This window comes from Flavobacterium piscinae (assembly GCF_004122145.1).
GTDB lineage: Bacteria > Bacteroidota > Bacteroidia > Flavobacteriales > Flavobacteriaceae > Flavobacterium > Flavobacterium piscinae.
Genome location: NZ_SBKQ01000003.1, coordinates 1 through 57671, shown reverse-complemented (window position 1 = coordinate 57671; position 57671 = coordinate 1). Strand labels below are relative to the sequence as shown.

Annotated in this window: 46 protein-coding genes and 1 tRNA gene (1 of these 47 running past the window's edge); 38 read left to right on the top strand and 9 right to left on the bottom strand. The window is 34.2% G+C overall.

Features of this window, described 5'->3' with window-relative positions:
• Positions 1-743, bottom strand: partial view of a DUF2723 domain-containing protein gene (locus EQG68_RS03235; RefSeq protein ID WP_129463349.1) — the 5' end (the start) only. It extends 2455 nt beyond the left edge of the window; the window shows 743 of its 3198 coding nt (coding positions 1-743); the start codon lies at positions 741-743; its stop codon lies beyond the left edge, outside the window.
• A gap of 228 nt (positions 744-971) precedes the next feature.
• On the opposite strand from EQG68_RS03235, the gene EQG68_RS03230 reads away from it, so the two are divergent.
• Positions 972-1042: transfer RNA gene (locus tag EQG68_RS03230), tRNA-Gln, on the top strand.
• Positions 1043-1143: 101 nt separating this feature from the next.
• Here EQG68_RS03230 and EQG68_RS03225 read toward each other — a convergent pair.
• Positions 1144-1968, bottom strand: coding sequence for a universal stress protein (locus EQG68_RS03225; protein WP_129463348.1), 825 nt, complete (start codon positions 1966-1968; stop codon positions 1144-1146).
• A 176-nt stretch (positions 1969-2144) separates the two neighbouring features.
• Between EQG68_RS03225 and rimP the strand changes: the two genes are divergently transcribed.
• The 3 genes from rimP to infB are packed head-to-tail and all read left to right on the top strand — an operon-like array spanning position 2145 to position 6709.
• Positions 2145-2609 carry a ribosome assembly cofactor RimP gene (rimP, locus tag EQG68_RS03220; RefSeq protein ID WP_129463559.1) on the top strand — a complete coding sequence of 155 codons (465 nt, stop codon included), beginning with the start codon at positions 2145-2147 and terminating at the stop codon, positions 2607-2609.
• Between the two features lie 21 nt (positions 2610-2630).
• Positions 2631-3875 (top strand): transcription termination factor NusA, encoded by a 1245-nt coding sequence (gene nusA / locus EQG68_RS03215; protein ID WP_129463347.1) that lies wholly within the window; start codon positions 2631-2633, stop codon positions 3873-3875.
• Between the two features lie 35 nt (positions 3876-3910).
• Positions 3911-6709 (top strand): translation initiation factor IF-2, encoded by a 2799-nt coding sequence (gene infB, locus EQG68_RS03210; protein ID WP_129463346.1) that lies wholly within the window; start codon positions 3911-3913, stop codon positions 6707-6709.
• A 53-nt stretch (positions 6710-6762) separates the two neighbouring features.
• On the opposite strand, the gene EQG68_RS03205 is transcribed toward infB, so the two are convergent.
• Complete coding sequence (locus EQG68_RS03205) at positions 6763-7152, bottom strand: SPOR domain-containing protein (protein WP_129463345.1); 390 nt, start codon at positions 7150-7152, stop codon at positions 6763-6765.
• A gap of 218 nt (positions 7153-7370) precedes the next feature.
• On the opposite strand from EQG68_RS03205, the gene EQG68_RS03200 reads away from it, so the two are divergent.
• The 29 genes from EQG68_RS03200 (at position 7371) to EQG68_RS03060 (ending at position 43442) form a co-directional block, all read left to right on the top strand.
• Positions 7371-8702, top strand: coding sequence for a c-type cytochrome (locus tag EQG68_RS03200; protein WP_129463344.1), 1332 nt, complete (start codon positions 7371-7373; stop codon positions 8700-8702).
• A gap of 28 nt (positions 8703-8730) precedes the next feature.
• A complete protein-coding gene (locus EQG68_RS03195; RefSeq protein WP_129463343.1) occupies positions 8731-11796 on the top strand; it encodes a TAT-variant-translocated molybdopterin oxidoreductase in 3066 nt (1021 codons plus the stop codon).
• Positions 11797-11832: 36 nt separating this feature from the next.
• The gene (gene nrfD / locus EQG68_RS03190; protein ID WP_129463342.1) at positions 11833-13236 is read left to right on the top strand and encodes an NrfD/PsrC family molybdoenzyme membrane anchor subunit; all 1404 of its coding nucleotides are present in this window, start codon (positions 11833-11835) and stop codon (positions 13234-13236) included.
• A 21-nt stretch (positions 13237-13257) separates the two neighbouring features.
• On the top strand, positions 13258-13782 hold the full coding sequence (locus EQG68_RS03185) for a DUF3341 domain-containing protein (RefSeq protein WP_129463341.1): 525 nt from the start codon (positions 13258-13260) through the stop codon (positions 13780-13782).
• A 9-nt stretch (positions 13783-13791) separates the two neighbouring features.
• Positions 13792-14355 carry a c-type cytochrome gene (locus tag EQG68_RS03180; RefSeq protein WP_129463340.1) on the top strand — a complete coding sequence of 188 codons (564 nt, stop codon included), beginning with the start codon at positions 13792-13794 and terminating at the stop codon, positions 14353-14355.
• Between the two features lie 25 nt (positions 14356-14380).
• A complete protein-coding gene (locus tag EQG68_RS03175) occupies positions 14381-15721 on the top strand; it encodes a quinol:cytochrome C oxidoreductase (protein WP_129463339.1) in 1341 nt (446 codons plus the stop codon).
• Between the two features lie 19 nt (positions 15722-15740).
• Positions 15741-16904, top strand: coding sequence for a cytochrome c oxidase subunit II (locus EQG68_RS03170; RefSeq protein WP_129463338.1), 1164 nt, complete (start codon positions 15741-15743; stop codon positions 16902-16904).
• Between the two features lie 27 nt (positions 16905-16931).
• On the top strand, positions 16932-18734 hold the full coding sequence (locus EQG68_RS03165; protein WP_129463337.1) for a cytochrome c oxidase subunit I: 1803 nt from the start codon (positions 16932-16934) through the stop codon (positions 18732-18734).
• A gap of 115 nt (positions 18735-18849) precedes the next feature.
• On the top strand, positions 18850-19872 hold the full coding sequence (ruvB, locus tag EQG68_RS03160; RefSeq protein ID WP_129463336.1) for a Holliday junction branch migration DNA helicase RuvB: 1023 nt from the start codon (positions 18850-18852) through the stop codon (positions 19870-19872).
• 78 nt (positions 19873-19950) lie between these two features.
• Positions 19951-20313 (top strand): four helix bundle protein, encoded by a 363-nt coding sequence (locus tag EQG68_RS03155; protein ID WP_129463335.1) that lies wholly within the window; start codon positions 19951-19953, stop codon positions 20311-20313.
• A gap of 36 nt (positions 20314-20349) precedes the next feature.
• Positions 20350-21270 (top strand): tRNA epoxyqueuosine(34) reductase QueG, encoded by a 921-nt coding sequence (queG, locus tag EQG68_RS03150; RefSeq protein ID WP_394343605.1) that lies wholly within the window; start codon positions 20350-20352, stop codon positions 21268-21270.
• Between the two features lie 48 nt (positions 21271-21318).
• Positions 21319-22404, top strand: coding sequence for a hypothetical protein (locus EQG68_RS03145; RefSeq protein ID WP_129463333.1), 1086 nt, complete (start codon positions 21319-21321; stop codon positions 22402-22404).
• Between the two features lie 140 nt (positions 22405-22544).
• Complete coding sequence (locus tag EQG68_RS03140) at positions 22545-24842, top strand: NADP-dependent malic enzyme (protein WP_129463332.1); 2298 nt, start codon at positions 22545-22547, stop codon at positions 24840-24842.
• A gap of 80 nt (positions 24843-24922) precedes the next feature.
• Positions 24923-25504, top strand: coding sequence for a Holliday junction branch migration protein RuvA (ruvA, locus tag EQG68_RS03135; protein ID WP_129463331.1), 582 nt, complete (start codon positions 24923-24925; stop codon positions 25502-25504).
• A 3-nt stretch (positions 25505-25507) separates the two neighbouring features.
• Positions 25508-32737, top strand: coding sequence for a T9SS outer membrane translocon Sov/SprA (gene sov / locus EQG68_RS03130; protein WP_164975378.1), 7230 nt, complete (start codon positions 25508-25510; stop codon positions 32735-32737).
• Positions 32738-32804: 67 nt separating this feature from the next.
• Positions 32805-33185, top strand: coding sequence for a glycine cleavage system protein GcvH (gene gcvH, locus EQG68_RS03125; protein WP_129463330.1), 381 nt, complete (start codon positions 32805-32807; stop codon positions 33183-33185).
• The gene (locus tag EQG68_RS03120) at positions 33178-33552 is read left to right on the top strand and encodes a VanZ family protein (RefSeq protein ID WP_129463329.1); all 375 of its coding nucleotides are present in this window, start codon (positions 33178-33180) and stop codon (positions 33550-33552) included. The genes gcvH and EQG68_RS03120 overlap by 8 nt, the downstream gene beginning before the upstream one ends.
• Positions 33553-33601: 49 nt before the next feature.
• Positions 33602-34324 carry an energy transducer TonB gene (locus EQG68_RS03115; RefSeq protein ID WP_129463328.1) on the top strand — a complete coding sequence of 241 codons (723 nt, stop codon included), beginning with the start codon at positions 33602-33604 and terminating at the stop codon, positions 34322-34324.
• 99 nt (positions 34325-34423) lie between these two features.
• The gene (locus tag EQG68_RS03110) at positions 34424-35200 is read left to right on the top strand and encodes an energy transducer TonB (RefSeq protein WP_129463327.1); all 777 of its coding nucleotides are present in this window, start codon (positions 34424-34426) and stop codon (positions 35198-35200) included.
• 56 nt (positions 35201-35256) lie between these two features.
• Positions 35257-36000 (top strand): deoxyribose-phosphate aldolase, encoded by a 744-nt coding sequence (gene deoC, locus EQG68_RS03105; RefSeq protein ID WP_129463326.1) that lies wholly within the window; start codon positions 35257-35259, stop codon positions 35998-36000.
• A 10-nt stretch (positions 36001-36010) separates the two neighbouring features.
• Positions 36011-38116, top strand: coding sequence for a gliding motility protein RemB (locus EQG68_RS03100; protein ID WP_129463325.1), 2106 nt, complete (start codon positions 36011-36013; stop codon positions 38114-38116).
• A gap of 87 nt (positions 38117-38203) precedes the next feature.
• Positions 38204-39121, top strand: a complete 918-nt coding sequence (gene cyoE / locus EQG68_RS03095) for a heme o synthase (RefSeq protein WP_187347458.1) — start codon at positions 38204-38206, stop codon at positions 39119-39121.
• Positions 39122-39123: 2 nt separating this feature from the next.
• Positions 39124-39702, top strand: a complete 579-nt coding sequence (locus tag EQG68_RS03090; protein ID WP_129463323.1) for a cytochrome c oxidase subunit 3 — start codon at positions 39124-39126, stop codon at positions 39700-39702.
• A 46-nt stretch (positions 39703-39748) separates the two neighbouring features.
• Positions 39749-40762 (top strand): cytochrome c oxidase subunit 3, encoded by a 1014-nt coding sequence (locus EQG68_RS03085; protein ID WP_129463322.1) that lies wholly within the window; start codon positions 39749-39751, stop codon positions 40760-40762.
• A 20-nt stretch (positions 40763-40782) separates the two neighbouring features.
• On the top strand, positions 40783-41223 hold the full coding sequence (locus tag EQG68_RS03080) for a cytochrome C oxidase subunit IV family protein (RefSeq protein ID WP_129463321.1): 441 nt from the start codon (positions 40783-40785) through the stop codon (positions 41221-41223).
• Positions 41224-41297: 74 nt separating this feature from the next.
• Positions 41298-41951 carry a hypothetical protein gene (locus tag EQG68_RS03075; RefSeq protein ID WP_129463320.1) on the top strand — a complete coding sequence of 218 codons (654 nt, stop codon included), beginning with the start codon at positions 41298-41300 and terminating at the stop codon, positions 41949-41951.
• A 4-nt stretch (positions 41952-41955) separates the two neighbouring features.
• Complete coding sequence (locus tag EQG68_RS03070) at positions 41956-42645, top strand: SCO family protein (RefSeq protein ID WP_129463319.1); 690 nt, start codon at positions 41956-41958, stop codon at positions 42643-42645.
• Between the two features lies 1 nt (position 42646).
• Positions 42647-43207 carry a DUF420 domain-containing protein gene (locus EQG68_RS03065; RefSeq protein WP_129463318.1) on the top strand — a complete coding sequence of 187 codons (561 nt, stop codon included), beginning with the start codon at positions 42647-42649 and terminating at the stop codon, positions 43205-43207.
• Positions 43197-43442 (top strand): hypothetical protein, encoded by a 246-nt coding sequence (locus EQG68_RS03060; RefSeq protein WP_129463317.1) that lies wholly within the window; start codon positions 43197-43199, stop codon positions 43440-43442. The genes EQG68_RS03065 and EQG68_RS03060 overlap by 11 nt, the downstream gene beginning before the upstream one ends.
• Here the strand turns inward: EQG68_RS03060 and EQG68_RS03055 are convergent, their stop codons facing one another.
• Positions 43443-44852 carry a DUF4403 family protein gene (locus EQG68_RS03055; RefSeq protein WP_129463316.1) on the bottom strand — a complete coding sequence of 470 codons (1410 nt, stop codon included), beginning with the start codon at positions 44850-44852 and terminating at the stop codon, positions 43443-43445. It abuts the gene before it with no gap.
• Positions 44853-45003: 151 nt separating this feature from the next.
• Between EQG68_RS03055 and EQG68_RS03050 the strand changes: the two genes are divergently transcribed.
• The 3 genes from EQG68_RS03050 (at position 45004) to tsaB (ending at position 48509) form a co-directional block, all read left to right on the top strand.
• A complete protein-coding gene (locus EQG68_RS03050; RefSeq protein WP_129463315.1) occupies positions 45004-46449 on the top strand; it encodes a TolC family protein in 1446 nt (481 codons plus the stop codon).
• A gap of 2 nt (positions 46450-46451) precedes the next feature.
• A complete protein-coding gene (locus tag EQG68_RS03045) occupies positions 46452-47765 on the top strand; it encodes an efflux RND transporter periplasmic adaptor subunit (protein ID WP_129463314.1) in 1314 nt (437 codons plus the stop codon).
• 87 nt (positions 47766-47852) lie between these two features.
• Positions 47853-48509, top strand: coding sequence for a tRNA (adenosine(37)-N6)-threonylcarbamoyltransferase complex dimerization subunit type 1 TsaB (gene tsaB, locus EQG68_RS03040; protein ID WP_129463313.1), 657 nt, complete (start codon positions 47853-47855; stop codon positions 48507-48509).
• On the opposite strand, the gene EQG68_RS03035 is transcribed toward tsaB, so the two are convergent.
• From EQG68_RS03035 to EQG68_RS03020, 4 genes are all read right to left on the bottom strand, one after another.
• On the bottom strand, positions 48496-49347 hold the full coding sequence (locus EQG68_RS03035) for a mechanosensitive ion channel family protein (RefSeq protein ID WP_129463312.1): 852 nt from the start codon (positions 49345-49347) through the stop codon (positions 48496-48498). The genes tsaB and EQG68_RS03035 overlap by 14 nt on opposite strands.
• Before the next feature lie 85 nt (positions 49348-49432).
• The gene (locus EQG68_RS03030) at positions 49433-49885 is read right to left on the bottom strand and encodes a YtxH domain-containing protein (RefSeq protein ID WP_129463311.1); all 453 of its coding nucleotides are present in this window, start codon (positions 49883-49885) and stop codon (positions 49433-49435) included.
• A gap of 58 nt (positions 49886-49943) precedes the next feature.
• Complete coding sequence (locus tag EQG68_RS03025; protein WP_129463310.1) at positions 49944-51956, bottom strand: thioredoxin domain-containing protein; 2013 nt, start codon at positions 51954-51956, stop codon at positions 49944-49946.
• 54 nt (positions 51957-52010) lie between these two features.
• Positions 52011-52211, bottom strand: a complete 201-nt coding sequence (locus tag EQG68_RS03020; RefSeq protein WP_129463309.1) for a dodecin family protein — start codon at positions 52209-52211, stop codon at positions 52011-52013.
• A 136-nt stretch (positions 52212-52347) separates the two neighbouring features.
• On the opposite strand from EQG68_RS03020, the gene EQG68_RS03015 reads away from it, so the two are divergent.
• Complete coding sequence (locus tag EQG68_RS03015) at positions 52348-54600, top strand: inorganic phosphate transporter (RefSeq protein WP_129463308.1); 2253 nt, start codon at positions 52348-52350, stop codon at positions 54598-54600.
• 64 nt (positions 54601-54664) lie between these two features.
• Here the strand turns inward: EQG68_RS03015 and EQG68_RS03010 are convergent, their stop codons facing one another.
• Positions 54665-55564, bottom strand: a complete 900-nt coding sequence (locus tag EQG68_RS03010) for a NifU family protein (RefSeq protein WP_129463307.1) — start codon at positions 55562-55564, stop codon at positions 54665-54667.
• Between the two features lie 133 nt (positions 55565-55697).
• On the opposite strand from EQG68_RS03010, the gene EQG68_RS03005 reads away from it, so the two are divergent.
• Positions 55698-57671 (top strand): choice-of-anchor L domain-containing protein (locus tag EQG68_RS03005; protein ID WP_187347456.1); only part of this gene is annotated, 1974 nt, incomplete at its 3' end.

Here is a 57671-nt window from a genome sequence, read left to right as displayed (position 1 = left end):
GTTTTCCCAAAAAGCGACATGGTTAATGGTAATAGCATTTTGAAAATAAATAATAAAATGGCAACTACAACTATGTTGGCTATGATGAAGTTTTTTACAGTGATGGTTTTATAATTTTTAAAAAAGTACAACAATCCTATCGAAGGAATTGTTAATAAGGCCATAAAGTGAACACCAAAAGAGAGTCCAACAACCAAACAAATTAAAAGTAGCCATTTGTTTCCGCGTGGAGTGTGCATGTCAGTTTCCCATCGCAAACCAAGCCAAAATAATAAAGCAATTAACAACGTTGCCATAGCATACACTTCAGCTTCCACCGCATTATACCAAAAACTATCTGTAAAAGTAAAGGCTAATGCACCTATCAATGAAGCCCCTAAAATAGCTACTTCATCCATTTTTGTTATTTCTTTGAATCCAGCAACAATCTTTCTCAATAAAAGAGTGGATGACCAAAACATAAATAAGATTGTAAAAGCACTGGAGAATACCGACATCATATTCACCATCAACGCCACTTTTGTATCATCCGGGGCAAACATAGCAAAAAACGCTCCCATCATTTGAAATAGCGGTGCTCCGGGTGGGTGACCAACTTGTAATTTGGCTGAGGTGGAGATATATTCGCCACAATCCCAAAAACTTAAGGTGGGTTCTACGGTTAATGAAAATGTAAGTAGGGCAATGGCAAAAGCGAACCAGCCTAAAATGGTATTCCACTTATTAAAGTTGAGTGTAGTCATTAGTGCTATTTATTGTTTATGCTAGAATCTAGCTACAAAGAAACTATTTTTTTGTGTAAAAGGGTATAGGTTAACAAAATTTTCTCACTATTAACTGTTTAATTAGTAAATTAAAATCACTGTTTTTAAACTTGTTAGTATTTTCAGAAAAATATTTCAGATAAAAATCTTTTAATTATTTGCTTTAAATAAAAAATGTTATAAATTTGCACCGCAATCAAGCGATTTTGGTCCATGGTGTAATGGTAACACTACGGTTTTTGGTGCCGTCTTTCTAGGTTCGAGTCCTAGTGGACCAACAGATAAACCCACTTTTACGAGTGGGTTTTTTGTTTTTTGTATAAAAAAATCCCGTTTGAATTTTTTACAAACGGGATTTTTAACTAAAAATAATTATTGATTAAATCTTAAATGTTAAAACCGGTTTTACGGCATGATTTACTAAGTCTTCGCTGATGCTGCCGTTGAAAAAGTGCGAAAGGCCTTTACGTCCGTGTGTACACATTCCGATTAAATCGGCATCAATACTATTAGCAAAATTCAAGATTCCTTTTTCAACATTGGCATCATTAAAGATGTGTGTTGAATACTTATTAACTTGAAATTGTGCAACAAACTTATCCATAATTTCTTGTGCCACTAATGTTGATTTGAAGCTATTAGGTGTATTAATCATAACTAAATTTAATTCTGCATTAAATTTATTTGCGACTTCAACTACTTTTGCAAAAGGTTTTTTTACTTCGTCAGCAAAGTCAGAAGCAAAAACAAATTTATTGATATTGAAATCGGGTATTTCTTTCTTGATGATCAACACCGGAACTTCGGAATGACGAACTACTTTTTCTGCATTAGAACCAATGAACATATCCTTAAATCCGCTGGCACCATGAGATCCCATTACAATTAAATCCACTTCATTTTTTTTGCTTAAACTCATGATTCCATCAAAAGCCAATTCAAACTGAATGATTTCAGAAACTTTTAAACCATCTAAATATGGTGCGTCCATTAAACTTTCCAGTTTGTTTATGGCAGCATTTTTAAAAAACATTAGTTCAGGAATGGCGTGTCCGCTACTAACGGCATCACCCGATTGATGTGGCAATTCTAACATGTGAAGTAAAATAATTTCACCATCATGTTTTTTTGCAATTTGAGCCGCTACTTTAAGGGCATATTCTGCGTGTTGAGAAAAATCGGTTGGAATTAAAATTTTTTTCATAAAAAAGTCGTGTAAAATAGATTGGTTTTTTAGGTTGTTTGAAAAGATAAAGGTACAAATATTTTTATGATTTTACAATGAATTTTCAATTATAAAAAAAATCACTATATTTGCACCGTTATTTGATTAAAAAGTAAATAATGAGGCACGCATTGCGTGCCTCTTTTTATAAAAATATGACATTTAAAGATAAAGTTATTGCCTTATTAAATCAAGGTTTGTCTGAAAAGCCATCGGTTTTTTTGATAGATTTAACCATTACCGAAAGTATGAAAATTATTGTAACTTTGGATGGTGATCAAGGTGTTACGCTTCAAGATTGTATTGATATAAGTAGAGCTATTGAAAATAATTTGGATCGCGAAGAGCAAGATTTTTCACTTGAAGTGGCATCTGCAGGAGTTTCAACTCCTCTCAAATTAGTAAGACAATACAAAAAAAACATTGGAAGAGTACTAAAGGTTAAAACAATAACAGAAACTATTGAAGCCGTTTTATCCGAGGCAAACGAAGAATTTGTAACTTTGACTTGGACAGCAAGAGAACCAAAAAAAATAGGTAAAGGAAAGGAAACGGTAGAAAAAAAATTAACTCTTCCTTATTCAGAAATAAAAGAAGCAATTGTGACCATAACATTTTAAAAAATATTAAGTAGATTTAGCATGGAAAATATAGCGTTAATTGAATCATTTTCAGAGTTTAAAGACGATAAATTAATCGATCGTGTGACCCTCATGGCCATTTTAGAAGATGTTTTTAGAAATGCCTTGAAGAAGAAATATGGTTCAGATGACAATTTCGATATCATTATCAACCCTGATAAAGGAGATATGGAAATTTGGCGAAATCGTGTGGTAGTGGCTGATGGAGAAGTGGAAGACGAAAATTCTGAAATTTCATTATCCGAAGCCAGAAAAATTGAACCTGATTTTGAAGTAGGTGAAGATGTATCCGAAGAAGTGAAATTAATCGATTTAGGAAGAAGAGCTATATTAGCCCTTCGTCAAAACTTGATTTCTAAAATACACGAACATGACAGTACAAATCTTTACAAACAATTTAAAGATTTAATAGGTGAAATTTATACAGCTGAAGTACACCACGTTCGTCCAAGAGTTGTAATTTTGGTGGATGATGACGGAAACGAAATCGTTTTGCCAAAAGAAAAGCAAATTCCATCTGACTTTTTCCGTAAAGGCGATAATGTTCGTGGAATCATTGAAAATGTCGAATTGAAAGGGAATAAACCTCAAATTATTATGTCAAGAACTTCAGAAAAGTTTTTGGAGAAATTATTTGAACAAGAAATCCCTGAAATATTTGACGGATTAATCATGATTAAAAAAGTGGTGCGAATTCCGGGGGAAAAAGCAAAAGTAGCGGTTGATTCTTATGATGACAGAATTGATCCGGTTGGAGCTTGTGTCGGGATGAAAGGTTCCAGAATTCACGGAATCGTTCGTGAATTAGGTAATGAAAATATTGATGTTATCAATTATACAAACAATAATCAATTGTTTATTACAAGAGCATTAAGTCCGGCTAAAGTTTCATCAATAAAAATCGATGAAGATAAAAAAAGAGCTGAAGTGTTTTTGAAATTAGAAGAAGTTTCAAAAGCAATTGGACGTGGCGGTCACAATATCAAATTAGCAGGTTTATTAACCGGTTATGAATTAGATGTTATCCGTGAAGGAAACGTAGCTGAAGAAGAAGATGATGTTGAATTAACAGAATTCTCAGACGAAATCGACGGATGGGTAATCGACGAATTTGCAAAAATTGGTTTAGATACGGCGAGAAGCGTATTGAAACACTCAATAGAAGATTTAGTTAGAAGAACAGATTTAGAAGAAGAAACAGTTCAGGATGTGATGCGAATTTTAAAATCTGAATTTGAAGGTTAAACTTCACAAAAACGAACACACACTAAAAAAAATATATGTCTGAAGAAAAGAACATAAGAATTAATAAAGTTTTAAGGGAATTAAATATTTCTTTGGAGAGAGCTGTCGATTATTTAAAAGACAAAGGAGTTTCTATTGAAGCCAGTCCAAACACAAAAATCTCCGAAAGTGAATATTCAATTCTTTGTAATGAATTTGCCGGCGATAAAGGGAATAAAGAAGCTTCTAAAGAAGTGAGTGAAGAAAAAAGAAAAGAAAAAGAAGCTCTTCGTATAGAAAGAGAAAAAGAATTGGAGTTGCAGAAAAAGCAAGAAGAAGAGCTTTTGAAACAACAACAGGAAGTGATTAAGGCGAAAGCAAATGTTTCCGGACCAAAACAAGTAGGTAAAATTAATTTAGAGCCCAAAAAGCAACCTGTTCAGGAAACTGAAAAAGGAGCAGAAGTTAAGTCTGTACCGACAGAAGGACTTGTAAAATCAGACGAAACTGTTCAGGAAAAACCATTTGAGGAAGATAAACCAAAAGTTGCTTCTGAAAAAAATGAACCAAAACCGGTTGTCCAAAAAGAGGATGAAACCAAGAAACCGGCTATTACTCCAAATCCTGCCGCTCCGGGGGATGAAAAATTTGAAACGCAATATCAAAAGTTATCAGGAGCGACTATCACGGGACAAAAAATCGATTTGTCTCAGTTTGAAAAGCCAAAAAAGAAAAAGGAAGAACCAAAAATTCAACCTCGATCGGCTACACAAGCTGCGGGTTCTAATGATACAAATAAAAATAAAAGAAAAAGAATTCAAACTAAACCCGGAGCACCGGGAGGACAAAATTCCGGCAATATTCAAGGTGGTCCACCTCGTCCCGGTCAAGCAATTCGACCTGGATTCAATAAAGGTGCTCGCCCGGCAATAGTAGCCAAAGTGGAGCCAACAGAAGAAGAAGTTCAAAAGCAAATCCGCGAAACCTTAGAAAAACTTCAAGGAAAAGGAAATAAAAGTAAAGCGGCAAAATACCGAAGAGATAAAAGAGATTCGCACCGTCAACGTTCGGATGAAGAATTAAAAGCAATCGAGGAAGGAAGCAAAACCATCAAAGTAACAGAATTTGTTACCGTTGGTGAAATTGCTACAATGATGGATGTTCCAATTACTAAAGTTATCGGAACTTGTATGTCTTTGGGAATCATGGTAACCATGAATCAACGTTTGGATGCAGAAACCTTATCTATTGTAGCTGATGAATTTGGCTATGAAGTAGAATTCATTACCACTGATATAGAAGATGCTATTGAGGTAGTGGAAGATAAAGAAGAAGATTTGGTGCACAGAGCTCCAATCGTTACTGTAATGGGTCACGTTGACCATGGTAAAACTTCTTTGCTGGATTATATTCGTAAAGCAAATGTAATCGCCGGTGAATCTGGAGGTATTACACAGCATATCGGAGCATATGGTGTAACGTTAGAAAACGGTCAAAAAATAGCCTTCTTAGATACACCGGGTCACGAAGCGTTTACCGCCATGCGTGCTCGTGGTGCTCAGTTAACGGATATTGCAATTATTGTAATTGCCGCTGACGATGATATCATGCCTCAAACCAAAGAAGCTATCAGTCATGCTCAAGCAGCAGGCGTTCCTATGATTTTTGCCATTAATAAGGTAGACAAACCAAATGCTAATCCGGAAAAAATTAAAGAAAAATTAGCCGGAATGAATTTATTGGTGGAAGATTGGGGTGGAAAAATTCAATCGCATGATATTTCTGCTAAAATGGGAATTGGAGTAAAAGAATTACTTGAAAAAGTTTTATTGGAAGCCGAATTATTAGATCTAAAAGCAAATCCAAATAAACCAGCTGTAGGAACAGTAGTGGAAGCTTATTTGGATAAAGGAAAAGGATATATTTCAACGGTTTTGGTGCAAGCCGGAACAGTTAAAATTGGCGATTATGTGTTGGCAGGAAAAAATCATGGTAAAGTGAAAGCAATGCATGATGAACGTGGTAACAGCATTAAAGAAGCAGGTCCATCAACTCCAATTTCTATTTTAGGATTAGATGGTGCTCCAACTGCGGGTGATAAATTCAATGTGTTTGAAGACGAACGTGAGGCAAAACAAATTGCGGCAAAACGTTCACAATTGATGCGTGAGCAATCGGTTCGAACGCAAAAACACATTACCTTGGCAGAAATTGGAAGACGTATTGCTTTAGGCCAGTTTAAAGAGTTGAATATTATTTTGAAAGGTGACGTGGATGGTTCTGTAGAAGCTCTTTCAGATTCCTTCTCAAAATTATCAACAGAAGAAATTCAAATCAAAATTATTCATAAAGGAGTAGGTGCCATCACCGAATCCGATGTATTGTTAGCTTCCGCTTCCGATGCCATCATTATTGGATTTAATGTTCGTCCTGCCGGAAATGCTAAACAATTAGCTGATAAAGAAGAAATTGATATCAAAACCTACTCAATTATCTATGATGCAATTGATGATTTGAAAGATGCGATGGAAGGAATGTTGTCCCCTGAATTGAAAGAAGAAATTTCAGGTACAGCCGAAATCCGTGAAACATTCAAAATATCTAAAGTAGGAACCATTGCCGGTTGTATGGTTATTGATGGAAAAATAATCCGAAGTTCTAAAATTAGATTAATAAGAGAAGGTGTGGTAATTTACACCGGTGAACTTGTTGCTCTTAAACGTTTTAAAGATGATGTGAAAGAGGTTTCCAAAGGATATGATTGTGGTATGCAAATTAAAGGCTACAACGACATTGAGATAGGCGATTTAATCGAATCGTTCAGCCAAGTAGAAGTTAAGAAAAAACTGAAATAGTATGTATAAAAAAATCCCGATTATTCGGGATTTTTTGTTTTATGTATTGACGGTTATTTATTCGGTTTGATCAAAAAAGCATTCGGATATTTAGCTTTCAATTCTTTTAAATTTCTTTCCGCTTCAATTCTAGTTTTATAATTTCCAACCCAAACTTTATATACAGGAGTATGAAAAACGATAGTAGCATCAAAGTCCTTATTTTCTCTTTTAAATGCAATGAGCTCCTTTTTTGAATTTTCATTATTTCCAGTAAAAATTTGAATTTTCCATCGATCATTTACCGTCAACGATGCATTTACCTTCCTTTTTTCATTTAACAATTGTTCGAATTTTGCATCTTGTTCCACAGTCGTAGTTTGTGCGAAAACTTCATAATTTGTAAATAATAAAACAAGCAAAATCAGGGAGTAAAACATTTTTTTTTGTTCTTTTGATAACATAATGAATTGATTTTTATGCAAATGTAATGGATATGAAATAAAACAAAACAATAAATATTATTTAGAATAAATATAAATTACTATTTAAGGCTATTTTAAGGTTTTGAGAATAGTTCATAAGTCGTATTTTTGTCGGAGTTTAAAATAAAATGTACATTTTTATTTAGAACTACAGAAAAAATCATACCAAAATTTAGTCGACAAATTATATTCAATATATGAAAAAGGTGGGTAACCCTAATTCGATTTCAAGAGTTCTACTGTTCAGTTTAGCTTTCGTGCTAACTTTTTCTATTCAAATTTTTGCTCAAGAAGCCGCAGCTCCAGCTGCTGAACCTGCCGCTGCTGCTCCCGTTGCCGCTGCTGCCTCGGGTGATGCTGCCGCCGGAAAAGCATTGTTTAATGCTCAGTGTGCCGCCTGTCACAAGTTAGATGCAAAAATGACCGGTCCAGCTTTGCGTGGGGTAGGTGATAAATATGAAAAAGAATGGTTGTATAAATGGATTCGTAACAGTGCCGATTTAATTAAATCCGGAGACGAAAGAGCTAATAAGATCTTTAATGAATTCAATCAGTCACCTATGACGGCTTTTCCTCAATTGTCTAATGCAGATATTGATAATATCATTGCTTACACGATGGAGCCGATTCCTGCACCGGTAGTTGATGTTGCCGCTGTGCCTGGTGGAAAAGTTGAAGGAGGCGGGATTTCAAATGAGGTAATCCTTGGTGCTCTTGCTTTAGTATTGGCCATGTTAGTGGTTATGCTTTTCTTAGTTAATAATGTGTTATCGAAAATTGCAAAAGCCAATGGAATAGAAGCGATTCAAAAAGAAAAATCATTACCAATTTGGAAAGCCTTTGCTAAAAATCAATTTTTAGTATTAGTAACTGTTATATTCCTTTTACTTTCAAGTGCCTATTTTGCTTACGGATGGTTTATGCAGATTGGTGTAGATCAAAACTATGAGCCGATCCAACCAATACATTATTCCCACAGAATTCATGCCGGTGATAACGGTATTGATTGTAAATATTGTCACTCTTCAGCAAGAGAGAGTAAGCATTCCGGAATTCCTTCTTTAAATGTTTGTATGAACTGTCATAAAAATATTTCAGAGGTTGCTGAATCTACTTTGGCAGAAGGAAAAGAATATGGGGTTGATTACAACATAGAAATTCAAAAATTATATGATGCAGTGGGTTGGGATAAAGCCAATCAAAAATATACCGGGAAAACACAACCTGTAAAATGGGTGCGTATTCACAACTTGCCGGATTTAGTTTATTTTAATCACGCTCAACACGTTACCGTAGGCGGAATTGAATGTCAAACCTGTCATGGTCCGGTTGAAGAGTATGAGTATCAAAAACAATTCGCTCCGTTAACCATGGGATGGTGTATCAACTGTCACAGAGAAACCGATGTGAAATTACAAGATAATGATTACTACAAAAAGATTCACGAAGAACTTTCTAAAAAATATGGTGTAGACAAATTAACAGCTGCACAAATGGGAGGTTTAGAATGTGGAAAATGTCACTATTAATTAATTAAGAAGCTAATATATATACAGTATGTCATCAAACAAAAAATACTGGAAAAGTGTTGAAGAGCTAAACGATAAAAGTTCTATTGTTGAGACGTTAAGAAACAATGAGTTCGTGGAGCCAATTCCAACGGATGAGTTTTTGGGAGATAAAGACAGTTTGTCTAATTCTTCTACTTCAAGACGTGATTTCTTAAAATATGTGGGTTTTAGCACAGCTGCCGCTTCATTGGCCGCTTGTGAAGGACCGGTTATCAAATCAATTCCTTATGTGGTGCAACCGGAGCAAATTATTCCGGGGATTGCGGATTACTATGCCACAACCATGTTTGACGGTTTTGACTTTGCTAATATTTTAGTAAAAACTCGCGAAGGACGTCCGATTAAAATTGAAAACAATACCATTGAAGGGGCTACTTTTAGTGCCAATGCTCGTGTTCATGCTTCGGTTTTGTCGATGTATGACAACATGCGTTTGAAGCAACCTAAAATGAACCAAAAAGATACCTCTTGGTCAGAAGTTGATGCTAAAGTAAAAGCTAGTTTAGCTGATGCAAAAGCAACCGGCAGTCAAGTTGTTCTTTTAACCGGAACTTTAGCAAGTCCTTCTACTGATAAATTAATAGCTGAATTTATAACAAATAATCCATCAGCAAAACATGTGATTTATGATGCTGTTTCTTCTTCAGAAGCCTTAGATGCATTTGAAGCAGTTTATGGGGAAAGAGCCTTAGCAGAATATGATTTTTCAAAAGCATCAACTATAGTTTCCGTTGGAGCAGATTTCTTAGGTGATTGGCAAGGTGGCGGTTATGATAAAGGATATGCTCAAGGAAGAGTGCCAAAACAAGGAAAAATGTCAAAACATATTCAATTAGAAGCGAATATGACATTATCCGGAGCTGCGGCAGACAAAAGAATTCCGATGTCAACGGCAGAACAAAAATTAGCTTTAGTTAAAATTTTCAGTTTAGTTACTGGATCTCCTGTTTCAGTTGGAAAATTGGCAAACGATGCTGAAATCACAAAAATTGCAGAACAATTAAATCAATCGGGTTCCAAAGGAGTTTTAGTTTCCGGTATCGATGATAAAAATGCCCAAATGTTAGTTTTAGCGATTAATGCTAAATTGAACAGTGAAGCATTTAACCCAAATCAAACCCGTCAAATTAGAAAAGGTTCTAATCAAGCTGTAGCACAGTTGGTAGCGGATTTGAATGCCGGTAAAGTACACACACTGATTATGGGTGGTGTTAATCCGGTTTATACATTAGCAGATAGAAAAGCATTTGCAGATGGTTTGAAAAAAGCTAAACTTTCAGTAGCAATTTCTTTAAAAGAAGACGAAACGGCTTCTTTAACAACCATTGCTGCTCCTGCTCCACATTATTTGGAAAGTTGGGGCGATGTTGAAATTATCAAAGGGACTTACGGAGTTACACAACCAACCATTCGTCCGTTGTTTAATTCTCGACAATTACAAGATAATTTATTGGTTTGGAACGGAAGTGACAAGACCTATTATGATTACTTAAAAGAAACATGGTCAACTGGAATTTTATCAGGAAAAACTTGGAATCAAGCTATTCATGATGGAATTTTTGTGTCAGCAACTGCTTCCACAAATGTTGCAGGAAATGCAGATTATTCTTCGGCAGCTTCTGCTTTAGCACAAGCAAAATCAAGTCCATTTGAACTAAATTTATACACCAAAACCGGAATGGGAGACGGGCAGCAAGCCAATAACCCATGGTTACAAGAATTTCCGGACCCAATTACTAGAGTATCTTGGGACAACTATTTAACCATTTCCAAAGCGGATGCTGAGAAAATTGGTGCTCAAAATGAAATAGTAGCCAATGGAGGTCTTAATGGTAGTTATGTTACAGTAACGGTTGGAAATACAAAATTGGAAAAAGTTCCTGTAATCATTCAGCCTGGTCAAGCTAAAGGAACTGTAGGTTTAGCCTTTGGTTATGGTAAAAAAGCGGCCTTAAAAGATGCCATGCAAGTAGGTGTGAATGCCTATGCTTTGTACAAAGGTTTTAATGCAACTCAAACTGTTTCTATCACTTTAGAAGATGGTGAACATGAATTTGCATCAGTTCAATCTCAAAAAACATTAATGGGTCGTGGAGATATTATCAAAGAAACCACGTTAACCATTTTCAATACAGAAAAAGATGCTAAGAAGTGGAATCCACCACCAATGGTTTCTATTGATCACAAACCAATTGAAGCTACAAAAGTAGACTTATGGGATAGTTTTGACAGATCTGTTGGACATCATTTTAACTTATCAATCGATTTGAATTCATGTACAGGATGCGGGGCTTGTGTCATCGCTTGTCATGCTGAAAATAATGTACCGGTAGTCGGAAAATCAGAAGTAAGAAGAAGTAGAGATATGCATTGGTTGCGTATTGATAGATATTATTCTTCAGAAGATACCTTTGCTGAAGATGTTAAGAGAAAAGAAGAGTTCGACGGATTATTTGGAGAAAAAGGATCTTTAGGAGGTTTTGGCGAAATGGAAAGTCCAGCTGAAAATCCACAAGTGGTGTTCCAACCCGTAATGTGTCAACATTGTAACCATGCACCTTGTGAAACAGTTTGTCCGGTTGCTGCAACGTCACATAGTCGTCAAGGGCAAAACCATATGGCTTACAACAGATGTGTCGGAACGCGTTATTGTGCCAACAACTGTCCTTATAAAGTACGTCGTTTCAACTGGTTCTTATATAACAAAAACAATGAGTTCGATTTCCACATGAATGACGATTTAGGTCGCATGGTGTTGAATCCGGATGTCAATGTTCGTTCAAGAGGGGTAATGGAAAAATGCTCGATGTGTATCCAAATGACGCAAGCTACAATCTTAAAAGCGAAGAAAGAAGGTCGTCCGGTAAGCAAAGACGAATTCCAAACCGCTTGTTCAAATGCTTGTTCTACCGGAGCAATGGTGTTTGGCGACGTAAATGATAAAGAAAGTGAAGTGGCCAAATTAGTAGAGGATGATAGAATGTATCATTTATTGGAACATGTTGGAACAAAACCGAATGTATTCTACCACGTAAAAGTTAGAAATACATAATTAAAATTTAATTAATAAGAAATACTATAAAGGATTATGTCGTCTCACTACGAAGCACCCATTAGAAAACCTTTAGTTATAGGTGATAAATCTTATCACGATGTAACAGTAGATGTCGCTGCTCCTGTTGAAGGAAGAGCCAATAAACAATGGTGGATTGTATTTTCAATTGCATTAACTGCTTTTCTATGGGGAGTGGGTTGTATGATTTACACCATTTCTACCGGTATCGGAACATGGGGATTAAATAAAACTGTTGGTTGGGCTTGGGATATTACTAACTTCGTTTGGTGGGTTGGTATCGGTCACGCCGGAACATTGATTTCTGCGGTACTTTTATTATTCCGTCAAAAATGGAGAATGGCTATTAACCGTTCTGCCGAAGCGATGACCATCTTCTCTGTAATGCAAGCAGGGTTGTTCCCAATTATTCACATGGGTCGTCCATGGTTAGGATATTGGGTACTTCCAATTCCAAATCAATTTGGTTCGTTATGGGTGAACTTTAACTCGCCTTTGCTATGGGACGTTTTTGCAATTTCAACGTATCTTTCTGTATCGTTAGTATTCTGGTGGACTGGTTTACTTCCTGATTTTGCCATGTTAAGAGACAGAGCAATAACTCCTTTTACAAAAAGAATCTATTCCGTTTTATCCTTTGGGTGGAGTGGAAGAGCAAAAGATTGGCAACGTTTTGAAGAAGTATCTTTAGTGCTTGCCGGATTAGCAACTCCTCTTGTACTTTCTGTACACACCATTGTATCCTTTGACTTTGCTACATCGGTAATTCCAGGATGGCATACTACCATTTTCCCACCGTATTTCGTTGCAGGAGCAGTATTCTCTGGATTCGCCATGGTAAACACCTTGTTGATTATCATGCGTAAAGTATCCAAATTAGAAGCATATATTACCATTCAACATATCGAATTAATGAATATTGTAATCATGATTACAGGCTCTATTGTGGGTGTGGCCTACATTACTGAGTTGTTTGTAGCTTGGTATTCCGGAGTAGAATATGAACAATATGCTTTCTTGAATAGAGCTACAGGTCCTTATGCATGGGCATATTGGGCGATGATGACTTGTAACGTTTTTTCTCCACAGTTTATGTGGTTTAAAAAATTAAGAACCAGTATCATGTTCTCCTTTGTTATTTCAATTGTTGTAAATATCGGAATGTGGTTTGAACGTTTTGTAATTATTGTAACGTCATTACACAGAGATTATCTTCCATCCTCTTGGACGATGTTCTCTCCAACATTTGTTGATATTGGAATCTTTATTGGAACAATCGGTTTCTTCTTTGTATTGTTCTTATTATATGCACGTTCCTTCCCTGTTATTGCTCAAGCAGAAGTTAAAACTATCTTGAAATCTTCAGGGGATAATTATAAAAGAAAAAGAGAACAAGAAGGAGATCACCACAATCATTAAGATAATTAGTAGTAAGAAATTATGAGTACTAAAGTTATACAAGCACTATATAATGATGATGACATCCTGATGGATGCGGTTAAAGAAACGCGAAAAGCTCATCATCATATTGAAGAGGTTTATACTCCTTTTCCGGTACACGGTTTAGACAAAGCAATGGGACTTGCACCAACCAGAATAGCCATTGCTTCATTCCTTTATGGTTGTGTTGGACTTTCAATTGCAACTTGGATGATGAATTTTATCATGATTCAAGATTGGCCACAAGATATAGGTGGAAAACCAAGTTTTAGTTACATTGAAAATATGCCGGCATTTGTGCCAATCATGTTTGAGTTAACTGTTTTCTTTGCTGCTCACTTAATGGTGATTACTTTTTATATGAGAAGTAAATTATGGCCTTTCAAACAAGCAGAAAACCCTGATGTTAGAACAACGGATGACCACTTTTTAATGGAAGTAGCCGTCCATGATAACGAAGAAGAACTTTCTGATTTTTTAAAGAAAACCGGAGCAGTAGAAATTAAAGTTGTAGAAAAGCATTAAGATAGAAATATGAAAAGCTTAATTAAATTAGCCCTATTCTTTGGATTAACCGTATCGGTTACCTCTTGTTCTGATACCAAAAGTCCAAATTATCAATTTTTCCCGAACATGTATGAGTCTGTTGGTTATGAGACTTATGCTGAATCAGAAGCATTTAATGGTGATAATCAATTAAAAGGGCAAACCGCTCAGGAGCCACCTCAAGGAAGTATCAAAAGAGGCTTTGAAATTTATGAATATGAAAATTCAACAGCAGGATATGAATTAGCTAAAGCAAATTTAGTTTCCCCTATCGACTCAATTACCGAAAAAGAGGCTAAAAAAGGAAAAGAATTGTATGGGATATATTGTGCAATTTGCCATGGTGAACAAGGAAATGGGAAAGGTAAATTAGTAGAAAGAGAAAAATTCCTAGGAGTTCCAAGTTATGCGGATAGAGTAATCACTGAAGGAAGTGTTTATCATGTGATAACATATGGATTAAATTCTATGGGTTCACATGCTAATCAATTATCGCAACACGAACGTTGGTTAGTAACTGATTATGTTCTTCAGTTAAAAAGTAAATTATAATTATTGACAACTAGATTGTATAGATATGTATACCTTTTCAAGTAAATTAAAAGTTTTTTCCTTTGTTCTGATAATCGTCGGATTGTTGGGAATTGGATATAGTTTTATTTCTGCTCCAAAAACCACAGCCGATGTAGAAAAAATTCTTGAAGCTGAAGCTCATGCTCATCATGGTGCTCACGATGCTCATGCTCATGATACGCACGGACACGATACGCACAGTGCGGAAGCACATGCAGAACATGAGGAACATTTAAACCATGTTTTACATCAGTTGCAAAATAAACCTTGGGCAGCATTATACGTTGCAGCCATCTTTTTTATGTTAATTTCACTTGGTGTGTTAGCCTTTTATGCTATACAAAATGTAGCTCAAGCGGGTTGGTCACCGGTGTTGTTTAGAGTAATGCAAGGAATCACCGCTTATTTGCCATGGGGTTCTGCACTATTTTTCATTTTGTTAATACTTTCCGCTTTTCATTTTAATCACCTATTTGTTTGGATGGATCCGGATTTAGTTAATCCAGAAAGCCCAAAATTTGATAAATTAATTAATGGTAAAAAAGGATATTTAGACGAATGGTTTTGGCTAATTAGAGCGGCAGTTTTCATCATCGGTTGGAATTTATACCGTTATTTTTCAAGAAAAAATTGTTTAGCTCAAGATGAAGCATCGGATAATGCATTCTACAAAAAGAATTTCAATATTTCAGCAGGATTTTTAGTTTTCTTCATTGTAACAGAATCAATTATGTCTTGGGATTGGATTATGTCTGTTGATCCACACTGGTTTTCAACCTTATTTGGCTGGTATGTTTTTGCCTCTTTCTTTGTAAGTGGAATTACCGTGATTGCAATGGTTACCTTATATCTTAAGTCAAGAGGTTATTTAGAGCATGTGAATACAAGTCATATCCATGATTTAGCTAAATTTATGTTTGGTATTAGTGTGTTTTGGACCTACTTATGGTTCTCTCAATTCATGTTGATTTGGTATTCTAATATTCCTGAAGAAGTAACGTATTATGTTACACGAATCGAACAATATAACTTGCCATTCTTTGGAATGGTAGCCATGAACTTTATTTTTCCATTTTTAATTTTAATAAATACTGATTTCAAACGAATTACTTGGATTTTAGTCATGGCAGGAATTGTAATTTTATTAGGACATTACGTTGATTTCTTCAATATGATTATGCCTGCAACCGTTGGTGATAAATGGTTTATTGGAATTGGAGAGTTAAGTTCATTACTTTTCTTTTTAGGATTATTTATTTTAATAGTGTTTACCGCTTTAACGAAAGCACCATTATTACCAAAAAGAAATCCATTTATTGAAGAAAGTAAACATTTTCATTATTAATATTTAAAGATTTAGACAGATGACAAGTTTGTTAGTACTAGTTGTTTTAGTTTTAGTATCAGTAGCTATCTGGCAATTGACCAAGATATTTGATTTGACTCAAATAGGTGGAAATGCTGATAATTCTCAAGTAGCTAATGACAATGATAATAATGTAAATGGTTACTTAATGTTTGCTTTTTTAGTATTCATTTACCTTACTACAATTTTTTGTGTTGTTCAATATGGCCATTTCCCTTTAATGAGTAACTCTGCTTCTGAACATGGTGTAGAGGTAGACCGTTTGATGTGGATTTCTATGATTTTAATTTTCTTTGTTCAAACGATTACTCAAGCATTATTACATTACTTCTCTTTCAAATACAGAGGGAAAAAAGGAAATTCTGCTTTGTATTTTGCCGACAACAATAAATTAGAAATGATTTGGAGTATTATTCCAGCAATAACATTAGCCGGATTAATTCTCTATGGTCTATATGCTTGGACTAACATCATGTTTGTGGATGAAGAAACCGAAAACCCAATGGTTGTTGAAATTTATGCTAAACAATTTGGTTGGGAAGTTCGTTATGCCGGTGAAGATAATGTACTTGGAAAAGCAAACGTACGATATATTGAAGGTGTAAATACCTTAGGTGTAGATTTAGCCGATCCGAATGCTCAGGATGATATTCAATCAAATGAATTGCATTTACCAAAAGGAGTGAAAGTAGTATTTAAAATACGTTCACAAGACGTATTACACTCAGCTTATATGCCGCATTTTAGAGCTCAAATGAACTGTGTTCCCGGAATGGTTACCCAATTTGCATTTACTCCGACTGTTACAACTCTTGATATGAGAAACTCTTCTGAAATGAAGGAAAAAGTTGCTACTATCAATAAAATTAGAGCTGAGAAAAGCAAACAATTAGTAGCCGATGGAAAAGCAGCTTTAGATCCCTACACATTTGACTATTTATTATTGTGTAACAAAATTTGTGGAAGTTCTCACTATAACATGCAAATGAAAATTGTTGTAGAAAGCAAAGAAGACTTCAAGAAATGGTTGAGCGAAAAACAAACATTCGCACAAGTATTAAAAGCTCAGGAACAACCTGCTGAAGAGGTTAAAACTGAAACAGATACTACTAAAGTTGTTGTAGATTCAACTTTAGTAGCCCAAGTAATAGAAAAAAAATAGCTATAATAAAAATTATAATTTAAGAGTATGTCAGCACACGATCACGCAAACGAACACGATCACGGACACGAGCACGAACATCACCACAAAGATACTTTCATCACAAAGTATATCTTTAGTATTGATCATAAAATGATTGCTAAACAATACCTTATCACTGGTTTGATTATGGGTATTATAGGTGTGGGAATGTCATTATTGTTCAGAATGCAATTGGCATGGCCGGAAGAATCTTTTAAAATTTTCAACGTATTGCTTGGTGATAATTTTGCACCAGATGGGGTAATGCGTAACGACATTTATCTAGCTTTAGTAACAATTCACGGAACCATTATGGTTTTCTTTGTATTAACTGCTGGTTTGAGTGGTACTTTTAGTAATCTTTTGATTCCATTACAAATTGGTGCTAGAGATATGGCATCCGGTTTTATGAATATGATTTCCTATTGGTTATTCTTCTTGTCAAGTGTAATTATGGTAATATCATTGTTTGTTGAATCAGGCCCTGCCTCTGCCGGTTGGACGATTTATCCTCCATTAAGTGCACTTCCTCAAGCTATTCCGGGTTCAGGAACAGGGATGACATTATGGTTGGTCTCAATGGCAATTTTTATTGCTTCGTCATTGATGGGATCGCTTAACTATGTGGTTACCGTTATTAATTTAAGAACCAAAGGGATGTCAATGACAAGATTACCTTTAACAATTTGGGCATTCTTTATTACGGCTATCATTGGAATTGTTTCTTTCCCTGTACTTCTTTCTGCTGCATTGTTGTTGATTTTTGACAGAAGCTTTGGGACTTCATTTTTCCTATCTGATATTTTCATTGCAGGTGAAGTTTTGCATTACCAAGGAGGTTCACCAGTATTATTTGAACACTTATTTTGGTTTTTAGGACACCCTGAAGTTTACATTGTATTATTACCTGCTTTAGGTATCACATCTGAAATTATAGCAACCAATGCTCGTAAACCAATTTTTGGTTACCGTGCCATGATTGCTTCAATTATTGCAATTGCCTTCCTTTCTACGATAGTTTGGGGTCACCATATGTTCGTATCCGGAATGAATCCTTTCTTAGGTTCTGTGTTTACTTTTACGACGTTGTTAATTGCGATTCCTTCAGCCGTTAAAGCATTTAACTATATTACAACGCTGTGGAAAGGTAATCTACAATTAAACCCTGCTATGTTATTTTCTATTGGATTAGTTTCTACATTCATTACTGGAGGTTTAACTGGAATCATTTTAGGAGATAGTACTCTAGATATTAACGTTCATGACACCTATTTCGTGGTGGCTCACTTCCATTTAGTAATGGGTATTTCTGCTCTTTATGGAATGTTTGCAGGAATCTATCATTGGTTCCCCAGAATGTTTGGAAGAATGTTAAATAAAAATTTAGGGTATGTTCACTTTTGGGTTACAGCCGTTTGTGCGTACGGGGTTTTCTTCCCAATGCACTTTATCGGTATGGCCGGGTTACCAAGACGTTATTATACCAATACCGCTTTTCCTTTGTTTGATGATTTACAAAACGTAAATGTTATCATTACAATGTTTGCTTTAGTGGGGGGTGCTTTTCAATTAGTATTTATTTGGAATTTCTTCTATAGTATTTTCTATGGTAAGAAGTCAGAAATGAATCCTTGGAAGTCAAATACGTTAGAATGGACTGCACCGGTAGAGCACATGCACGGGAATTGGCCTGGTGCTATTCCTGAAGTTCACAGATGGCCTTATGATTACAGTAAACCTGGTCATGATAGCGATTTCGTGCCTCAAACCGTTCCAATGGGTCCGGATGAAGAACAATTACATCACTAATACATTATTAATTCATATTTTAAAGAGTCCTTTCATTTTAGAAAGGGCTTTTTTATTTTATATTATTCATTTTTGAAATACAAAATCAGACTAAACTATTATTATCTTTGTGATTATGAATGAATATTTAAATCCCACTAACAAAGGTTTTAATCCTGAAGATCTTGACATTGAAAAAAAGTTAAGACCTCTTTCCTTTGATGATTTTAGTGGTCAAGATCAGGTTTTAGAAAATTTAAAAGTATTTGTAGAAGCTGCTAATCAAAGAGAGGAAGCATTAGACCATACCCTTTTTCACGGCCCTCCGGGATTGGGAAAAACAACACTTGCTAATATTTTAGCAAATGAATTGGGTGTTGGGATCAAAATTACATCCGGACCGGTTTTGGATAAACCCGGCGATTTAGCAGGCTTACTAACCAATTTGGAAGACCGAGATGTACTTTTTATTGACGAAATTCATCGTCTTAGTCCAATTGTGGAAGAATATTTGTATTCTGCGATGGAAGACTTCAAAATTGATATCATGATCGAATCCGGACCCAATGCGAGAACGGTTCAAATTAATCTCAATCCATTTACATTGGTTGGAGCAACTACGCGTTCAGGTTTATTAACGGCTCCTATGCGAGCACGTTTCGGAATTCAAAGCCGTTTGCATTATTACAACACCGAATTATTAACGACCATCGTTCAACGAAGTGCGTCCATATTGAAAGTCCCAATTTCTATGGAAGCCGCTATCGAAATTGCCGGAAGAAGTAGAGGAACACCTCGTATTGCTAATGCATTATTACGTAGGGTTCGAGATTTTGCACAAATAAAAGGCAATGGTAAAATCGACATCGAAATCGCAAAATATGCTTTAAAAGCTCTAAATGTTGATGCTCACGGTTTGGATGAAATGGATAACAAAATTCTGAACACGATTATCGATAAATTCAAAGGAGGTCCGGTTGGTCTATCTACCTTAGCAACTGCCGTTTCAGAAAGTGGCGAAACCATCGAAGAAGTCTATGAACCTTTTTTAATCCAAGAAGGTTTTATCATGCGAACACCACGTGGTAGGGAAGTGACGGAGAAGGCTTACAAGCATCTTGGTAAAATTAAAACCAATATACAAGGCGGTCTTTTTTAGAAGGTTGAATTCAGAAATCAGAAATCAGAATTTAGAATTTAGAGATTAGTCAATTAGTATAAATTAATTATCAGCCATATGGAAAACAATTTAAAGTTAAGAACAAAACAATTTTCACTAATGATTCTAGAAATTGTTGATTTGTTACCATCTTCAGTTTCAACCAAATTAATTTCATATCAAATAGCCAAATCCGGAACTTCTGTGGGAGCAAATTACCGAGCATCATGTAGAGAAAGAAGTGACAATGAATTTATTTCTAAAATGAATATTGTATTAGAAGAATCCGATGAAAGTATGTTTTGGTTGGAAATCATTAAAGAAAAAAATTGGATTAAATCTGAGGTTATTGAAAAAGCTTGGAAGGAAGCAAACGAATTAACTTCAATTTTTGTGACAATTTTAAAGAATACAAAGAACAGAGTAAACTCTAAAAATTAATTTATTAGTCATTTTTAATTTTCTAAATTCTAAATTCTGATTTCTAAATTCAAGCATACATCTTTAATAAAATCCGAAGCCAAACGCCTCGGCTTCCTCTCTTGCGGTATCTCAAAAGCAGGGTTTCTCGAAGAAGAAGCTCCACGTTTAGAAAAATGGCTCAACAATAACATGAACGGTCATATGCGTTACATGGAAAACCATTTCGACAAACGATTAAATCCAACCTTGTTGGTAGATGGTGCCAAAAGCGTCATTTCAATATTACTGAATTATTATCCATCCAAATTTCAAAACGAAGAAAGTTATAAGATTTCAAAATATGCCTATGGACAAGATTATCATTTTGTCATCAAAGAAAAACTGAAAGAACTGTTGCATTTTATTCAAACCGAAATTGGCGAAGTTTCCGGACGAGCTTTTGTTGATTCTGCACCGGTGTTAGACAAAGCTTGGGCAGCCAAAAGCGGTCTCGGTTGGATAGGAAAAAACACCAATCTCATCACTCAAAAAGTGGGCTCTTTCTATTTTATTGCTGAACTCATTGTAGATTTAGAATTAGATTATGACAACCCAACCACTGACCATTGTGGTTCGTGCACAGCGTGTATCGATGCTTGTCCTACCGAAGCCATAGTTGCCCCGTATGTGGTGGATGGCAGTAAATGCATCTCGTATTTTACCATCGAACTAAAAGAAAATATCCCCACCGAAATGAAAGGCAAATTTGATGATTGGATGTTTGGTTGCGATGTGTGCCAAGATGTTTGCCCTTGGAACCGTTTTTCAAAACCACATAACGAACCACTTTTTCAAGCGAATCATGAACTACTCTCTTTTACCAAAAAAGACTGGGAAGAAATTACAGAAGATGTTTTTAAAAATGTATTTAAAAATTCAGCGGTGAAACGAACTAAGTTAGAGGGGTTGAGGAGGAATGTGGAGTTTTTGAAGTAAAGAATAAAAAGGCATAATTATTGTCTTCAAAATTTATAAATACAAAGCATGAAAAAATTTTTTTACTTTTTGTTGTTGCTAATTACACTTGCTTGTCAAAAAAAAGATGTTATTCGTACAGAAGATGTTTTAAAAGCATTAAAAGTTGATAAAAATGAAACTATAGAATTTACATTATTAAACGATACTGTGTTAATTGGAAAAAAAGGAACTAAAATTTTCGTAAATAAGAATCTTTTTAAAAACTATACCAACGGTTTAATCAAACTTGAACTAATTGAATATTATGACTTTAATGATTTCGCTTTAAATTCTATAGAAACTATTACTAATGATAATAAGCTACTTGAATCATCCGGGGTTTTATATATTAACTTTACAGAGGATGGAAAGCAACTAAATTTGTTAGACAATATCTCATATAAAGTACAAATACCTAGACGAATTGAAAGTAAAAATGAAATTTATTATAACGATAATGATACAGTCTTTAATTGGGAATTGAGTGAAGATAAAATTTATAAAATTGTTCCAGACAGATTGAAAAATTTAAGATATGGGTTAACAGTTGGTAGAGACGGTCTTGGTGGTTATTTTAAAATAATACAAATTGATAGTGTAGCAATTGAAAAAAGTAAAGACTCTTTGTATCTTGAAGATATGACAAAAGGTTCTAGAAATAACTTGGATTATCTACTTTATGAAGATTTGTTAGTTTACCAAGGAAATGTAGATTCATTAGTAAAGGCTTTGAAAACATTACGTAGTAATGAAGATTTAATTTACGAATTTAATGCAACCCGTTTAGGATATATAAATATTGATCAAATTTTAAAATATGATAAACAAGAATTAATTACTATTGTTGATCGCACAAAGAGTTTTAAAGACTTAAATATTTCATATATTTATATAAATAATAATTCATTTTATAATGCTTATTGGGAAAATTCAAACTTAAATTTTAAAGAAGATGTTAAGATCTCAGGAAAAATTAAAATAGTCGTTTTTACAACAAAAGATAATTTAATTTATTCAGATTCCTTTTATGTTGATTCTAATTCTAAGACCACATTTGAGTTAGATTTGAAAAAAACAACTATTGAAAAACTTAAAAAAGAAATGACAAGGTAGTTTCAAAATGATTATTATATAATTTGATAATTTTTTAATCCAAAATAATTAAAATTCTACCCCAAAAGAATTCCCATTAAAATTTCCTTTTTTCCATAACTCTCTTACCTTTGTGAGTCAATCATAGAAGAATTCAATTCATGCACAAAGATACTAAACGCAGAGAAGCCCTTTTATACCACGCCAAGCCAAATCCTGGGAAAATCCAAGTGGTTCCCACCAAAAAATACGCCACACAACGTGATTTGTCGTTGGCCTATTCACCCGGAGTGGCAGAACCATGTTTGGAAATTGCCAAAGATGTCAACAACGTTTATAAATACACCGCCAAAGGGAATTTGGTAGCCGTCATCACCAACGGAACTGCTGTTTTAGGTTTAGGCGATATTGGTCCCGAAGCTTCAAAACCGGTAATGGAAGGAAAGGCTTTACTTTTTAAAATTTTTGCCGATATCGATGTGTTTGACATTGAAGTTGGTACCAAAGACATTGATGCATTTATCGAAACCGTTAAAAATATCGCTCCCACTTTTGGCGGAATTAATTTAGAAGACATCAAAGCTCCCGAATCCTTTGAAATCGAACACCGTTTGGTAGAAGAATTAAATATTCCGGTCATGCATGATGACCAACACGGTACTGCCATTATTTCCTCTGCGGCCTTATTGAATGCTTTAGAATTGGCCAATAAAAAAGCCGATGAAATTAAAATTGTAGTTTCAGGAGCCGGTTCGGCTGCCTTGGCTTGTGCTAATTTATACCTTTTATTGGGTGTAAAAGCAGAAAACATCATCATGTTTGACAAAGAAGGAGTGCTTCACAAAGAGAGAACAGATTTATCTCCTTTACAACAAAAATATACATCCGGAAAAAAAGACACAACGTTAAGCGATGCCATGAAAGGTGCAGATGTTTTCCTGGGATTATCAGCAGGAAATATTCTAACTCCGGAAATGCTATTGAATATGGCTCATGACCCAATCGTTTTTGCCATGGCCAATCCGGTTCCGGAAATTGATTATAATTTGGCAATTGCCACCCGAAAAGATATAATCATGGCTACCGGTCGCTCCGACCATCCGAACCAAGTGAATAATGTGCTTGGTTTTCCATATATTTTTAGAGGAGCATTGGACGTTAGAGCAACAAAAATTAACGAAGCCATGAAAATGGCAGCTGTTTACGCTTTAGCCGAATTAGCCAAAATGCCTGTACCGGAACAAGTGAATATTGCTTACGGTGAAACCAAATTGAATTTTGGTCGTGATTACATCATTCCGAAACCATTTGATCCACGATTAATTACCATTGTAGCTCCGGCAGTCGCTAAAGCAGCAATGGAATCAGGTGTAGCACAAAACCCAATTTTGGATTGGGAAAAATATGAAGAAGAATTAGCCGAACGATTAGGCTCGGATAATAAAATGGTGCGATTATTGGCCAACCGTGCAAAAACTGACCCAAAACGGATTGTTTTTGCCGAAGCGGATCATTTAGATGTGTTGAAAGCGGCACAAATTGTAATGGAAGAAGGCATCGGGAAACCTATCCTTTTAGGAAATAAAGAAACCATTTTAGAATTAAAAGAAGAAATCGGATTTGATGCGGATGTGCCCATTTTAGATCCAAAAACCAAAGAGCTTGATGAAAAACGAATGCAATATGCCAATTCTTTTTGGGAGGCTAGAAAACGTCGTGGCATTACATTGCTAGATGCTCAAAAATGGATGCGGGAACGCAATTATTTTGCCGCTATGATGGTCAATGAAGGGGAAGCTGATGCTCTAGTGACAGGATATTCCAGAAGTTATCCTTCTACGGTAAAACCAATTATGCAGTTGATTGATAAAGCTCCGGGTGTTACAAGAATAGCCACTACCAACATGATGATGACCAATCGTGGACCCATATTTTTCTCAGATACTGCAATTAATGTGGATCCAACTGCTGATGATTTGGCCAAAATTGCTTTAATGACCGCAAAAACAGTAAAAATGTTTGGAATGCAACCCGTTATTGCAATGACTTCTTATTCCAATTTTGGTTCTTCCACTAGTCAAACTTCCGAAAAAGTTCGTCAAGCAGTGGCATATTTACATAAATATTATCCTGATTTAATTGTAGATGGTGAAATTCAAGCCGACTTTGCTTTAAATCCTGAAATGCTGAAGGATAAATTTCCATTTTCAAAATTGGCCGGAAAAAAAGTAAATACACTAATTTTCCCTAATTTGGAGGCAGCAAATATAAATTATAAAATGTTGAAGGAACTCTATAAAGTTGATTCAGTAGGGCCGATTATGTTAGGTTTGGATAAACCGGTACATATTTTCCAATTGGGAGCAAGCGTAGAAGAAATGGTCAATATGGCCGCTGTTGCAGTAGTTGATGCACAAGAAAAAGAAAAGCGTTACAAGTCTATAAAAGTTAGTTTTTAACTAAATTTTATGTTATTAATCGTTTTGTTGATTGATAATTAAAGATTTTTGTTACATTTGAAAACTAACTTAAAACATTCATGATTGCTCACATTCAAGGTCGTTTGGTAGAGAAAACACCTACCGATGTAGTTATTGACTGCAACGGAGTGGGTTATCACCTTCATATTTCACTGCATACTTTCTCACTAATCCCAAATTCAGAAAACGTAAAATTGTTTACATATCTTCAAATTAAAGAAGATGCTCACACTTTGTTTGGTTTTGTTGAAAAGTCGGAACGGGAAATATTCAAATTGTTGATTTCGGTTTCAGGGATTGGAGCTAGTATTGCCAGAACAATGCTTTCGTCAATGGAACCTAAACAAATTCTGCAAGCGATTGCTTCGGGAGATGTGCATACCATTCAATCCATTAAAGGAATTGGAGCAAAAACAGCTCAACGAGTAATCTTGGATTTAAAAGAAAAAGTGTTAAAGGTGTATGATTTAGATGAAGTTTCGATGTCTTTAAACAATACAAATAAAGATGAAGCGTTATCTGCTTTGGAGGTGTTAGGTTTTAACAAAAAATTGGCAGAAAAAGTAGTGGATAAAATTGTTAAAGACAATCCGGATGCCACCGTTGAATCAGTAATTAAACAAGCATTAAAAAATTTATAATTCTTGAAAACTAAGTATAATTTTAATTTTGCAACGCCATTTAAAGTAAGCTTTTTTTGGCTCATTTTTCTAATAAGTTTTGCAGCATTTTCACAAGAAGACGAAAATGAAACCCCAACGGATTCTGTTGGGTTTAATAAGGGAAAAATAGAATTAAACAATCCGCCAAGTATTGTCTCGGCTTATACTTATGATCCTGTTACCGATCGTTACATTTACAATAGTAAGATTGGAGAATTTAATATCAATTACCCGGTTATATTAACGCCAAAAGAATATGAAGAGTTGGTGCTTCGTGAGTCGATGCGTAATTATTTCAAACAAAAATTAGATGCTATTGATGGCAAAAAAGAAGGAGCAGAAGACGCTAAAAAAGATTTATTACCACGCTACTACGTAAATTCCGGTTTTTTTGAAACGATTTTCGGTAGTAATACAATCGATGTTCAGCCCCGAGGTTCAGTAGAAATGGATTTAGGAATTCGCTACACAAAGCAAGACAATCCGTCTTTTTCTCCCAGAAATAGAACTACAACTACGTTTGATTTTGACCAAAGGATAAACATGAGTTTAACCGGTAAAGTAGGAACAAGATTGAATGTAAATGCCAATTATGACACACAATCTACTTTTGCTTTTCAAAATTTAATTAAGTTGGAGTATACTCCCGATGAGGACGCTATTTTACAAAATATTGAAGTAGGTAATGTGAGTATGCCGTTAAACAATACTTTAATTCGAGGTGCTCAAAGTTTATTTGGGGTAAAAGCACAACTGCAATTTGGACGAACAACGATAACGGGGGTATTTTCAGAACAAAAGTCTCAAACCCGATCAGTTACAGCAGAAGGTGGAGGAACTGTGCAGGATTTTCAAATGTTTGCTTTGGATTATGATGCTGACAGACACTTTTTTCTATCACAATATTTTAGAAATAGATATGACGCTTCCTTGAGGCAGTATCCGCAGATTGATAGTCGTGTGCAAATTACACGAATTGAAGTTTGGATTACAAATCGTCAAAATAGAATCAATACTTCGCAAGAGGGTAATAATTTACGGAACATTATTGCTCTTCAAGATTTAGGAGAGTCGCAATTACCTGGATTAACCGATACCGAGGTTGTTGGGATTAGCCCAATACCCGGAGGATTTTTCAATGCCATTGCCAATACACCCTCAAAAAACTCAAACAATGATTTTGACCCCGCATTAATTCAAAGCGGAAGCGGTTTGTTACGTCCTCAAATTAGAGAGATTGTTACCTCAAATGAAGGATTTAACTATAATGCAGTTGAAGGTTTGGACTATTCAAAATTAGAAAATGCCCGAAAATTAACAGCAAATGAATTTACTTATCATCCACAATTAGGATATATATCGTTGCAACAAAAATTAACTAACGATGAAGTTATTGCCGTTGCTTATCAATACACAATTGGAGATGAAGTTTATCAAGTTGGAGAATTTGGAAATGATGGAGTTGAATCAACTGTTGTTGATCCGGGAACAAATATACCTGTGACACAATGTTTGATTTTAAAGATGTTAAAAAGTAATTTAACCAATGTTGAAAAACCAATTTGGAATCTTATGATGAAAAACATCTATCAAATTCCGGGTGCTTTTCAATTAGAACAAGAAGATTTCAGGTTTAATATTTTATATTCCGATCCTTCGCCTCTAAACTATATTACACTCACAAGTCCACTTCCTGCACCTGTAGACGAAGTTTCTGAAACACCTTTATTAAGAGTGTTTAATGTAGATAGATTAAATTATACCAACGATCCACAGCAAGGAGGAGATGGGTTTTATGATTTTATTCCCGGTTTAACTGTGGATACCCAAAATGGTAGATTAATTTTTACCACCGTAGAACCTTTTGGAAAACATTTATTTGAAAAATTAAAATCAGGACCGGGTGAGGACTATAATAACACGGTAACGGGTTACAATTCGAATCAAAATAAATATGTTTACAGAAGCATGTATCGCAGTACACAAGCTGCTGCTTTGCAAGATAGTGAAAAAAACAAGTTTTTATTACGCGGACGATTTAAGTCATCCGGAGGAGACGGGATTCCAATTGGAGCATTCAATGTGCCCAGAGGTTCTGTGGTAGTTACTGCCGGGGGTCGTACTTTGGCCGAAGGAATTGATTATACTGTTAATTATCAGTTGGGAAGAGTTCGGATTTTAGATCCTTCCTTGCAAAGTTCCGGTACTCCAATTAATATTTCCGTAGAAAATAATTCAGTTTTTGGTCAGCAAACCAGACGCTTCATGGGGGTGAATGTGGATCATAAATTTTCAGAAAAGTTTCAAATCGGGGCAACATATTTACGTATGACCGAACGACCTTTTACACAAAAATCCAGTTTTGGTCAAGAATCGGTGAACAATAGTATTTTTGGATTTAATGGTAATTATTCAACTGAACTTCCTTTTTTAACTCGTTTAGTTAATAAATTACCTAATATTGATACAGATGTACCCTCAAATATTTCTGTTAGAGGGGAATTTGCCTACTTAAAGCCAGGAACGCCTAAAGCAGATAATTTTGATGGAGAATCTACTTTGTATGTTGATGATTTTGAAGGATCACAAACCACTATAGATATGAAATCTGCATTATCTTGGAGTCTTTCAAGCGTGCCTTTACACGATGCAGAAAGCACATACAATTTCGGTGAGACGTTAACAGGAAGAAATACCGGATTTAAAAGAGCTAAATTGGCTTGGTATACAGTGGACCCAATTTTTTATACTAGTCAAAGACCTGGCGGGATTTCAGATGATGAAATGGCTCTTAACAAAACCCGAAGAATTTTTATTAATGAGATTTTTCCAGTAACCGATATCGCTCAAGGTCAACAAACGGTTATCAATACCTTGGATTTAACCTATTTTCCAACAGAAAGAGGTCCCTATAATTTCAACCCTGATACAACAACGGATAATACCTTGCCAAATCCGGAAACAAACTTTGGAGGAATAATGCGAGCCATCAATTCTACTAATTTTGAACAAGGAAATGTGGAATATATTCAGTTTTGGATGTTGGATCCTTACTTTGGAACAGACGAATTTAATCCTTCAAATACAGGCGAAATTTACTTGAATTTAGGTGAAATTTCGGAAGATGTTCTGAAAGATGGTAGAAAGCAATATGAAAACGGGTTACCAGGTGTAGGTTCAACACAGCCAACCATTCCAACATTTTGGGGTAAAGTTCCAGCCTCTCAATCGTTAATTTATGCTTTTGATACAGAACAAGGAAATAGAACGATCCAAGATATAGGATTAGATGGTGTAAATGATGCGGATGAAGCTTTATTAGAAGGACTACCATCTCAATTTCAATCTTTTAGTGATCCGGCTGCCGATAATTATCAATTTTATTTAGATGCTACCGGAAACGTAATCGAACGTTATAAAAATTATAACGGACTTGAACGAAATTCACCTGTAACGGTTACCGATAATAATCGTGGTAATTCAACCTTGCCTGATGTAGAAGACATTAACAGGGACAATACCATGAATACAATTAACGCCTATTTTGAATACAAAATACCTGTAACTCCAAACATGGAAGTTGGTCAAAATTTCATTACTGATATTGTCCCTGTAGCCGCGACACCTCCAAGCAGTAACAGTCCGGGATCTCCTGAAGCTCGATGGCTTCAGTTTAAAATTCCGGTAACACAATATGACAATATAATTGGAAGTATTTCTGATTTTCGCTCTATTCGTTTTATGCGAATGTTTATGACCGGATTTAATGAAGAAATGACTCTTCGTTTTGGGGTTTTAGAGCTTGTGAGAGGTGAATGGAGAAGATATCTTGGAGAATTAGACCCGAATGAAACACCTGCTGAAGATTTAAATGATAACACCGCATTTGATGTGCAATCGGTCAATATTCAAGAAAATAGTAATAGGTCTCCAATTCGCTATGTAATGCCTCCGGGCGTTCAACGAGAACAACTTTTCAATAATAATACGGTTATTAACCAAAATGAACAGTCACTTTCTCTTCGTGTTGCCAAACAAAATACAAGTCTTCCTGGTGGTTTAGAACCAGAGGATTCAAGAGCAGTTTTTAAAAATTTGGAAATAGACATGCGACAATTTGAAAAATTGAAAATGTTTATTCATGCCGAAGCAATTGAAAATAACGTAAGTAGCGAAAGGTTATTAGACGATGAAATGGTTGCATTTGTTCGATTTGGGAATGATTTTACTCAAAATTTTTATCAAGTTGAAATTCCATTAAAAGTAACTCCTCATGGAGCAACTTTACCGGAAGAAATATGGCCTGAAGCAAATGAAATTGACTTAAACTTGGCCCTATTAACAAAGTTAAAAATCCAAGCGATAAATGGAGAAAATCCAAATCCAGATGATATTTATTTTCAAGATGAGGACCAATTGGATCCAAGTGCCGCTTCTAAGCCAAATAAACTTCGTTTAGGGATTAAAGGAAATCCTAATTTTGGATTGGTTCGAACATTGATGTTAGGGTTAAGAAACACAAAGACAGGAGCAGTTGAAACGCAAAGTATTCGGGGAGAGGTTTGGTTTAATGAATTAAGGGTAGCAGGATTAAAAAATAAAGGTGGATATGCTGCTATTTTAAATTTAGATGCTAATGCCGCAGATTTCGCAACCATTTCTGCAACAGGAAGAATGAGTACTATTGGATTTGGAGCTTTAGAAGAAGGGGTAAACGAGCGTAGTAGAGAAGACATGCAACAATATGACATAGTAACCAATATTAACGTAGGTCAATTACTGCCAAAAAAATGGGGAATCACCTTACCATTTAATTATGCAATTGGTGAACAAACAATTACCCCTGAATATGATCCGTTTAATCAAGACATTAGATTAGAGCAGTTGTTAGATGTTACTGACAATGAGGCCGAAAGAGAAAATATTAGACAACGAGCCATTGATTATACTAAAAGAAAAAGTATAAATTTTATTGGGGTTCGAAAAGAAAGATTACCTGAAAAAAAAGCACGTGTTTATGATGTTGAAAATATAACTCTTTCACATTCTTTTAATGAAGTTGAAAAACACAATTATGAAATAGAAGACTTCATTGATCAACAAACCAGAACAGCGGTTGATTATGCTCACACTTTTCAAAATAAGCCAATCGAACCATTGAAAAACAATAAGTTTATGAAAAAATCGCAGTATTGGAAGCTACTTAGCGATTTTAATTTCAATTACTTACCTTCTGCTATTAATTTTAGTACAAACATTGTCAGACAGTTTAATAGACAACAATTCAGACAAGTTGAAGTTGAAGGGATACCCCTTTCTGCATTGTACAGAAGAAATTATTTGTTTAATTATCAGTATGGATTTAATTTTAATCTGACAAAATCATTAAAATTGAATTACAATGTAGGCAGAAGTAATATTGTAAGAAATTATTTTGATGAACAAGGAATTCCTGAGGAAGACAATAGAATTTTTGATGATTATTGGAATGTAGGGACTCCTGACCAACATAACCAACAATTTGTTTTAAATTATGATCTTCCAATAAACAAACTCCCTTTTTTAAGTTTCTTGAAATCAAATTATTCTTATACAGGTACATTCAATTGGACGCGTTCTTCTGATGCTTTATCAACCTTTACCACAGAAGATAATTTAGTCTATAATCTTGGAAATACTATTCAGAATTCCGCTTCACACCGATTGAATGCTACAATGAATATGGATTTGTTTTATAAATATATTGGACTTACCAAAGATAAAAAGAAAAAACCTCAACCAAAGCCGGCAGCACCCAAACCCGGTGAAAAAATTGTTAGTACGAGACAACCGCAACAATCAGAAGGAAATGTTTTTGTGGATGGATTAATTGGTGTTTTGACGAGTGTTAAAAACATTCAAATTAACTATACTCAAAATGAAGGTACAGCTTTACCGGGATACACACAATCACTTGGGTTTTTTGGGTCTTCAAAACCATCTACCGGTTTTGTTTTTGGATTACAAGATGATGTTCGTTATGAAGCAGCAAGAAGAGGATGGTTATCAATTTACCCTGAATTTAACCAAAACTATACCGAAGTTGTCACTAAACAATTAAATGCAACAGCCAAGGTTGATTTATTTCCTGATTTTACAATTGACCTAACGGCAGACAGGAATTTTATGGAAAACTTTACGGAACAATATGACGTAGAAAATGGTATTTATAATTCAAGATCACCTTATACTACCGGAAATTTTTCAATATCAACTATTTTAATAAAAACAGCTTTTTCTAAAAGCGATGAATTTAATTCTGCTGCTTTTCAAGCGTTCAGAGATAACCGACTTGAAATCGCCAATCGATTGGCTTCTCAATATTATGTAGGTGAAATCCCTAGAGTGACAGATAGTTCAGACCCAAATTTTAATTTCCCTATCGGATTCGGAAGAAATAGTCAGGCCGTATTGATTCCATCTTTCCTCGCAGCTTATTCAGGCAAAGAGTCTAGTGGGATTTCGTTAAGTGCTTTGCGTGATATTCCCCTTCCAAACTGGACAATCAAATACAGTGGTTTAATGCGGTATAAATTTTTTAAAGACAGATTTAAACGTTTTTCTTTACAACACAGTTATAAAGCGGCTTATACAATCAATTCATTCCGATCAAATTTTGAATACGAACAAAACCCAAATCAATTAGATCAAGGAGGTAATTTTTATAACAAATTATTAATTCAAAATGTCAATTTGGTTGAACAATTTAATCCGTTAATTCGTGTAGATTTTGAAATGCAAAATTCTTTCAAGTTTTTAGCAGAGATGAAAAAAGACCGTGCACTTTCACTTAGTTTTGACAATAATCTATTAACGGAAATTCAAGGTTTAGAATATGTTGTTGGTTTAGGATTCCGTTTTAAAGATGTAACTTTTACCTCCGCACTAGCGGATAATCCGCAAGGTGTGATTAAAAGTGATATTAATATCAGAACAGATTTTTCTTTCAGAGATAACAAAACAATAGTTCGTTATTTAGATTATGATAATAATCAGTTATCCGGAGGTCAAAATATTTGGTCTGCAAAATTAACAGCGGATTATTCTTTTAGTAAAAATCTAACAGCTATTTTCTTTTATGACCATACTTTTTCTAAAGCAGTAATTTCTACCGCTTTCCCTCTAACCAATATTCGTGCAGGATTCACTTTGCGGTATAATTTTGGGAACTAAAAAAAATAATTAAAAATAGTTTAAATTTATTTCATAAAAATTACATTTGTAAAAACAAATTATACTAATGAATATACCTTCAAATTTAAAGTACACTAAAGACCACGAATGGGTTAGTTTAGATGGAAACATCGCCACTGTAGGCATTACAGATTTTGCTCAAAAAGAACTTGGAGACATTGTTTATGTTGAAGTTGAAACTTTAGACCAAACATTAGAAAAAGACGAAGTTTTTGGAACAGTAGAAGCTGTGAAAACCGTTTCAGATCTGTTTTTGCCTTTATCAGGAGAAATTATTGAGTTTAATGAAGAGCTTGAATCTAAACCCGAAAGTGTAAATACTGATCCCTATGGTGCAGGTTGGATGGTAAAAGTCAAAGTCACAAATCCTAGCGATTTCGAACTTTTATTAAACAGTGATGCTTATAAAGAATTGATTGGTGCATAAAAAGAACTTTCTTTTATTTGCTTTAATAATTTGGACTCTTTTTGTCACAATTTTAAGTTTGGCGAGTTTAAAAGCTTTGCCAAAAATTTCTACTCAAAACGGAGATAAATATGTTCATTTTATTTTTTATTTTGTCCTGACCTTGTTGTTAATTTTAAATATTGTAAATAAAACAAGCTTGAAGAATGCTATTATTATTTCCTTTTTATTGGCAGTTTTTTATGGCATGGTTATTGAATTGTTACAAGGAGTTTTGACAGAAAACAGAAAGCCTGAACTGGCAGATGGACTAGCAAATACTTTTGGTGCGTTTGTTGCTACAATAGTCATTGCGTTCAACAGGAAAAGGTTAAATTTTATAAAATAATTTTAATATTTTTGATAAATAGCTATATTAGCATCTCAATTAACAAATTATGGAACCAAAAAAGAATTTAAATGTTGATCCAAAGCGAAATAGTTCGCTCTATTTTCAACTTGGATTGGCTGCTATTGCAATACTTTCTTATCTTGCGATAGAGTTAAAAACATATGAAAAAGACTTATCTGGACTTGACAGAAAAGTGGATAACAGTTTCTTAGATGAAGATGTACCGGTAACGGTTCAGTTGAATACACCACCACCACCGCCACCACCACCGCCACCAGCTCCTGAAGTAATTAAAGTGGTTGAAGATAAAAAAGAAATTAAGGAAGTTGAAATTCAATCTACTGAAACCAATCAAAAAGAAGAAGTAGTTAAGGCAGAAAAAGTTGTAGTTGCTGAGGTAGAAGAACCGGAAGTAGATGTTCCTTTTGCAATCATTGAAGATGTGCCATTATTCCCAGGTTGTGAAAGTGTAGCAAAAGACAAAAGAAAAGATTGTTTTCAAGATAAAATTCAAGCTCACATTAAGAAAAACTTTAACTATCCGGATGCTGCAATAGATGCAGGACACCAAGGTAAAGTATTTGTAAGTTTCATTATTGAAAAGGATGGAAGCGTTTCTATAGCAAACATGAGAGCACCTTATCCAACTTTGGAAAAAGAAGCCAGAAGAATCATGAACAAATTGCCAAAAATGACTCCCGGAAAACAAAGAGGAAAACCGGTTAGAATGACCATGAGTATTCCGATTACATTCAAATTAGATCAATAATTGATTAATTAAATATATTATAATCCACTCAAATTGAGTGGATTATTTTTTTTGGCATAACTTTTGGTTTCTATTTTCTATAACTAATCCATAGAAACCATGAGAAATTTAGATGATTACCCAAATGTAAAGCACAATGGAAAAATTTATTTCCAACTTGGACTTTTAGCAAGTTTAATTGCTGTTTATTTTATTATTGAATTGGAGACTCCGGCTTCTGAAATTGAGGCTTTTGAGAAAAGAAAGGCGATAGACATCTCTGAAAAAAATTTTATTCATGATTTTACTGTAGAAAAAGAGCCTCAAAAGGAAATTGCGAAAGTAGAACCCAAACCGGAACCAACTCCTAGAAAACCTTTTGTCGATACATTTAAACCAATTGAAGATTCGGAACCGGAACCGGAAAATAATGATACAACTTCTCCTGATGATGCTCAAGATAAAGATTTGATTAAAACCGAAACTACGCTTGTGCCAGCATCAAATACAATCACTCCAATTAAAAAAGATGTTTATGATGGAAACGAGTTAGACGAATTGCCAACTTTCAAAGCTTGTACCGGCTTAAAAGGTGATGCTCAAAAAGCATGTTTTAATGAACAAATGAAGAAATATTTACAAAGAAACTTACGTTATCCGGAAAGAGCAAAAGAAAATAATAAACAAGGATCTGTTTTGGTCGAGTTTATCATAAACACCAATGGTTCTATTACAGGAGTTAAACCTGCAAATGCTGCCCAATTCCATGATAAAGATCTTGAAAAGGAAGCCCTTCGAGTAATCAGTAAATTACCAAATTTAGAGCCCGGAAGAGTAAAAGGAGAGTCGGTGAATGTGCGGTATAGAATTCCAATTACATTTCGTTTAAGTAATTAAAAAATATTTATAGTTAAAACACATCCCACTTCGGTGGGATTTTTTATTTTTACGCAATGGATATTAAACAATTTTTAGATTCAACCTATTTAAAAACACCTGAACAAGCCGGATTGTCTTTGGAGGAAAATCGAAAAGTGGTTCAAGGTTTCATTTCCGAAGCCATTGAAGAACGTTTTAAACTCATCATGATAAGACCGGATATGGTTGCTTTTGCAAAAAAAATGATTTCTGAAGCCAAATCTAAAGTTTTGGTTGGAACGGTGATTGGCTTTCACGAAGGAACGAATAGTTGTGAAGAAAAACTTTCGGAAGCTCTAAAAGCCATTGAAGACGGTGCAGATGATTTGGATTTTGTTTGTAATTATGAAAAGTTCAAAGCAGGTGACGTAAATAGTGTAAAAGATGAAGTTTTGAAATGTACAAAGCTGGGATTATCACACCATAAAACAGTGAAATGGATTATTGAAGTGGCCGCTCTATCCGACCAACAAATTATACAATTAACTACTTTGATTAAAAATGTAGTAATTGCTAATTTTAAGGAAGATAATTATGCCTCTGTTTTTGTAAAATCTTCAACAGGATTTTTTAAAACACAAGACAACAAACCCAATGGAGCAACAATCCCATCCATAATAATGATGCTCGAAAACAGTGCTCCACTGCCGGTAAAGGCCGCAGGGGGAGTAAGAACCTACCAAGAGGCTGTTGAAATGATTAACTTGGGTGTAAAAAGAATCGGAACTTCATCAGCCAAAGCTATTTCTTTAGGATTAACGGCTGAAAATAATTATTAATAATGCTCAAATGAAAAATAATATTCTTCTATTAGTGGTATTGGTTTCAAATTTTTTGTGGTCACAAGACAAAAAAGTTGAACAGTTTCCTATTTTTCCAACCTGCGAAAATAAATTCAATGAAGAGTTGGAAAGCTGTTTTTATGATGAAGTACAACAAAAAATTTACACTAACTTTAAAGTTCCACAAAATGTAACAGACAATAATTTCAAAGGAAATTTTATTGTTTTGTTTGAAGTAAATCAAGAAGGAAAATTCATCATGCAGTATTCGGATGCTACGTATCCTGAATTGAATGAAGAAATCAAGCGTGTTTTTAACGAAATGGAGCCAATTGGTCCGCCAACTTACGCGGGAAACCCAACTTATTCCAGATATTCTATTCGCATTAGTATTCCTTTACAAGATCCGGTTCAATCCAAATTAGCAAAAGAGGAAGCAACCAAAAAAAGGGCTTCGGAATTTAAAGTTAATAAAAATGAGTTGAACGAATATGATAACATAAAATATGAAAAATTTTCAAATCCACAATTTCAAAGCCATTTAAACATACCTTTTTCGCATAGTAATTATGCTCAATTTGATGCAGCTTTAAATCAGGTTGGTTCAAACAATCATACTGCTTCTAAGCCTTACACTTATACCGAAGTAAATAAATATTACAATCTGGAAGAAGCCAATCAAAAACTAATGAAAACCAAAACTGGTTGGTGGGGAAGAAAATTTTGGAATGAAAATTTAGTGGCCATTCAAGGGAAAGACTATTGGTTTACAATGAATCCGATATTAGATTTAAGAGTAGGAAAAAGTAGTCCAAGCGAAGCAAGTTACACTTATCAAAATACCAGAGGTCTTCAAATTCAAGGAGGTTTGGGCAAGCAACTGAATTTTACAACCTCTATCTATGAAAGTCAAGGAAGATTTGCCGACTACTATAATCAATATGCTGAAAGTATAGCTCCATCAGGAGGAAATCCAGCCGTAATTCCGGGAGTTGGAATTGCCAAACGATTCAAAGATGATGCGTATGATTTTCCTTTGTCAGAAGCAAATTTAACCTACACACCCAGTGATTTTATAAATCTACAATTGGGTTATGGAAGAAATTTTATTGGAGACGGATATCGTTCATTGTTAACCAGTGATGGAGCAAGTCCGTATCCGTATTTTAAAATAAATACTACTTTTTGGAAAATAAAATACACCAATACTTATATGTGGTTAAAAGATATCCGTCCGGAAGTAACCGTCGACGGAACATATGCCACTAAATATATGGCTAATCATTATTTAAGTTGGAATGCATCTAAACGTTTAAATATTGGTTTTTTTGAATCCGTAATTTGGACAAATACAAACGACAGAGGTTTTGATTTCAGTTTTGTTAACCCGATAATTTTCTACAGAACGGTTGAATTTACTTCTTCCTCCAGAACCGGAAACGCCCTCTTAGGTTTAACAGCAAAATACAAATGGAGCAATCAAGTGGGATTATATGGTCAATTTTTAATTGATGAATTTTCACTTGCTGATGTTAGAGAAGCCAATCAAAGTTGGAAAAATAAATTTGGTTATCAAATCGGAGCAAAATATTATAATGCATTTAATGTTGAAAATCTTTTGTTACAAATGGAATATAATCACATTAGGCCTTATGTTTATGCTCATAGCTCGCCAATTACTAACTACGGTCACAACAATCAGAGTTTAGGTCATCAATGGGGGGGAAATGCTAGAGAGGTTGTAGCCATTGCACGTTATTTTAAAGGGCGTTGGTTTGGTGATGCCAAATTAACCTATGGTGTTCGTGGTTTAGATTTCGATACGGACGAGAATTCCTTTAATTACGGCGGAAATATTTATAAAGATTACGACGATCAACGACCCTTTGATACCGGCGTTAGCATTGGACAAGGAAACAAAACTACAATCATGATTGCCGATTTGCAAGCGGGTTATTTGGTAAATCCGGCTTCTAATCTAAAAGTTTTTGCTAATTTAATTTTTAGAAATTTCGACCCCAGTCAAAATACGGCTACAACATTTAAACAAGATACCACTTGGTTTTCCATTGGGTTACGAGCCGATTTATTTAATTGGTATTTTGATTATTAATTTAACACCAATTTTCTATTTTGTTCAATTCTTTTTAAAGTTTCTAATTTGTATCTTTGCCGAAGTTTACAAACAATGAAACAAGTCTTGAACGCAACCCATAATTCGTTTACATTTCAATCACTTTATTTTGATTTTAAACAAATCACTAAAGCAGGGTTGTCCATTAGTGTTGTATTCTCTTCAATTGCAGGTTATTTTTTAGGGATTTTGGATATTTCAACCTTTAGTTGGACTACGTTAATAATGCTATCCATTGGAGGATATTGCATGGTTGGAGCTTCCAATGCATTCAATCAAATCATTGAAAAAGAGTTGGATGGTTTGATGGAGCGAACCAAAAACCGCCCAATAGCAGCGGGCAGAATGACGGTTAACACAGCGTTTATTTTGGCTTCAGTTCTAACTTTAATTGGATTGATTATTTTATATCTAATAAACCCTAAAACAGCGATGTTCGGGGCTATTTCAATTTTTTTATATACCAGCGTTTATACACCGTTAAAAACACTCACACCGCTTTCTGTCTTTGTGGGAGCCATCCCGGGAGCCATTCCTTTTATGTTGGGATGGGTCGCCGCCACCGACGATTTCAGTTTAGAAGCAGGAACCTTATTTTTAATTCAATTCTTTTGGCAATTTCCACATTTTTGGGCAATTGGTTGGTTTTTGTATGACGATTATAAAAAAGCAGGATTTTTTATGTTGCCAACGGGCGAGAAAGATAAAGGTACTGCCTTGCAAATTATTTTGTATACCATTTGGTTGATTATTGCTTCTTTATTGCCGGCAATTTTTCCCTACATCGGCATAGTAGGAAGTCGATTATATTTATCGCCGGTTTCAGCAATTGTTGTATTTTTGCTCGGAATTTGGATGTTGTATGCAGGTTTTGAATTGTATAAAAAACGCGATAGCAAAGCTGCCAGAAAATTAATGTTGATTAGTGTGAGCTATATAACCCTCCTTCAGTTGGTTTATATTGCCGATAAATTTTTACGATAATTATGGAAATGACCGCTCAGGAATATCAAAACAGAAAAGGACAATCATATAAATTGTTGCTTTGGTTTGCTATGATTAGTATGGTAATGATGTTTGCCGGATTAACGAGTGCATATATTGTGAGTTCATCCAGAAAAGATTGGTTGAAAGATTTTGAATTGCCACAAGCATTTATAATCAGTACAATAATTATTATTCTTAGTAGTTTTACCTTTCATTCAGCTTTAACTACAATTAGAAAGAATGATCGTAGCAAAACATCTTTTTGGCTGTTAGTTACATTAGTATTGGGGATTTTGTTTGTGATTTTCCAATTTATAGGATTTGGTCAAATCATAGAATTGGGTTATTTTTTTACAGGAAGTGAAAGTACTGTAAATACATCATTCTTATATATCATTGCAATTTTGCATATGGCTCACCTTTTCGGAGGTCTAATAGCCCTTTTAATTATAATTTATAATCATTTTAAACAAAAATACAATTCAACTCAAACCCTTGGTATTGAGCTAGGTGCAATGTTTTGGCATTTTCTTGATATATTGTGGATTTTGTTGTTTTTATTTTTCTATTTTTACTAATAGAAAAAAAATGTAAATTTGGGAACTTTTTAACTAATAACTAAATATGGGAGCGACAGTTACTACAACTGAAGAAAAAATCTGGAACGGCGGAAATGAGCCAATGGGAGCAAGTTATGGCAAAATGATGATGTGGTTTTTCATTTTATCAGATGCTTTAACTTTTACAGGGTTTTTAGCAGCCTATGGCTTTTCTCGATTCAAATTTGCCGATAGCTGGCCAATTGCCGATGAGGTGTTTAATCACTTTCCTTTTTTACACGGTCAAGATTTACCAATGCTTTATGTTGCATTGATGACTTTTATTTTGATTTTTTCATCGGTAACGATGGTACTTGCCGTTGATGCAGGTCATCACATGAAAAAATCAAGGGTAGCTTTTTATATGTTTTTAACCGTTTTGGGAGGTCTTGTTTTTGTTGGATCACAGGCTTGGGAATGGAAAAACTTTATCAAAGGTGAATATGGAGCAATTGAGACCAAAGGTGGAAGTATTATTCAGTTTGTTGATCAAGACGGAAAGCGTATTAAATTAGAAGAATTTGCTAAAACTTTACCAAAAGATCGTGTTCAGCATGAACGTAAAAACGGAATTTGGTTTACAAAAGAAGCCTCTTTACCTGACTATTCTGTTGCAGAAGTAGTAGAAGGTTTCAAAGCTAATCCCAATATTTACGTGAGAACACAAGAAGCTTATTTTGATAAAAATGACAAAAAAGGTGTTCACCCAACATTGAATAAAGAAAAACACAAAACTATTTTAACTAGAGAAGAATCGTTAGCTCGTTTAAATGATGCTGTGCATGTAGTTCAAGGAGCAAATTTGGTTAGAAATGAATATGGAAGTAAACAGTTTGCTAATTTCTTTTTCTTCATTACCGGTTTCCACGGATTCCACGTTTTTTCCGGAGTTGTGATTAACTTTATCATCTTTCTTAACGTCATCTTAGGAACGTATGAAAAACGAAGAAGTTATGAAATGGTTGAAAAAGTAGGATTATATTGGCACTTTGTAGATTTAGTTTGGGTATTCGTATTTACTTTCTTCTACTTAGTTTAATTTTAAAAAAGATTTAAGAAATGGCACACGAGCATAATTTAGCAATTTTTAGAGGTAGACTTAAATTCAAGTCGAACGAACAAAAAATTTGGGGCGTATTGATTTTTTTATCCATCGTAACTGCAATTGAAGTTGTGTTGGGTATTTATAAACCAACTGCCTTAATGCATCCATTGATTTCTCCTTTTGAAGGTGGTTTAGGAGCTACTTTAATGAATATTATTTTATCGCCTTTCATCTTTTTAATTCCCTTAAATTTTATTTTCTTGTTTTTAACTATTGTTAAAGCATATTATATCACTTGGGATTTCATGCACATGAGAGACGAAAAAGCAAGTTTAAGAAAAGCAGTAGTTTGGACATTTGTGTTCCTTGCTTTGTATATTGCTTTAATCTTTTTGTTGGAAGGAGATTATATTTATGAAGTTTATAAAACTTCCTTAATTAAATGGAATTTTTAACACGATATTAGATAAATTAAAAGGTACGCATTGCGTGCCTTTTTTTATTTTTGCATAAATAAAAAGCAACTGAAATGAAAAAGAATATTGTTCTGTTTTCGTTATTTATACTTCCTATTGTAGCCTATCTTTTCTTTGCTTCCGGAGTGCATAATTTTACGCATTTACCAACGGTAACTAAATCAATTCCTGACTTAAGAAATTGGAAGGATGAAAAAGGGCAACAATTTTCTTTAGAGGATAAAATTACTATTTTAGTTTTTCCCGGCACAAAAATACTCTACAACAAAGGGGATGCTTTCAATCTGAATCAAAAGATTTATGAAAAAGTAATGGGTTTCAAAGATTTTCAATTGATTTGTATAGCACCTTTTGGAACTGAATCACAAACCGTAGAATTAAAAGAAGAACTAAGCAGAATTTGCGATATGTCTAAATGGAATTATATTTTTGCTTCACCCGATGAAATTAAAGAATATTACAAGCAGTTGAATTTGATTGGCCAATTAGATGAAAACTTAAGAACCCCTAACGTTTTTATAGTTGACAAAGAAAGAAATTTAAGAGGAAGAAAAGGAAAAAATAAAAAAGGAGAACCAGAATACAAAGAAGGATATAACTCCATTTCTGCAGCTGATTTGCACAACGAAATGGGTGATGACATCAAAATAATTTTAGCAGAATACCGTCTGGCACTGAAGAAAAACAGTGCCGACAGAAAAAAATAGTAACATGAAAAATAAATCGTACATCGGGATATCGTTTATTATATTGGTTTTTGGAATTATTTTTATTCCCAAAATCATCAATAGAATTAAAAACAATGATGTAACCAAAATAGATAGACTTAACACGCCCGGTCAAAGTGAAACATCTGAAGATTTATTAGTAAAAATCGGAAAAGCTCCAAAGTTCAGTCTAACCAATCAGAACGGCGAAACAATTAGTAATAAAAATTACGAAGAAAAAGTGTATTTGGTTGAATTCTTTTTTTCGACCTGTCCAACCATTTGTCCTATCATGAATAGAAATATGGTTGAATTACAAAACCATTTTGAGAAAAATCAAAACGACTTCGGAATAGTTTCTATAACAATTAATCCGGCTAATGATACCTCAGAAGTATTAAAAGAACATGCGGAACATTTAGGCGTAAATAATCCAAATTGGAATTTTTTAACCGGGGACAAAGACTATATTTATGAATTGGCCAATAAAGGATTTAGTATTTTTGCCGGTGAAAATAAAGAGAGTGAAGGAGGTTTTGAGCATTCCGGATTATTTGCTCTGGTCGATAAAAAAGGAAATATCAGAAGCCGAAAAGATGAATTTGGTAATCCAATTGTATATTATGACGGAATTGAAGCGGCCGGAATTCAAGCCCTTAAACAAGATATTAAAGTACTTTTAGAAGAGAAATAAAATGGAGCAAACGAACTTAAACGAGAAAAACTCGATTGAAAAGAGATATTCAATATTAATAATAGTGCTTTCCATAGTCATTCCGGTGGTGGTTGCTATTTTATTTAAAGTAAAATTGAAAGACTACGGAATCAATGTAGAACCTTTAACATTTTTGCCGCCAATTTATGCCTTCATAAACGGTATTACAGCCATGTTACTAATATTGGGTGTATATGCAATCAAAAACGGTAATAAAAGAACGCATCAAAAACTCATGCAAAGTGCTATTGCTTGTTCGGTTGTTTTTTTGATTATGTATGTGGCCTATCATATGACTTCTGACAGCACCCCTTTTGGTGGTGTTGGTTTTATTCGTTATGTCTATTTTTTTATTCTTGTTTCGCATATAGTTTTTTCAATTGCAGTTATACCATTGGTTTTAATTACTTATGTAAAAGCCTTAGCAGAACGATTTGATAAACATAAAAAAATTGCTAAAATCACGTTCCCAATTTGGTTGTACGTAGCCGTTACAGGCGTGATTGTTTATTTAATGATTGCACCGTATTATGTTCACTAAAATTTTAAAATATCCGATAGTAGTTTTTATTTTCTTTGGCGGATTTTTCTCTTCAGCTCAGTGTGCCATGTGTCGAGCAGCTTTGGAAAGTGAAGGCGATGGTGCAAAAGCAGAAGCGATTAATGATGGAATTGTCTACCTGATGGCTTTCCCTTACATTATGGTAGCCATCGTATTTTATGTAGTCTATCGTATGAAATTTAAAAAGAAAGCTGCCTCAGAAATCACTTCCTGATCATTCAATTCCGTCAATTTTTACATCCACTTGACCGCTTCCTTTTATAAATGCTAAGATGGCTTTGTTGGTTAATTGAATTTTTTGAAACTCAAAGTCATTCAACGTTCCATTGACAAAAACTCCTCTCATGGGTGAATAATTTTGAAGATATTGCATCACATTGGCTTTTCCTTCATCCAAATTAGGTTTAATAGAATAACGACAATTTTCTTGAATTTTTCTCAAAACATAACCTTGTGCCAACCAATTGGCTGAACGTACTAAAAAACTTTTGGTGTTCAACACATAATCCAATTGATCAAAATAAATTTCTTTGGTTTCTTCATTATATTGAGGGAACCCTGCTAAATATACTGTTCCGTTAATGCTACCAAGCATGTCTAACGCAATAATCATTTTCCCATCTCTATGCCAAAGATTTACTTTTGTAACTTTTACTTTTCTTTTCCCATCCCCAAATTCTTGGTCTTTAAAATTCTGTGTCATAATTCTGGAAGCATCTTCATAGGTCGAAACAGCAATGATGTTGGCAGAAATATGATCCGGCATTTTGGCAACCGGTTTTAAAATGATTTTATTTCTATCGAATTTTTTTTCGGGAGTTTTTCCAACAATTGTTTCCATCGAACATTTTAAACCCATGTCTAATTTGATTTCCTTTTTTTGTAAAACGGCATCGGTTACATAAAGTTCAATTGGGACAATTCTGAGCCAACTGGCATATTGCTCACTCATTTCAAATGGTGTGGCTAATTTGTCTAAAGCATCCAAAACGTGGGGTTTAAAATCTAATGATTCTTTGATGGAATCATCAATGCTTTTTTCAATTTTAGATTTAAAAAGTCGTACGGTCGGATTAATAAGATAAGTAATCGGAACATTTTTACCGGCTATTACTACAGAAGGAGTTTCTGTCCAGTCTAACGATTTTATTTTCGTATTGGTTTTTAGTTGCCAGTTCGTCAATCCAACTTCACTTATTAATGTAACAACACCATTGAGGTTGAACTCTTTGATGTCATATAAACTTATGCCCATTTTTTCAAAACCATAACGGAATTTTCCATTCACTTTTAAAGGAAGAGTGGTTTTTATTTTGGTAGTATTTCCATCTTTTTCCATTTCAATTTTAATGGGAGCTTGTTTCCATACTTTTAATTCTAAATCATCATCTTTTAAAATAGAGTCGTTATAAATCAACCCATTCAATAATTTGTTGGTTTGATTTTCAATGTCTTTTAGTTGGATGGTTATCGGAAGATGAATAAAAGAAGTAGTAGTTTCATATTCAACAGGTTCGGCATTGTCAGGTTCAGGTTTAATAAGGTCTAACTTTTTTGAGGTGGAACACGACGATACTAAAATAACTAAAACAAAAAGTAGTATTGGAATTAAAAGATATTTCATTTTTTGAAGTTCATTTGAGTCTGTAAATGTAAATTATTTTCAGATTTTTTCATTTTGTTGTAACACAAAAATAAATTAAGCGTCCTATGGGTATAAAATTCTAATGAATTAAATTTGTACTCTAATGCAGCAACTCTTTCAAAAATTTCATATGAAAAGTTCTATTGTCAATAAAATGGTTTGGTTTTCGCTAATTCTGTTTGGAGTTAGTGTTCATTCTCAAACAAAAAAATGGACCTTAGAAGAATGTGTGAATCACGCATTAGAAAATAACATTTCTATTAAAAATTCGACTTTAGATAAAGAATTGGCAGACATAGAGCGAAGCACTGCTATTGGTAACTTTCTTCCTTCGGCAAATGCAACTGCTTCTCATTCTTGGAATATTGGTTTAAATCAGAATATTACAACCGGTTTATTAGAAAATCAAACTACTCAATTTACCTCTGCCGGTTTTAATGTTGGCGTAGATATTTATAACGGTCTTCAAAATCAGTACCGACTTCGTAGAGCCAACTTATCCCAAATCGCCAGTCAATACCAATTGACAAAAATGCAAGAGGATATTGCCTTGAATGTTGCCAATGCATTTTTACAGATTCTTTTCAACAAAGAAAATTTGAAAGTACAAAAAGAACAATTGCTCAACAACCAAAAACAAATGGAACGTTCGGAGCAATTATTAAAAGCCGGAGTGATTCCAAGAGGTGATTTGTTAGATATCAAAGCAACTGTTGCTTCCAGTGAGCAATTGGTCATTAATGCTGAAAATTTGTTGTTGATTTCTAAATTAAGTTTAGCTCAATTATTACAACTGGAAGACTTTAAAGAATTTGATATTATCGATCGTGAGTACGAAGCAACACAAACTCCTTTATTGCTCCAAACGCCGGAAGCCATTTACCAAAAAGCAAAAGAAACAAGAACTGAACTCAAAATAGCTCAAACCAATTTGGAAATAGCAGAGAAGGATGTTTCTATTTCTAAAGGTGCCTATCAACCTCGTTTACAAGGTTTTTATAGCTTTAGTACCAGAGCTTCTAACTTAGACCGAGTTACAGGAGTTGAGTTGGACCCCTCCAATCCAACTACGGTTATTGGGATTGTAGAAGGAACTAATCAAAATGTTTTGCAACCTAATTTTAATGCCATTTTAGGAAGACCATCCCCGATTTTTGATCAATTTGATGCTAACAAAGGGCAGAATTTTGGTGTGCAGTTAACCATTCCAATTTTTAATGGTTTTGCTACTCGAAATAATGTGCAACGTTCAAAGGTTGCTTTGGAGAGAAGTAAAATTGCTTATGAACAAGAAGAATTAACTTTAGAAAGAAATGTTTTTACTGCGTTTACCGATGTAAAAGGAGCATTGAAATCATACGAATCGGCACTAACAACCTTAGAAGCCAGACAAGAGGCTTTCAACTACGCCAAAGAGCGTTTTGAAGTTGGCTTGATGAATGCTTTTGATTTCAATCAATCGCAAACACTTTTGGTCAACGCTCAATCAGAAGTTTTAAGAACTAAGTATGACTATATTTTTAGAACCAAAATATTAGAATTTTATTTCGGAATCCCAATTATTCAAAAACCATAATTATGTCAAAAAAAGGTATATATATTTTTTTAGCAATCGCGATAGGATTGATTATTTTGTTAATTGCACTTTCTAAAGCAGGTGTAATTGGAAATAAGAAAAAAGGAAAAGAAGTTGAAACTGCTTCTGTTAATGAAATTACAATTATTGAAACTGTTTCTGCAACCGGTAAAATTCAACCTGAAACCGAAATTAAAATTTCCTCTGAAGTTTCAGGAGAAATCATCGAATTGCCTATAATTGAAGGTCAATTAGTAAAAAAAGGTGATTTATTGGTTAGAATTAATCCCGATTTATATACTTCTAGTTTAAACCGGTCTGTTGCCGGTTTATCAAATACTAAAGCAGGATTAAGTCAAGCAGAAGCCACATTTAAGGAAGCTCAAGCTAATTATAACCGAAACAAAACACTATTTGAAAAAGGAATTATTTCAAAATCTGAATGGGATAGAGTTGTCGCAACTTTTGAAGGAGCTCAAGCAGCAAAACAAGCGGCCTATTACGGTGTTCAAAGTGCCGCAGCAACGGTTACAGAAGCTAAAGATAATTTAGGCAGAACAACCATTTATGCTCCGGCAGATGGAACGGTTTCGTTACTTTCCGTAGAGTTAGGAGAGCGAGTATTGGGTACACAACAAATGACCGGAACAGAAATTTTACGTGTTGCCAATTTGAATAATATGGAAGTGGAAGTGGACGTGAATGAAAATGACATTGTTAAAGTAAGCGTTGGCGATTCTACGAACATTGAAGTGGATGCTTATTTGAAAAAAGAATTCAAAGGAGTTGTAACCAGCATTTCAAATTCTGCCAGTAATGCTGTAACAGCCGATCAAGTGACTAATTTTAAAGTAAAAGTTAGAATTTTAAAAGAATCTTATTTAGATTTGATTGAAGGAAAACCGGAGAATTATTCTCCTTTCCGTCCCGGAATGACCGCAACAGTTGATATTATTACCAAAAGAAAAGAAAAAGTTATTGCCGTTCCTATTAGTGCTGTGGTCATGAAATCAGATACGTTAAGTTCTTCCAAAGTAGATGTAAAACCTGAGGGAGAAAGTGATAAAGAGGAAGTTTTAGTTCAAAAAGCAGATAAAAAGCTTGAGTGTGTTTTTGTAAAAGTTGGTGATAAAGCAAAAATCAGAATTATTAAAACCGGAATTCAAGATGATTCAAACATCGAAGTAGTTCAAGGTCTAAAAAAAGGAGAGGTAGTGATTATTGGCCCTTATACTACGGTAACAAAAGATCTAAATTCCGGAGATTTAGTTCATGTTAAATCGGAGGAAGAAAAAGCCAAAGAGAATAAAAAATAAAATAGTATTATTAAAATAGCAAGGAAATTAAATTAAAAGTTTAGTTTCCTTTTTTTATAGCTTATTTTTGCCTTTTCAATTTTAATTATGCCTTATATTCTTAACATAGAAACATCTACCAAAAATTGTTCTGTTGCCTTAGCAAAAGATGGAGAAGCAGTAGTTTGTAAAGAAATTGCAGAAATGGGTTATTCACATGCAGAAAAATTGCATGTTTTTATAGAAGAAATTCTTTCCGAAGCTAATTTGCAGTTTTCAGATTTAAATGCAATTGCCGTTAGTCAAGGGCCGGGTTCATACACGGGTTTGCGAATTGGTGTTTCAGCCGCAAAAGGATTGTGTTATGCATTAGATATTCCTTTAATTGCTGTTGATACTTTGGAAGTTTTAGCTTCTCAAATTTCAATTGAAGAAGGCCTGATTATTCCGATGATTGATGCTAGAAGAATGGAAGTATATTCGGCAATTTTCGATAAAAATTATCAAAAGATTAGAGACACAAAAGCTGAAATTCTAACTCAAGAATCTTTTTCAGAATTAAATCAAATGATATACTTTGTTGGAGATAGTTCTCAAAAAGCCAAAACAATTATTCAAAAAGAGAATTTTATTTTTGCAGAAAATGTTATTTATCCATCGGCTAACCAAATGACAAAAAAAAGCTACACTCTATTTACAAAAAATCTTTTTGAAGATGTAGCTTATTTTGAACCTTTTTATTTGAAAGACTTTATGGTTTCTTAGGAAAGTTTTCTTTAATGTTGAAATCAAGTTGTGGAAACGGAATTTCTATTCCATGTTCATCAAATTTGAGTTTAATTTGCTCTAAAATATCTGAACGCATTGTAAAAAAGTCTTCCAAATTTGCCCAAGGACGAATGGCTAAATTAATGGAACTGTCAGCTAAATTATCAACTAATACAACCGGAGCAGGATCTTTTAAAACCGAAGGGTGATTTTCCATTACTTCCATAGCAATTTCTTTAGCTTTTTTAATGTTTGAACTGTAACTGATTCCAATGGTTAAATTTGCTCTTCTTGTAGTGGCATAACTATAATTAATGATTGTTCCGTTTGACAAAGCTCCATTTGGCACAAAAATAATTTGATTATCCACTGTTGCTAATTGCGTTACAAAAATTTGTATTTGTTTCACTGTTCCGGATACGTTTTGTGCTTCAATAAAATCACCAACTTTAAACGGTTTGAACATGATAATTAAAACCCCACCGGCAAAATTAGACAGCGAACCTTGTAAAGACAAACCAACCGCTAAACCGGCAGCACCAATAATGGCAACAAAAGAGGAGTTTTCAACACCTAGACGTGAAATAACAGTAACAAAAAGTAAAATTTTTAATGTCCAAATCAAGATGTCTGCTAAAAATTTTGACAAAGTAGGTTCCATTTCCCTTTTTGTCATTATTCTAACAATTAGTTTTTTAATTAGTCGAATAGCTGTCCAACCAATTACAAAAATTAATATTGCCGAAATCAACCTGGGCGAATATTCCATCAAAACATTGGTAAAATAATCCCAATATTTTGTTACATAGTCTGCGTTTAAAGTAATTAAATCCATAAAAAAACTCTTAAACCAATTAGTGATTTAAGAGTTACAAAGGTATAGTTTTTGAAAGTGAATCTTTTTAAAGAAAACTTAAAGTTTAATCTGCATTTTCATCTGCTACTCGTTTAACTTCGTCAATTTTCTCTTCTAAATCTTCTGAAACTTCTTCTGCTTTTTCAGCAGTTTCTTCAACATTTTGAGCAAAGTTAGAAGTTGTTTCTTGAACTTCTTCTTTGGCTGAGGAAGTGAACGAACTTACTTTTTCCTTAACATCATCCACGGCATTTTCAATTACATCGCCAGCCTTTTCGGCATATTCGGAAACTGTTTCTTTTGCTTTTTCAGCAAAATCTTCTACTTTTTCTCTTACTTCAGGATAAGACTCCTTTGCTTTTTCAACCACTTTTTCTACGTAATCTTCAGCTTTTTCAGCATATTCTGATGCTTTTACTTTTGCTTGATCCAAAACTTCTTCTGCTTTATCTACAGTTTCAGAAGCAGTTTGTTTGGCTGAACCAAATAAATTTTTAAAAAAATTGCCTAATCCCATTGTTTTTGTTGTTTAAATTGAGTGTCAAATCTAGTAAATTTTGCTAACTTTTTTAAAATTAGTAATTTAAATCTTTGTAAACTTCAGAAATTCTATTTTTTGGAGCTAAACACATTTTATTTTGACATAAGTAAAAGAGCGTTTCATTTTCTGTAAATCGATTTTGTAAAAAAGGTAAATCGGATTTTTTTTCACTTCCTGATAAAATAAGTGATGGGAAATAAGTTTGATTGATTTTTTTCAAATGAAACAAACTTTCTTTACCGCAAATGGCCAATTCTTTTTGATAATCAGAAAAATGTAATGCGGCCATTAACCAATTAGAAAAAGCTGATGGATAATCAATCGCCGGAATGATTTGTGAAACCATTTTTTTTGAAATTTCCTCGTAGTGCGAATTTTCAAAATAAACACTCAGTTTAAATAAATTGCTCGCCATAATTGAGTTGGAGGACGGAATCACATTGTCTTCAATTTCAAAATGGTTGGTAATTAATGCTTCATCCAAATCAGAAGTAAATCGAAATAATTCTTTTTTTTCATCATAAAAATGATCCAAACAATAGTTGATAAGATTTTTACTGTGTAAAAGCCAATTTTCATCGAAAGTGGCCTCATAAAGTGAAATAAAACTATCAATAACAAAAGCATAATCTTCTAAAAATCCATTGATGGCTGGTTTTCCATTTTTGTAAGTGTGCGTCAAGTTTCCTTCAGAAGACCATAATTTATTCACAATAAAATGAGCATTTTTTACAGCGATATTCAAATAATTTTCATTTCCTAAAGCTTTGTAGCAATCCACAAATCCTTTTAACAAAATGGCATTCCATGAGGTGATGCATTTGTCGTCCAAGCGGGGTTTTGGTCTTTTTTCTCTTGTTTTGTAAAGAATTTGTTCCCAGTTTTTCTTTTTTTGACGAAGTTCATCAATTGAAATTGAATTTTTTTCTGCGATATCATCTAAGCTTTTATTCTGAATCAGGACATAATTCCCATGTTCCCAAAGTCCAAATTCATTGATATTAAAAACCTCAGAGAACAATGTAAAATCGTCATGGATTATATATTTTAGTTCATCAATCGTCCAAACATAAAAAGCACCTTCTTCCAATTGATTTTTCGTATTTAAACTATCGGCATCCAAAGCTGAAAAAAAGGCTCCTTCAGTTGTTGACCATTCTTTTTCAATGAAAGAGGTCGTTTTTTCGATGATTTCTTTGTAAAGTTCATTTTTTGTCAATTTGTAAGCATTGGCATACAGCGATACCAACTGTCCGTTATCATAAGCCATTTTTTCAAAATGTGGGACATGCCATTTCACATCTACAGAATAGCGAGAAAATCCGCCGTCTACAGTATCAAAAATTCCGCCATAAGCCATTTTTGTCAAGGTTAAATCGACATATTCCAATAATTTTTCATTTTTAGTTAAATGACCATATTGCAACAAAAACTGATAATTGGTTGGCATCATAAATTTTGGTGCACGCGAATAGCCACCAAATTCCCAATCGAAATTTTTTTGCCATTTTTCTAAGAAACTTTTTAAAATAGCGATGTCAAAATCGGTAGATTTTCCATCAATTAATCCAAGTGATTCAATTCCTTCGTGCAATTTTTCAGCATATTCAATCATTTTTTCAGGATTTGATTGATATAATTCCTGTAATTGTTCAAGTGTATTTATCCAGTCGTTTTTTCTGAAATAAGTACCGCCCCAAACCGGTTTTCCATCCGGAAGACAAACCACATTGAGCGGCCAACCACCACGACCTGTCATTAGTTGAAAGGCTTTCATGTAAATGGCATCCACATCCGGACGTTCTTCCCGATCTACTTTGATGTTGACAAAATGTTTATTCATAGTTTTTGCCACTTCTTCGTTTTCAAAACTTTCATGTTCCATGACATGGCACCAATGACAAGCAGAATAACCAATGCTGATTAAAATGAGTTTTTGATTTTCTTTTGCATTGGCTAACGTTATTGAATTCCAAGCTTTCCAATGCACCGGATTATTGGCGTGTTGAAGCAAGTAGGGGCTGGTTTCAAATTTTAGTTCATTCATAAATAAAAAAAAGCGTTCTTTTTGAGAACGCTTAAAATTACGATTTTAATTCAATTATTCTATTTCAAAGGTGATTTTTAAATTCACTCTAAACTCAGAAACCTGACCGTCTTTTACTGCTGCACTTTGGTCTTGCACATAAACCGAACGAATGTTCTTTAAGGATTTTGCTGCTTGAGTAACTGCTTTGCGTGTAGCGTCCTCCCAACTAACTTCTGAGCTGGAAAGGACTTCGATAACTTTTAATATTGCCATAATGATATAATTTAAAAAATAAAGATAGTGAAATTTGTTAAATTCTCAAAAAAATACATCTTAAATTGATAACATTCGCTTAACATTAGATTGAAATAGTTAATGGAATTTTGCACTAAATTATTAACCATTTGTAATGGAACAAATTTATGTAGTGATGCTCGTGGTTTTGGGCATCTTGGCTTTAATTGATTTGGTAGTTGGCGTTAGTAATGACGCAGTAAATTTCTTAAATTCAGCCATAGGTTCAAAAGCAGTTTCCTTTAAAACAATCATGATTGTTGCCAGTATTGGAGTTGCCTGTGGAGCTCTTTTTTCCAGTGGAATGATGGAAATTGCCCGAAGTGGTATTTTTGTCCCTTCCATGTTTAGTTTTAATGATGTCATGATTATTTTTCTGGCAGTAATGATAACTGACATTCTCTTGTTGGATGTTTTTAATTCAATGGGACTGCCGACTTCTACAACGGTTTCTATTATTTTTGAGTTGCTGGGTGCTGCGGTTTGTTTAGCCCTTTATCATATTTATATTTCAGAAGACAGTACGCAAAGCTTAGGAACTTATATTAATACCAAAAAAGCAACTGAAATTGTTTCCAGTATATTGCTCTCGGTCTTACTTTCCTTCGGGCTAGGTAGTTTAGTGCAATATATATCAAGAATTATTTTTACATTTCAATATGAAAAAAGATTAAAATACATTGGTTCTTTGTTTGGCGGTTTAGCCATTACGGCTATTACCTTCTTCATCTTAATAAAAGGTTTAAAAGGAGTTTCATTTGTAAGCAAAGAAACTTATGGTTGGATTCAAGATAATCAATTGATGATTATCGGAATTAATTTTGTGTTTTTTACGCTTCTTTCTCAAGCACTAATCAGTGTATTTAAAATAAATATCCTTCGCGTCATTATTATAATCGGAACATTTGCTTTGGCATTAGCTTTTGCCGGTAATGATTTAGTTAATTTTATTGGTGTGCCAATTGCGGCTTATAATTCCTATGAAATTTTCTCTGCCTCTGGTTTGTCTGGCGATAAATTGATGATGGGTGCTTTAGCAGACGAAACTATTGTTGCACCTTTTTATTTTCTTGCTTTTGCAGGACTGGTAATGGTAGTTACACTTTGGACATCCAAAAAGGCAAGAAGTGTGATTGAAACCGGTGTAAATTTATCTCGTCAAGGGGATGGTGTTGAAAAATTTTCTCCGAATATGTTGTCACGGTTTATTGTAAGAAGTGGCGTTTATTTGGGAATGGGGATTAATTATTTTCTACCTCAATCGGTTCAACTAAAAATCGACAAACAATTTGAAAAACCGGAAGTAAAAGGCAAGAAGCGTAAAGATGAGCCGGCTTTTGATATGGTGCGAGCGTCGGTTAATTTGATGATTGCCAGTATTTTGATATCTATAGGAACTTCTCTGAAATTACCATTGTCAACCACTTATGTGACGTTTATGGTTGCCATGGGAACCTCATTTGCAGATAGAGCTTGGGATAGAGAAAGTGCTGTTTACAGAGTAGCCGGTGTTTTCAATGTAATTGGAGGTTGGTTTGTTACTGCTATGGTCGCGTTTTTCGGTGCATTTGTGATGGCATTAATTTTAAAATTAGGCGAAGTATATGCATTCATTGGACTTTTAGTTTTATTAGCAATTATTCTTTACAGAAGTGCCAGAAGACACAGTAAAAAACAAAAAGAAGAGGAAGAACTTGTCAAATTAAAAAGGGAGGATATTGTTACGATCAATGAAATTATCAGTGAAAGTTCAATGCAGATTTCTCGCGTAATTGGTGCTACTAACAAAGTCTACAGCGATGTGATAGATAATCTGGGACTACAAGATTTAGCTAAATTAAAAGAAAATAAAAAGGCTCTCAAAAAACTTGAAAAAGAGGTTGATGAATTAAAAAGCAATGTTTATTATTTCATAAAAAACTTAGATGAAACCTCTGTAGAAGCAAGTAAGTTTTATATTATGATTTTGGGTTATTTGCAAGACATGATTCAATCATTGGCATTTATTACACAAAATAGCTATTCACATATTAACAACAATCATAAACAGTTAAAATTCAATCAAATACGTGATTTAAAGAGTATTGATACAGATGTTCAAAAATTGTTTGACACCATCGAATCTATTTTCGAAAACAAAAACTTTGATCAATTGGATGAAGTTTTACGTGAAAAAGCTACCATTTTAAATAATGTTTCAGAGTTAATTCAAAAGCAAATTACTCGTATCCGGACTGTGGAAACTAGTCCAAAAAACAGCAAACTTTATTTTGCTTTGCTTTTGGAGACGAATGATTTAATTAAAGCAACGATGAATTTATTAGAATTATTTCAAGAATTCAATATTCACGTTAAGAATAAAAAATAAGAAGCAAAAAAAAATCCTTGAAGTTCATTTTTCAAGGATTTTTTACATTTGTTTAATTCTGTTTTTAAGCGTTCATAGCTTCTACTTTTATTGCTTCATCATTCAGCATATCTTTCAACATATTTTCAATGCCATTTTTTAAGGTAAAAGTAGAAGAAGGACAGCCACTACATGCTCCTTGCAAAACTACTTTTACACGTTTTTCACTTTCATCATAGGAGTCAAAAAGAATATTGCCACCATCCGCTTGAACAGCCGGTTTTACATATTCTTCTAAAATATTGATGATTTGTTGTGAAGTGGTGTCTAATGAATCAAAATTTGAAATGGTTTGTTTTTCATTTTTTGGAACTGTAACCAATAAGCTTTCATTGATAATTTCATTTCCGTTTTCGATATATTCTTTGATGAATGTTCTGATTTCATTGGAAATTTCCTGCCAGTCTGTACTGTTGTATTTTGTAATGGAAATATAATTTTCATCCATGAATATCTCCTTCACAAACGAAAACTTGAATAATTCTTTTGCTAAAGCAGAAGGAAAAGCCTCGTCAATATTTTTAAATTCAGCTGTTTTGGAAGTCAATACTTTATTGGCAACAAACTTCAAAACAGCAGGGTTTGGAGTAGATTCAGCATAAATCGTGATCGGAAGTTTTTTGATTTCAACAGTAGATTCGTTAATGATAATTCCGCCTTTAGATACAAATTCTTCAATTTGCTCAGCAACAGCTTCTTGAACATCATTCCATTGCACAATGTTGTAACGCTCTATGGCAATAAAATTTCCGGAGATAAAAACCGTTTTAACAAAAGGTAAATAAAACAATTGTTGTGCTAATTGACTCTCACTAGCTTCATCAATGTTTTTGAATTCATAACTTTTATTTTTAGTAATAAAATCGGGAAATTCAAATTTTACAATAGTCGGATTTTGGGTTTCTTTTATCGATATTTTAGTCATTTGAGCTTTTTTCTGCAAATTTAACAAAGATATTTTTGGTATTTAGTTATATTTGAACTTTAAATTTTTATTAACAGAATTTTACCAAGTGTTTTAGCAATTCGTTATTGTTGAAGCATTTTTTCTATAGTATATGAAAAAACTACTCCTATTATCATTTTTTTTAATTCTACCGTTTTGTGTACATGCACAATTGTTTGTGAATAATACAACATTCACACCTGCACAATTGGTGCAAGATGTATTATTGGGCGGAGGTGTAACCGTTTCTAATATTACATTTAATGGTAGTGCTGTTAATGCCACTGTTGCAAGGGATCAAGCAGGTTATTTTACAACAGGTGTAACACCAACAAATTTAGGGATCAACTCAGGAATTATTTTATCTACCGGAAATGCTCAATTAGCTTTGGGCCCCAATAATCAAAACAATGCTTCTCAAGTAACTGCTACGCCTTCTGCTGGTGATGCAGATTTAGCTAGTTTGGCAAACGGAGGTATTCAAAATACCTCTATTTTAGAATTTGATTTTATTCCTACAGGTACTGAACTTAGTTTTAATTTTGTTTTTGGTTCAGAGGAATACCCTGAATTTGTGAATTCAACATTTAATGATGTTTTTGGTTTTTTCTTGAGTGGGCCCGGTATTGCCGGTCCTTTTTCTGGAGGAGCTATTAATATTGCATTAATTCCATCTACAACTATCCCAATTACTATTAATACAGTTAATGGAGGCTTTGCAAATGGTTGTCCTGCCGTATTACCTGGTGGAGCAAACTCAGGTTTTTATGTAAATAACTGTGGCGGAACGTCTATTCAATATGATGGTTTTACAACGGTATTAACAGCATCAGCAACTGTTGAATGTGGAGAACTTTATCATATAAAGTTGGCTGTTGCCAATGTTGGAGATAATGGTTGGGATTCGGCTGTTTTTCTTCAAGCCAATAGTTTTAATGTGAACCCCATTGATTTAGGCTCTGATTTTGTAGAAGTTGGGGGTACTGCTCTATGTGTCGGTGATACCGTTGAATTGAATACTGGTTTAGATGCATCAATTACCCATGAGTGGTATTTTGGTCCCGATTTAATAGTTGGAGAAACGAGTCCAACACTAGTAGTTTCTGAACCTGGTGATTATACTGTAATAGCTTACCCCTACGGACCTGCTTGTCCTATTACTGATACAATAACTATTGAATATTATCCTCCATTGCCGGTTGCAGAGCCTATTGATTTAGAGAATTGTGCACCCAATAATGTTTATGATTTAACTGTTAATACACCAATTGTTTTGAATGGTTTAGATCCGTTTGCGTTTGAGTTAAACTATGCATTAACAGAAGAAGACTTTGAATTTTTTAATTACATACCTAATCCTACAGCGTATGTCAGCACTGGTTCTGGTCAAGTTATTTATGTTGGTGTAGTTGATATATTTAGTGGTAGTGAATGTTCTGTTATTCAATCGTTTCAGTTAATTGAATTGCCTTGTACACTTGACCCTCAACCTTTAGATTTAGTATTATGTGATGAAGTTACGCCAGGGGATGATTTTGAAATATTTGATTTAACGGAGAATGATGATGACGCTTTGGGCGGATTAGACCCAGCACTCTATGAAGTAACTTATCATAACACTCAAGTTGATGCAAACACAGGTGATTTCCCAATTTCACCTGCAAATATTTATAACGGAACAAATGAAACGATTTTTGTACGGGTAGTAGAAATCGCATTCCCTTCTAATTTTGGAACTAATTCATTCACTTTAACGGTGAATCCTCTTCCTGAAATTGCAGCTATTTCTCAAGAAATTTGTTCAGAAAATACGTTTAGTGTAACTCCTGATGGTTCGGGTTCTAATGTAATCCCCACCGGCACGACTTACACTTGGACAGTTTTATCACCGTCAGGTATCACAGGAGCGTCGGATGAGGCTACAGCACAAACGAGTATAAGTCAGACATTAACCAATATAACCACTGCTCCAATAGATGTAGTTTATACAGTAACGGCTTCAGTTGGTACCTCACCGAATATTTGTACAGATACTTTTACAATAACTGTCACGGTAAATCCTATTCCAACAGTAACGGTCAATAGC

What these genes read in the sequence shown, in the direction of transcription:
- EQG68_RS03225 (WP_129463348.1), bottom strand. Translation starts at nt 1,968, where the DNA reads ATGAAAAAAATTTTAATTCCAACCGATTTTTCTCAACACGCAGAATAT.
- rimP (WP_129463559.1), top strand. Translation starts at nt 2,145, where the DNA reads ATGACATTTAAAGATAAAGTTATTGCCTTATTAAATCAAGGTTTGTCT.
- nusA (WP_129463347.1), top strand. Translation starts at nt 2,631, where the DNA reads ATGGAAAATATAGCGTTAATTGAATCATTTTCAGAGTTTAAAGACGAT.
- infB (WP_129463346.1), top strand. Translation starts at nt 3,911, where the DNA reads ATGTCTGAAGAAAAGAACATAAGAATTAATAAAGTTTTAAGGGAATTA.
- EQG68_RS03205 (WP_129463345.1), bottom strand. Translation starts at nt 7,152, where the DNA reads ATGTTATCAAAAGAACAAAAAAAAATGTTTTACTCCCTGATTTTGCTT.
- EQG68_RS03200 (WP_129463344.1), top strand. Translation starts at nt 7,371, where the DNA reads ATGAAAAAGGTGGGTAACCCTAATTCGATTTCAAGAGTTCTACTGTTC.
- EQG68_RS03195 (WP_129463343.1), top strand. Translation starts at nt 8,731, where the DNA reads ATGTCATCAAACAAAAAATACTGGAAAAGTGTTGAAGAGCTAAACGAT.
- nrfD (WP_129463342.1), top strand. Translation starts at nt 11,833, where the DNA reads ATGTCGTCTCACTACGAAGCACCCATTAGAAAACCTTTAGTTATAGGT.
- EQG68_RS03185 (WP_129463341.1), top strand. Translation starts at nt 13,258, where the DNA reads ATGAGTACTAAAGTTATACAAGCACTATATAATGATGATGACATCCTG.
- EQG68_RS03180 (WP_129463340.1), top strand. Translation starts at nt 13,792, where the DNA reads ATGAAAAGCTTAATTAAATTAGCCCTATTCTTTGGATTAACCGTATCG.
- EQG68_RS03175 (WP_129463339.1), top strand. Translation starts at nt 14,381, where the DNA reads ATGTATACCTTTTCAAGTAAATTAAAAGTTTTTTCCTTTGTTCTGATA.
- EQG68_RS03170 (WP_129463338.1), top strand. Translation starts at nt 15,741, where the DNA reads ATGACAAGTTTGTTAGTACTAGTTGTTTTAGTTTTAGTATCAGTAGCT.
- EQG68_RS03165 (WP_129463337.1), top strand. Translation starts at nt 16,932, where the DNA reads ATGTCAGCACACGATCACGCAAACGAACACGATCACGGACACGAGCAC.
- ruvB (WP_129463336.1), top strand. Translation starts at nt 18,850, where the DNA reads ATGAATGAATATTTAAATCCCACTAACAAAGGTTTTAATCCTGAAGAT.
- EQG68_RS03155 (WP_129463335.1), top strand. Translation starts at nt 19,951, where the DNA reads ATGGAAAACAATTTAAAGTTAAGAACAAAACAATTTTCACTAATGATT.
- EQG68_RS03145 (WP_129463333.1), top strand. Translation starts at nt 21,319, where the DNA reads ATGAAAAAATTTTTTTACTTTTTGTTGTTGCTAATTACACTTGCTTGT.
- EQG68_RS03140 (WP_129463332.1), top strand. Translation starts at nt 22,545, where the DNA reads ATGCACAAAGATACTAAACGCAGAGAAGCCCTTTTATACCACGCCAAG.
- ruvA (WP_129463331.1), top strand. Translation starts at nt 24,923, where the DNA reads ATGATTGCTCACATTCAAGGTCGTTTGGTAGAGAAAACACCTACCGAT.
- gcvH (WP_129463330.1), top strand. Translation starts at nt 32,805, where the DNA reads ATGAATATACCTTCAAATTTAAAGTACACTAAAGACCACGAATGGGTT.
- EQG68_RS03115 (WP_129463328.1), top strand. Translation starts at nt 33,602, where the DNA reads ATGGAACCAAAAAAGAATTTAAATGTTGATCCAAAGCGAAATAGTTCG.
- EQG68_RS03110 (WP_129463327.1), top strand. Translation starts at nt 34,424, where the DNA reads ATGAGAAATTTAGATGATTACCCAAATGTAAAGCACAATGGAAAAATT.
- deoC (WP_129463326.1), top strand. Translation starts at nt 35,257, where the DNA reads ATGGATATTAAACAATTTTTAGATTCAACCTATTTAAAAACACCTGAA.
- EQG68_RS03100 (WP_129463325.1), top strand. Translation starts at nt 36,011, where the DNA reads ATGAAAAATAATATTCTTCTATTAGTGGTATTGGTTTCAAATTTTTTG.
- EQG68_RS03090 (WP_129463323.1), top strand. Translation starts at nt 39,124, where the DNA reads ATGGAAATGACCGCTCAGGAATATCAAAACAGAAAAGGACAATCATAT.
- EQG68_RS03085 (WP_129463322.1), top strand. Translation starts at nt 39,749, where the DNA reads ATGGGAGCGACAGTTACTACAACTGAAGAAAAAATCTGGAACGGCGGA.
- EQG68_RS03080 (WP_129463321.1), top strand. Translation starts at nt 40,783, where the DNA reads ATGGCACACGAGCATAATTTAGCAATTTTTAGAGGTAGACTTAAATTC.
- EQG68_RS03075 (WP_129463320.1), top strand. Translation starts at nt 41,298, where the DNA reads ATGAAAAAGAATATTGTTCTGTTTTCGTTATTTATACTTCCTATTGTA.
- EQG68_RS03070 (WP_129463319.1), top strand. Translation starts at nt 41,956, where the DNA reads ATGAAAAATAAATCGTACATCGGGATATCGTTTATTATATTGGTTTTT.
- EQG68_RS03065 (WP_129463318.1), top strand. Translation starts at nt 42,647, where the DNA reads ATGGAGCAAACGAACTTAAACGAGAAAAACTCGATTGAAAAGAGATAT.
- EQG68_RS03060 (WP_129463317.1), top strand. Translation starts at nt 43,197, where the DNA reads ATGTTCACTAAAATTTTAAAATATCCGATAGTAGTTTTTATTTTCTTT.
- EQG68_RS03055 (WP_129463316.1), bottom strand. Translation starts at nt 44,852, where the DNA reads ATGAAATATCTTTTAATTCCAATACTACTTTTTGTTTTAGTTATTTTA.
- EQG68_RS03050 (WP_129463315.1), top strand. Translation starts at nt 45,004, where the DNA reads ATGAAAAGTTCTATTGTCAATAAAATGGTTTGGTTTTCGCTAATTCTG.
- EQG68_RS03045 (WP_129463314.1), top strand. Translation starts at nt 46,452, where the DNA reads ATGTCAAAAAAAGGTATATATATTTTTTTAGCAATCGCGATAGGATTG.
- tsaB (WP_129463313.1), top strand. Translation starts at nt 47,853, where the DNA reads ATGCCTTATATTCTTAACATAGAAACATCTACCAAAAATTGTTCTGTT.
- EQG68_RS03035 (WP_129463312.1), bottom strand. Translation starts at nt 49,347, where the DNA reads ATGGATTTAATTACTTTAAACGCAGACTATGTAACAAAATATTGGGAT.
- EQG68_RS03030 (WP_129463311.1), bottom strand. Translation starts at nt 49,885, where the DNA reads ATGGGATTAGGCAATTTTTTTAAAAATTTATTTGGTTCAGCCAAACAA.
- EQG68_RS03025 (WP_129463310.1), bottom strand. Translation starts at nt 51,956, where the DNA reads ATGAATGAACTAAAATTTGAAACCAGCCCCTACTTGCTTCAACACGCC.
- EQG68_RS03020 (WP_129463309.1), bottom strand. Translation starts at nt 52,211, where the DNA reads ATGGCAATATTAAAAGTTATCGAAGTCCTTTCCAGCTCAGAAGTTAGT.
- EQG68_RS03015 (WP_129463308.1), top strand. Translation starts at nt 52,348, where the DNA reads ATGGAACAAATTTATGTAGTGATGCTCGTGGTTTTGGGCATCTTGGCT.
- EQG68_RS03010 (WP_129463307.1), bottom strand. Translation starts at nt 55,564, where the DNA reads ATGACTAAAATATCGATAAAAGAAACCCAAAATCCGACTATTGTAAAA.